Here is a 56,711-nt window from a genome sequence, read left to right as displayed (position 1 = left end):
TCGGCCGGGTGCAGTTGCACCGCTTGCGCGTCCGGGTATTCGGCGAGCAGCGTGGCGATGGCCTGCTGCGGACTCTCCAGCAGCGCCGCGTCGTCGAACAGCGTCGCGATCGGGCCGGAATCGCTTGCGTGCAAACGGGCTTCGGCGCGCTGCAGCATCTGCTGGAAGCGGTCACGCCAGGTGTCGGCGAGCCACGGGCTGCCGGGCGCGGCGGTGTCGGCGGTGGAGTTGCCCTCCCCGATGGCCAGCTCCACGTAGCGCTGCAACCACTGCAGGTAGGTCATGTCGGCGACGTCGCCGAAGTATGGCTTGGCGGTGTTCGCCATCGCCGCGATGATCTCGTCGCGACGCTCGGCGACGGCGTCCGCGTCGCCGGCGACCTCGTCGAGGAGGCGGCCGCAGCGCGACGCGCTGTTGTCGATCTCGTGGATGTCGGCGCCGAGCTGGCTGCGGCTGGAAGCCATGCCGTTCAAGGCTTTTCCGGCGCCGACCCACTGGTCGGTGCCTTGGGTCTCGACCAGCATCCGCTTGACCGACGGCGAGGTGGTGGCCTCCTTGGTCGCCATCGCAGCGGTGCCGACCAGGATGCCGTCGATCGGCATCAGCGGGAAGCCGTATGCCTGCGCCCACCGCCCGGACAGATACTCTGTCGCGCGCTCGGGGGTGCCGATACCACCGCCGACGCAGACCGTGATATTCGGGCGCGACCGCAGCTCCGAATACGTTGCCAGCAACAGGTCGTCGAGGTCTTCCCACGAATGGTGGCCACCGGCGCGCCCACCCTCGATGTGCATGATCACCGGCTTGGTGGGCGCCTCGGTGGCGATGCGGATGACCGAGCGGATCTGCTCGACCGTGCCGGGCTTGAACACGACGTGACTGATGCCGACGTCGTTCAGCTCCTCGATCAGGTCGACGGCCTCCTCGAGATCGGGGATGCCGGCACTGATCACCAGGCCGTCGATCGCCGCACCCGACTGACGCGCCTTCTGCACCAACCGCTTTCCGCCGACCTGCAGCTTCCACAGGTACGGGTCGAGGAACAGCGCGTTGAACTGATAGGTGCGGCCCGGCTCGAGCAGCGTCGCGAGCTCCTCGACGCGGCCGGCGAAGATCTCCTCGGTGACCTGCCCGCCGCCGGCCAGCTCGGCCCAGTGCCCGGCGTTGGCCGCGGCGGCGACGATCTTGGCGTCGACGGTGGTCGGGGTCATGCCGGCGAGCAGGATCGGCGAGCGGCCCGTCAACCGGGTGAACTTCGTCGAAAGCTTGACCCTGCCGTCGGGCAGGCGAACGACGGTCGGGGCGTAGGTCGACCACGCCCGCGCCACCTCGGGGACGGCCCCGACGGTGAAGAGGTTGCGCTGCCCGCCGCGGGTCGCGGCGGGAACGATGCCGACACCCAGTCCGCGGATGACCGGCGCGGTCAGCCGGGTCAGGATGTCACCGGGACCGAGGTCGAGAATCCAGCGTGCGCCGGCCTCGTGCACACGGCTGATCTCCTCGACCCAGTCGACCCGTCGCACCAGGATCGCTTCGGTCAGCTCGCGGGCCAGGGCGACATCCAGGCCCACCTTCTCGGCCCAGCCGGCGACGATGTCGATGCCGTCGGCCAGCCGCGGCGTGTGGAAGCCGACCTCCACCTGGACCGGATCGAAGACCGGCGAGAAGACGTCCCCACCGCGCAGCTTGTTCTTGCGATCGGCCTCTTCCTTCTCCGAGATCTGCTGGCAGTAGAGCTCGAACCGGGATAGCTGTTCGGGCGTGCCAGTGATGACGACCGAGCGCCGGCCGTTGCGGATGGACAGCACCGGCGGCAGCACGGTGCGGACGTCCTGCGCGAACTCGTCGAGCAGCCGGCTGATGCGCTCGGGGTCGGCGTTGGTCACCGACACCATGGGCGGGCGGTCGCCGAGCACGGAGATGCCGCGCCGGCGGGCGACCAGCGTCCCGGCCGCGCCGATCAGCTGGGCCATCGCCAGCAGCTCGGCGTCGCGGGCGCCCGCCGCCTTGAGGGCCTCGACGGCGAGCACCCCTTGGGAGTGCCCGGCGACCGCGACAGGCGGGGTGGCCTTGAGGTCCATGCCCTGGCGCGCCAAAGCGCGGACCGCCGCGATCTGAGTGAGCAGCACGCCGGGGATCGACACCGCGGCCGACGTCAGGTGCTTGTCCGACGGGACCGGGTCCTCGGCCGCCAGCGCGCGCACCCATGCGAGCGGCTCGAAACCGATCGGGCGCACCACGACCAGTTCCTTGGCCACCGGCTCGAGCAGCAGCTCGACCTCACCCACGAGCGTTGCCAGGTCCGATTCGATCCCGGCCGACGAGACCAGATCCTCGAGGGTTTCCAGCCAGGCGCTGCCCTGGCCGCCGAACGCAACGGCGTACGGCTCGCCGGCCGTCAGACGGTCGACCAGAGCGTGGGTCTCCCCGGCTGACGCATGAGGGCCATTTCCATCGCGATCAGCGGACACCCGGTCGTGCTCATGGATCGTCACCTTCTATGTCTCCCTGTATGCGTCTTTACGTATCGGTTCGTTCGGCCGGTCATCACCGGCGGGCGGGTTCGGCGATTCCGCGTCGAATCAATGCCGGGAAACGGCTGACCGGTGTGTTGTCGGCGGACCGCCCGTGTGGGTTGAGCGGCGCGGGGACTGCATCGGCTGTACTAAGAGTGTCATAAGGATCGACCCCCGTTTTTCGTGGTGATTGGTTACTGATGAGTTCTACGCACGGGTAACCGTGTCGTGGGTAACACGGGGTTTAATCGGCGGCGCGGGCGCGGCGAACAAACCTGCTGCATGCAGGTGGTTACGGTCGAGTAGCTATAACTGCGCTGATCAAAGCAGTTTTGTTATGTAATCGTTATGTAAAAATTTCGAGCCGCGAAGCCACGTCGGGCCCTCCTGCGTCGCGTCGTCCGGTCCGCGATCGCGGCCGCCGGGCCGAAAAATGAGCGAACGAGTGTTTGCTGGGATCATTAAGAGACGCGGGCCACCGAGACGCGGCGAGGCACCCGGAGCGCTAGACCCACTGCCCGAATTGCGGTTTGAGGATCTCGTTGATGTCCACCCCGACCCCGCCGACACTGCGTTTGTCGATCTCGACCTGATGCAGATGGACGGCCGGGTGGGTGAACCCCTTGGGCGAGCCCCAGTTGTGCTGCCAGAAGTAAGAGCCCAGACCGTCGTGCAGCGCCCAGTCGATGGTCTTCGAATTGGCGTACACACCTGTGCGCTGATGCCCGATCACCGACTCCCACGATCGCAGGTAGGGCGCGATCAGCTGTTTGTACTGGTCATAGGACGGGTCGTCGTCGATCGAGGCGTAGATCGGCGCGCTGGCCGGGCCACCCGCGGCGGCGTGCAGTTGCATCCCCCGCTGCGCGTGCTGGAGCCCGGCATTGGCCCCGCCCAGCCAGTCGGCGGTGTCGCCCTTGCCGAACTGGTAGCAGGAGACGATCTTCAGCCCGTTGCTGTTGAGGTCACGTGCCTCGGCGACCTGGATCGGCTTGCCCAGCATCCAGTTGCCCCCCGGACGCCGGTCGGACACATACCTGATCGAGCCCACGGCGCCGGCGGCCCTGATCTGGCTGGCCGGGATGACCCCGGCGGCGTAGTCCAGCAGGGTGCCGAGCGAGGCCGACGCGGGCGCCGGGCGCAGCGACGCAACCGCGACACCCAGGCCCGCCAAGGCCGGGCCCGCGGCCGCCCATTTCAGTAGGTCGCGTCGCGAAACCGATGACACAAGCGACAGAGTACGACAGGAACACCACCCGACACATTGACCACACTGGTCACATCTGCATCACGGTGTCACATCTCGGGTTTGAGCCCGCGTCGCCGCGGGCAGCACGATCACGCTCACGGCCACCAGGCCCCGGTGAGCGGTCTGACGGGCGATCTCGTCGAGGAAGTCGGCGGCCGCCGGGTTGATGGATCCGGCCCAGGCCCGGAATCCCTGCACGATCACCGGGTCATGTTCCAATGACGGCTGCACCGCGCGAAGCACACCGACCACGTCGTGGGGCAGTGGGTCGGCCAGCTGCCGGTCGACCCAGCTGCGGGCCAGCTCCGTCGCCGCCACCCGATCGTCACCCAACCGGATCACGTCGCCGGCGAGGTTGCGCAACCGGTCGAACAGCACCTGACGTCCCGACAGCTCGGCCAGTTGTGCCAGCAGAGTGGTGGCCGCCGGCGGCAGGACCATCTGCCCGAACAGCGCCGGAACCGGCAGATCCCACTCGTCGAACAGGTCGGCGTACATCGTCGCGACGGGCGCGGACAGCGGCGCGCTGAGCCTCCCCATGACGCCGATGCTGTCGCGGTGCGTCGTCGCCAGGGTGCGCAGAATGTCGTCGTTGACGTCGGCGTCCGGGCAGTCGGCGGCGGCGCGGGACGCGACCCGGGATCGGTCGATGGCCGCGATCAACTCATCCAGCCGGTCGCGCTGACGCAGCAACAGCGCCCGGTGCTCGTCGAGCACGTCCGCCAGCGAGGTGCGCCCGTCGGCGACCAGGCGCTGGATGTCGTTGATGCTGATGCCGAGACTTCTCATCAGATCGATGCGCAGCAGGTCGAGCACCTGCTCCACACCGAACACCCGGTAGCCGTTGGACAGGTGCTCGGCGCGCAGCAAGCCGACCTTTTCATAGTGGCGGATGCGGCCGGAAGCGATCCCGGTCAGGGCCGTGACGTCGCCGATCAGCAACTGGTCAGGCACGCCTTGACCTTACAACTGTCGCAAGGTCTGTACTGGGCAGGTGGAACGCGACCAACTCATCGACCTCACCCGCCGCGCCTTGAAGCTGGCGCGCGACAGGACCACCGATCTCGCCCCGGCCGAGCACCGGGTCGAGGCGCACGCCTACACGTCGGCCGAGCGCCACGACCGGGAGCGGGCCATGGTGATGGCCAGCCCGCACTTGGTCGGGTACGTCTCGGAGCTGCCCGGCCCGGGAACCTACTGCACGAAGACGGTGATGGGGCGGTCGATCCTGTTGACCCGGACGGCCGATGGATCGGTCAAAGCGTTCGACAACGTCTGCCTGCACCGGCAGTCGCAGGTGGCCACGGGTTGCGGCAGCGCGAAGCGGTTCACTTGCCCGTATCACGCGTGGACGTACGACAACGACGGACGGTTGGTCGGCCTGCCCGGCCGCGAGGGATTCAGCGGCGTGACCGTCAAGGTGGACGGTCTGACCGAACTTCCGGCCGCCGAGTTCGCCGGGTTCCTCTGGGTCGCATTGCATCCCGGTGCACCCCTGGACGTTGCCGCGCACCTCGGGCCCCTGGCCGACGAGCTCGATTCGTGGGGCATCGGACGGTGGTCGCCGCTGGGCGAGAAGGTGCTCGACTGTCCGATCAATTGGAAGCTCGCGGTCGACACCTTCTCGGAGAACTACCATTTCGCCACCGTGCACCAGCAGACCTTCGCCACCATCGCCCGCAGCAACTGCACGGTGTTCGACACGTTCGGACCGCACCACCGGTTGATCTTCCCGCTCAACACGATCCTGGAGCTGGACGGTGTCCCCGAAGAGCAGTGGAATCCGTTCCAGAACTTGGTCGTGATCTATGCGCTGTTCCCCAACATTGTGCTGTCGGTGACCATCGCCAACGGCGAACTGTTCCGGATCTACCCCGGGGACCGGCCGGGAAGATCGATCACCGTGCACCAGAACTCCACCCCGCTGGACCTTTCCGACGAATCCGTTTCCGCTGGCGCGCACGCCGTCTTCGACTACGCGCACGCCACGGTGCGCGACGAGGATTACCGGCTGGTCGAGAACCTGCAGACCAACCTCGAGTCGGGCGCCAGGGACCACCTGCTGTTCGGCCGCAACGAACCCGGGCTGCAGCATCGCCACAACGCCTGGGCGGAGGCGCTTGCCGGATCAGCTGCCCTGGGTTGACCCCTCGGCGGACAACACCGCCACGAGGTCATCCAACAGCGTTGCCAGCGCGTCGGTTTGAGCCGGGCGCACCGTGCTCAACAGCCTGACCGCTTCGCTACGGCGGCCACGGGCCAGCAGCTGCACCAGCAGGGTCGCGGCCATCTGCAGGTCCCGGTCGGCCGGCTCCATGTTCGCGACGCTGGTGGCGAGCACCTCGACCAGCTCCCAGTCGCGGTACAGGGCCAGCGAGCGTTCGTTGAAGGCGAAGCCGGTCACGGGTTCACCCCATAGTGTTCCGTGGTAGCGGTACGGGCCCTCCATGTATTCGATGGGCAGGCCGTGCGCGGGAGCGGGCACCAGCGGCTCCCCGACGATGTCGAGCTGCATGGTGCGGCAGGTGATCCTGTGGCGGTCCGGCATGTAGCGGGCGGCGGCGTTCGGCCGCACCAGCGGTTGCACCGCGTCCGGCCATCGCACGTAGCTGCTGACCTCCACCTCTACGTCCTCGGCGCATTCCGGCGGCACGGCCGGATCGGGATGACTCATCGTCACTCCCGTAAACGGTTGCAGCGCATTGCGGTTGGTCCGGTCGAACTGCCGCCAGATGCTCAGGTCCACGCCGTTGTCGAAGTTGATGGTGCGCCATTCGTGGGACCGGGCCCGCGGGTCTCCCCCGGTCCCACCACCGCCGGCGTACTTCGGGAACCACTGCCGGTCGATATGCCCGCTGCTCCCGGAAACCTGGTGGACCAGGCCGCCCCAGCGCAGGGTGCCCGTCATCGCCATGCCGGTCTGGAAATACGAATAGGTGTCGGTCTGGCCGAAGCAGCAGATCTTCCCCTTGTACGTGGACGCACCCACCGGTGTCGGTGCGCGCGTTGGGGTTACCGCCAGGTCGAGGCGCATGGGCCGCCCCGCCTGGTCCTCGCCGACCAGGCTGACGCGGTAGGTGTAGGGCAGCAGTTCACCTTCGTTGTCGCGGCAGGTGATCCAGGACGCGGTGCCTGCGCCGCTGGCGTAATGGATGTCCAGAAAACCCGGCGCCAACGTCAGCTTGCGCTGCGCCCCAGGTTCCATGTTGGCCGGCGGCATGTCGTAATCCGTGTAGGTGCCGTAATCACCGGAATCCAGATCGAAGAGCGCCATCGTGTAGAAGTCGGCGACCACGGCGCCACCGGGCCGGTTCTTGTTGAAGATGGTCAGGAAGGCAAAAGACCGGTCGGTCTCGGCGGCCTCCAGCTGCCCGGCGATGAACCAGGTGTCCGACTCCTGATCCGGATGCTCGCCCTCGGCGGCCGGGAAGTCCAGCTGGCTGTCGCCAGGTACCAACTGGAAGGGGTAACTGCGCCAATCGCTGGTCATATGAGCCTCGCTGCTTTTTTCGCTATGTTAGCGTCAATAGCGAAATCCCGGTCCCTGTCGCATTGCGCCCGACCCTCGAGGAGGTGCCGGATGACAGAATCCGCCGGCCACCGGTCCTACGACGAACTCTTCATCGGGGGGCAGTGGCGCAAGCCCGCCAACCCGCAACAGCTCGCCGTCATCTCGCCGCACTCGGAAGAACCGGTCGGCCATGTTCAGTTGGCTGGGCCCGAGGACGTCGACGCCGCCGTCGCCTCGGCGCGACACGCCTTCGATCACGGGCCCTGGCCGCGGATGACCCACGCCGAGCGGATGGCCAAGGTCGAGCGGTTGGCCGCGATCTATGCCGGCCACATCGAGGAGATGGCCGACCTGATCACCGACGAGATGGGCTCGCCGCGCAGCTTCAGCCGGATGGGACAAGGGGCGGCCGCGGCGACGCTCATCCATCTGGCGCTGGCCGCCGCACGCGACTTCCCGTGGGAAGAACGGCGCCAGGGTGTCCTCGGCGAAGTGCACCTGCGCAGGGCACCGGTCGGGGTGGTCGGCGCGATCGTGCCGTGGAACGTTCCGCAATTTTTGATCATGCCGAAACTGATCCCGGCGTTGATCGCGGGGTGCACGGTCATCATCAAGCCCGCACCCGAAACCCCTTTGGACGCTTTGTGGTTGGCGGAGATGATCGAGCAGCTGGACCTTCCCGAGGGCGTGGTCTCGGTGCTGCCCGGCGGACCCGAGATCGGCGAGGCGCTGGTGCGCCACCGGGGTGTGGACAAGATCGCGTTCACCGGCTCGAGCGCCGTCGGGCGCCGCATCGCCGCCCTGTGCGGCGAGCAGCTCAAGCGGGTGAGCCTGGAACTGGGCGGCAAGTCGGCGGCGATCATCCTCGACGACGCCGACATCGGCAAGACGGTAGCCGGGTTGAAAACCGCCGGCCTGATGAACAACGGCCAGGCGTGCGTCGCGCAGACCCGGATCCTGGTCAGCGACCGGCGCCACGACGAGGTCGTCGACGCGCTGGCAGACATGATGTCGTCCCTCAACGTCGGAGATCCGGCCGACGACGCCACCGACATCGGACCCCTTGTCGCACAACGCCAACAACGGCGTGTCCAGGACTACATCAAGTCCGGTCAAGCCGAGGGCGCCCGCGTGGTGCTCGGCGGGCTGGACAGCCCGTCGGACCGCGGCTGGTATGTGCAGCCGACGCTGTTCGCCGACGCCACCAACGACATGCGCATCGCCCGGGAGGAGATCTTCGGTCCGGTCCTGACCGTGCTGCGTTATCACGACGAGGACGACGCAATCCGGATCGCCAACGAGAGCGACTACGGTTTGGCCGGTTCGGTGTGGACCTCCGACATCGCACACGGGTTGGAGATCGCGGCGGGGGTGCGGACCGGCACGTACGGCATCAACATGTACACACTCGACATCGGCGCGCCCTTCGGCGGCTTCAAGCAGTCGGGTATCGGACGCGAATTCGGCCCGGAAGGCCTCCACGAATACGTAGAACTCCAGACGCTGGTATGCAAAGGGCAGCTGCCGCCGCTATCCGGCTGACGCTCAACCACTTTCGGGCACCTGCAAAGTGAGCTCGACCGGGCAGCACAGCGCACCGTGCTGATTGGTCACCTGGATCTCGATGTCCACGAGGCAGCGCGGCGGGTCGACCGACGCGTCCCGACGTTTGGCGACCGCGCGGCCCCGGCCGATCATGGTGTCGCCGGCATATATCGAGCCCGCCAGCCGTAGGGAGCGGCGCACCACGCGGCTGCCCGGTCCCGCCCAGTCGGTCGCGACGCGGTCGGCGAACCCGGCGAGGTGCATCGTGTTGACGTAGATGGTCGGATTGCCTTGGCGCTGCGCGTATTCGGGATCGAAGTGCCCCGGAAAGTAATCCCACGTCGCGCCCGCGTTCTCCACCACACGCTGGTAGCTGATGTGGTCGACAACCTCGGGCAGGTCGACGGGAACGGCGATCTCGTCGAAGCTCAGCTCGCCTGCGATCACGAAGACGCCGCGGGGGTGAAGCGGAACAGGGTGTTCCGGCACGTGGCGACCACCGTCGCGTCCTGGCGCTGATAGGTCTCCAGCGTCTCGACGAAATGACCTATGCCCAGGCGGGTCCGCTTCTCCGGCGACACCGACAGCAATTCCTCGACGACGGTGAGCAGATCGCCTTCGACGATGGGCTGCAGGAACTCGACATCGTTGGCCGCGTTGATGAACGTGGTGCCCGGCAGCGGCACCCGCAGCACCAGGGATGCCGCCGGCGGTCGGCCCTGCGGCTCCCACGGCGGAGGGATCAACCAGCCCATCAGCAGGGCCGGGGGCGCTAGTAGGCCTCCCCATTTGCGGCGGGCGAACTCGGCGTCCCAGTAGGAGCGATTGCCGTCGTGGACCATTGCGGCGAACAACTGGATGCGCGCCCCGCTGACGGCCGTGGCCGCGATGCGCGGCTCGCTCGTCGCGCCGACCATCCGCAGCGCATCTTCATAGGTGCCGAAGGCCAGCTGGTAACTGAGATCCGGGTCCACGCCGCTCACATAACGAGCGGGTGCCTACTGGGCACCGAGTCCCATTGCAGCTTGCGGGAGGTGAAGTACCAGCCGCCGCGCTCGTAGATCAGCGTGTCCTTGAACACCCCGGTCGCGCGGAGGGTGGTGTCGCCGTACATGCTGGCGAATAGCACGACAACACAACGCTGTACGGCGTTCACCCCGTCGATGCGGATCTCGTGGTCGACCGTCACCAGGCGCTGCCCGTCGCCGCCGTCGAAGGCGGCGCGCAGGTCGTCGAACGTATCGCCGTCACGCGTGTAGGTGGCGCCGGAATGACGGAACGTGGCAATCCAGCGGTCCCGGTCGCCCTTGGAATATGCCCGGTTGTGCCGGGCGTTCAGGTCCAGGATGGCAGCGCGGCCGGCGGCGGCCAGGAGCATTTGCTGTTCCTGATAGGACATCGTCATTTTGGTCTCCAGCCTCTTCCGGGAAACGACTGCCAACGAGCGGTTGGATGTAACGGTAAAGTAACTTGCCGACGATTACGTAACATTAACGTAACTTACCGGCTAACGATATAGCCCTGAGCTTCACGATCCCACGCCTCCCGAGTCACCCCCCGCGCGCGCAACAGGTCTTTGCGTATTCGTCCGATGACATTCTTCGGAAGTTCGCTGACGATCTCCACGAATCGGGGCACGCAGAAGTACGGCATCCGGGCCGCGCAGAAATCGAGCAGCTCGGTGTAATCCAAGGTGGCCCCTGGCCGCAACGTCACCACGACCAGGATGTCATCTTCGCCCAATGGGCTGGGCACCCCGACGGCGGCGGCTTCGGCCACGGCGGGATGGTTCATGACCACGGTTTCCACTTCCACCGAGGAGACGTTCTCGCCGCGCCGGCGCAGCGAATCCTTCCTGCGGTCGACGTAGGTCAGGTTGCCCCCGCCGTCGAACCGGCCGAGATCGCCGGTGCGAAACCATTCCGCGTGGGGAATCACCCGCAACCCCGGGCCGACATAGCCCTCGCTCATCACGTGCGGGCGGCGCGGTCGGCAGGCGATCTCCCCCACCGTGCCGGCGGGCACCGGTTCGCCGTTCTCGTCGACAAGGCGCACGTCGAAATGAGGATTCGGCCGGCCCGACGTTCCGGGTACCCCGTCGTCGGCCAGGGCCTTGACGGCGATCGGAAACGCCTCGGTCATCCCGTACATCGTGACAATGCGGCAGCCATAACGCTTTTCGATGTCCCGGTAGTGCTTGGCGTCGATGGGAGCCGCGGAGATGAACCGCAACGGCAGCTGGGCATCACGCGGATCCGCGGGCAGGTTGCGCAGCATCGAGACCATGGCGCCGGCGCCGGCGAAACCGACGGCGCCGCGGGCGCGCACCTCGTCCCACACCTGACCGGGATGAAAAGCCCCGGCCAGCACGGTCGTCGCGCCGAGCAGCATCGGGGCCAGCACGCTGGGCGCCGCGCTAAGGTGATACAGCGGCATCGCCGTCCACAGCACGTCCCCCGCACGCAATTCCCAGGCCGACGCGACCGTCGCGGCCACCGTGAACAGGTAATGCCAGGTCGTGGCAACCGCTTTCGAGGGCCCGGTGGTACCCGAGGTGTAGAAGAGGCAGCCCACGTCCGTCGACGCGCCGGCGGCGCCGGCAGGCGGTGTGCCGGCGTCTCGGCTCAAGGCCGATGCGAGTGAATCGCCCTGCGCCAGCACGGTTGGCGCGTGATCCAACGCGCCGGCCACCTCGTCGAGCCGGGGCCGGCGCTCGGCATCGGTCAGGACGACCCTCGCCCGCGACAGCCGTAGGGCGTCCAGCAGGAAGTCCCCCTTGTTCGCGGCATTGACGGCGGCGGTCACGGCGCCAAGGCGCGCCGCGCCCAACCAGAAGTAAACCCATTCGGGGCAGGTGCCGGCGAATATGGCCACGCCGTCTCCACGGTGGACTCCCAACTCCGCCAGCATGTTCGCCGCGGCGCACGACCGCTGCCGCATCTGCTCGAAGGTCACGTCGACGCCGGCGATCGACATCATCACCCGGTCGGGATGCTGTTCGGCGCGCCGATCGAGCACGGCCGCGACGGTGAAGCTTTCGACGCCGAAGTCGGCGGGTCCGGGCATCAGGCTTTCGCGGCCGCCGGGTCGGGCTGACCGTCGGCGGTGTAGCCGAAGTCGGACGGCGACGGCTGCGTGCCCGGGTAGAAGCGGTGCGCCCAGCGGCGCAGGGCGGCATAGTCGTGGGCCTCTTCGGGAGCCAGGTTCGGCTTCTCCAGATACTTCATGTTCTCCCAGGTGAAGAAGTCTTGTTTGATGACTTCCTGCTGCAGTCCCAGGAATTTGGCCGCGCGACCGGTCGGCACGTCGCGCGTATCGCCGGGCTCGCGGACGGAAGCCTGCGTGTAGAAGTAATCGGTGTAGTCCTCGTCGACCGGCGTCTGCCCGGTGACCTGGACCGTGGCCACCAGTTCGCTGGGGAAGCGGACGACCCCCAGGCCCAGCGAGTAGTTGTCGTAGATGATCTTGGCGTCGACCGGTCCGTTGGGGGTCAGCCAGGTCGACGCGCGGCCACCGCCGAAATGGGCGTTGACGGTCGCGTGCAGGTGGTAACCGGACACCTCGAACGACGCGGTGGTCGCGGGATTGGCGGCCTTGTGCACGTACTGCACGTGGTACGGGTCGGCGGCGTTCTCGATGATCATCTGCGGGTGCACCTTGACCCGGTTGATCATCTGCGTGTGCGGGTGCAGTGGGTAGTACTCGTTCGTTTCCAGTTCGGGGAGCACCGGGGGCTGCCAGTACGGCGCCCGGCCGTGCCGCTCGTGCCACGCGAGCACGAAGCCGTACCACTCCATGCTGGGGTAGGTGCGGATGCGGACGTTGTTCTTGCACCCGATCTTGCTGTACGGGATCAGCGCGTTGCTGCCGTCGCCACGCCAGCGCCAGCCGTGCCACGGGCAGACGATGTTGTCGCCTTCCACCGTGCCGCCGACGGCGAGGTTGGCGCCGAGGTGCTGGCAGTAGGCGTCCATCACGTGCACCCGGCCGGACTCGGTGCGGAAGATGACGAGCTCCTCACCGAAGTAGTGCGCCCGCTTGACGTCGCCGGCGGCCAGGTCCGAGCCGAAGGCAACGATGAACCAGCCGGTCGGGAACCGATAGGTCGACAGCGCGATGCCGGCCTGCCCGAACTCGCGTTCCGAGGGATCGCCGGCCGAATCCGGTGCCGGGTCCGAAATTGCATGCGTCACGAGTTCTCCATATCCCGCCCAGGCCAAGCGTGCCCAGCGCAACCGGGCTTCACTCACCGCGGTTCGACGACAACGTCTATTTTTACTATTTTAAGCATTGAACGTCAACGCGGCGCGGATGCGCCCCGGCAGAGCGGGATATCACATGGCGGCTGCGGTGGTGGACCTTTCCGACTTCGCCCTGTGGCGCAATGGTTTTCCGGACGAACTGTTCGCGGAGTTGCGACGCAGCCGGCCGATCTTCCGCCATGAACTGACCCCGGGCGTGGCGCAGACCGTGCACCGTGATTTCTGGGTGGCGACCAAACACCGGCACGCCGTCCGCCTGCACCGCGACACCGACTCGTTCACCGCGGCCGACGGCCCGCTCATCCAACCGGTCGCCCTGTTCTCGGCGTCCCCGACGATCATCACGCTGGACCCGCCGGAATTGAACAAGCGCCGCAAACTCATCTCGAACGCCTTCAATCCCCGGGCGATCGCCAAGCTGGAGGACGGCATCCGGGCGCGTGCGGCACGGATGATCGATGCGTTGCTCGTCAAGGGCGGCGGGGACTGGATCGAGGACGTCGCCGACGCCCTGCCGATGACGGTGATCGGCGACATCATCGGCATCCCGGACGAGGACCGTCCGCGGATATTCGACATCTTCGACCGCATCCTGAAGGTCCTTGCGCCCGAGGCGGGCCCGAGCGGCCGGGTCGAGCTCGACCTCTTCGCATCGGTGTTCGCTTACGCGACGGAGCTGACCGCGCAGAAGCGGCGCAACCCCACCGATGACATCTGGAGCACGCTGGCGACCGCGGTGATCACCGGCGAAGACGGCGAAGAATTCAGCCTGCCCGCCAACGAACTGGAGTTCTTCTTCTTCGTCCTGGCCTTCGCCGGCAGCGACACCACAAAGAACGCGCTGGCCATCGGGCTGCAGGCCTTCATGGCGAATCCGGAGCAGATCGAGCGCTATCGCGAGCACGAAACGCTGCGGCCGAGCGCCGTCGAGGAGGTGCTGCGCTGGGCCTCACCAGTCGCGTACTGGACGCGCACCGCCAAGGTCGACGTCGAAATGGACGGTCAGCACATCGCGAAGGGTGAACGCGTCGTGTCGATGCTGCGCTCGGCGAACCGCGACGAGGAGGTCTTCTCCTCACCGTTCGCGTTCGACATCGGCCGTCAGCCCAACCCGCACGTCGCTTTCGGGGGCGGCGGACCACATCATTGTCTGGGCGCCATGCTGGCCCGGGCCGAGCTGCGCGCGGTGTTCGACGAACTGTTGTTGCGCTGCGACGATATCGAAATCGGTCCGGCCAAGGCGGCTTACCCGAATCTGACCACCAACATGTCGATCTACGACGCGATGCCGATATCGCTGACCGAGCGCTAATCGATCAGCCGCAGCGCGGCCTTGGGGCACTGATCCAGCGCGGCGCGCACGTCGATCTCGAGCCGCGGCGGCACGGGGCCGTCCGCGATCTGCACCACATCCTCGTCCCCGAGTTCGAACACCTCCGGCGCCAGCGATTCGCAGAAACCGTTGGCCTCACACAGGTTTTCGTCCACTGTCACGCGCATCAGATGCCCTCCACTTCTCTCTAGAGGCCCTTGGGTCGGGTCCCGATCACCCCACTGGTTGCGAGGCGCGTCAGTTCGTCGTCGCTCAGCCCGCACCGATCGCGAAGTATGTCTTCATTGTGCTCACCCAATCGCGGCGGTGGCCGCCGCAGCCAATGGTCCTGGCCGGCCAGCCGGGCGAACGGGGGGCAGGGATAAAGCCCCGCACCGGTGCTGGGATGGTGCAGGGTCTCCAGGAAGCCGCGGTGCCGAAGCTGCGGGTTGTCGGTGACCAACGACGGTGACACCACCGGCGCGGCGGGGATGCCGGCGGCGGCTAACCGCTCCACCGTCGCGTCGAGGGGTTGGCGGGCGAACCACTCCGCCAGCCGGCGATCGACGTCATCCGCCCGCTGCGACCGCCCGGCGACGGTCGCCAACCCCTCGTCGCACCAGGCCGGTCGACCCATCAGCTCGACCAGCGCACGCCACTGCCCGTCGTCGCGCACGGTGACCGCGATCCAGTCGTCGTCGCCGGCGCACCGATAGATGTTCTGGATGGCGTCGCCGAAACCGCGGTTGCCCCGCCGGGTCAGCGTCGTCCCGAAGACCTCCGATTCGATCGCCTGGATCGCGGTGGCGTTCAGCACCGTTTCGAGCATCGGCAGCTCGACCAGCTGCCCCGATCCGGTGCGTTCGGCGAAGTTGAGCGCCGCCAGTACGGCGAACGCGGCGTGCACGCCGGCCAGCGGGTCGCAGGCCCCCCTTGGGGTGACCGGCGGCTCGTCGGGCAGCCCCGTCACCCAGGCCAGGCCGGCGATCTGCTCCATGGTGGGGGCGAATCCGACCCGATCCCGCCACGGCCCCTCCAGCCCGAAAGCGGGCATGCGGGCAACGACGAGTTCGGGATTGACCTTCAGCAGCACGTCGGCGGTCAGGCCGAAGTGGTCCATCACGCGTGGGGAGAAGTTCTCGATGACCACGTCGGCGCCGGCGGCCAGCTCGGTGAACAGGCGGCGCCCGTCTTCGGAGCCCAAATCCAGCGTGACGGAGCGCTTATTGGTGTTCATGGCGTGGAAGACCCAGCCGTACTCCCACCAATCGTCGACGTCGGTGCGCATGCCACCCGAATAGCGGATGCCGTCGGGTCGCTGGATGGATTCCACCTTGACGACATCGGCGCCGAAGGCGGCCAGCAGGTGGGTTGCCGCGGGACCGGCCCAGAACGCGGTCAGGTCGACGATGCGCACACCGGCCAGTGGTAACGTGCGCGGAGCCGAGTCCGCCCCGGGTTCCCTTGGGGACCAAGGCTTCTCATCATCGGCCTCGCCGGGAACGGGTGCGGCCCCCGGCGGTGCGGGCGCGCATGCCGACATCAGCCATGGCGGCCGGGGCTGGTGAAAGCCGGCGGGATTGGCAACGAACGCGCCGCGCTGGGTCACATACTCCATATCCCGGATCGTGGAGCCGTTGCCGAGCGCCGCGATGGGCAGCCGGAACAGCTGGCCGAGCTCGACGATCTCCTCGACGGTCCGTTCGGCCAGCCAGGGGCGGATCTGTTCGCGGATCAGGTCGCGGTAGGCCCACCGGCCGATCTGGAAGCGGAGCTGCTCGATCTCCTCGAGCTGCGGACACTCGACCATCGCGACGAAGTCGAGCCATTGCTGGCCCGTGACCATGGTGATCCCGACGTAGCCGTCTTTGGCGGGCTCGATGGAGGGCACCTCGAGGGTGCGGCGGATCGGCGGCACCTGCAGCAGCTGGGAGTGCAGCCATTCGCTGCTCTGCATTGCGGTGAGCGCTTCCAGCATGGACAGGTCGAGGTGCTCACCGGGGCCGCCGCGGTCGACGCGGCGGCGCACGGCCAGCGCACCGAATGCGGCGTAGACGCCGCCCATGTACTCCCCCAGCTCGCCGCCGATGGAGATGGGCGGCCCGGCGGGATCGCCGCGGAAGCCGGGCGAGCCCGCCCACGCCTGCAGGGTGAATTCGCTGGCGGCCCGGTCGGCGTACGGTCCGGCCCAGCCGAAGTCGGAGATCGTGACGATGATCGCGCGCGGGGAGGCCGCCAGCAACCGCTGCGGGTCGACACCCAGGGCCGCCGCCTGGGAACGCCCGGCCGTGAGAACCACCACGTCAGCGGCGGCAAGATCGGCGGAAAAGCCCTCGGAGCCCGGCGGGTAGGTCGCGCTGCGCTTGCCGGCGTTGAGGTAGGCGAACAGTGGCGAACTCCGCCCCTCCGGCACCGGCGACCGAGTGGCGGAATACCGGCGGAGCCAATCGCCTTGCGGTGGTTCGATTTTGCGCACCTGAGCGCCCGCGTCGGTCAGCAGCTTCCCGCAGTAGCTGCCCGCTATCCGGTCGCTGATCTCTACGACGCGCAGGTCATGCAGCGGCGTGGGCCGGCTGTCGGACCGCTCGCTCACTTAGTACCCGCCCTCCCGATCGACACGCGACCGAAGAAGCTATTTATACCATTACTGCTAAAATAGCTAAGCCAGCGAGTTGCTTTGCATCGAGGATCGGATGACCGCCTTGGGAATTGGGCAGGACGCCCGTCGCCGATTATCGGCGCCGCGGATCGCAGAGATCGTAGCCGACGAGCTGCGCCGCCAGATCATCAACGGCGAGCTCGCCGACGGCGATCTCTTGCCGCGTCAAGAGGTGCTCGTCGAACAGTTCAACGTGAGCCTGGTTTCCCTGCGCGAAGCGCTGCGGATCCTGGAAACCGAGGGGCTCGTTTCGGTCCGGCGGGGCAACCGCGGCGGGGCCGTCGTGCACGCCCCGGCGAAGACGAGCGCCGCCTACATGCTGGGGTTGTTGCTGCAGAGCGAGTCCGTGGCCGTCGCCGACCTGGGCATGGCGTTGCAAGAACTCGAACCCGCGTGCGCCGCCCTGGCCGCCCGGCGGCCGGACCGGGCGGACACCTTGGTGCCCGAACTCAATCGGGTCAACGACTCCATGGCCGAAAACATCGAGGACGGTGGGCTGTTTACCGAAATCGGCCGTGAATTCCACGATCTCGTGGTCCGCGGCTGCGGTAACCACACCATCATCGCGGTGGTCGGCAGCTTGGAGACGCTGTGGACCAGCCACGAACAACAGTGGGCGGACGAGAGCGCGGCGCGTGGCACCTATCCCTCGTTGGCGCAACGCCGGGCGGTGCTCAGCACGCACGTCAAGCTGACCGAGACCATCGCGGAGGGCGACGTCGACCGGGCGCGCCGCATCGCCGGTCGCCATCTCGCCGACACCCAGACCTATGTGCTCTCCGGTGGGCCCGATCAACGAATTCACGCGCTGTCGCCGCAAGCCTTGTCGCGGACGCGGGATTTCCGGCAATCGTAAGCGGCGGCCGTTGAGAACCGCGTTGGTGACCGGCGGCAGCGGCGGGATCGGCAAGGGCTGCGGCCGCAAGTTGGTCGAGCTCGGTTACGACGTGGTGCTGGCAGCGCGGCGCGAAGCGCCGTTGCGCGCGGCCGCCGAGGAGATCGGTGCCCGCCACGTCGTGGCCGACGCGTCGGACCCGGACGGATTCGCAGCTGCGGTAAGCGCATTGGAAACGATCGACCTCGTCGTCCACGCGGCGGGCACGTTGGGCGGGACGTACGCGCGCAAGCAGACGTTCGAGCAGTGGCGGACCATCATCTCGGCCAATCTGGATTCGTGCTTCGTGGTGACCGCCGCCGCACTGCCGAGGATGCGCGCCGGTTCGCGATTCGTGTTCATCTCCTCGTCGGCGGCGCACGAACCGATGATGGCGCGGACGGCCTACTCGGCATCGAAGGCCGGCATGAACGCATTCGCGCGGGCCCTGGCGCTGGAGGTCGACCGCGACGGCATCAGCGTCCACATCGTCACACCCGGCCCGGTGGAAACCGAGATGCTGCAGGACGTTCCCTTCGAGATGTACGCGATTCGGGTCTCGGATGTGGCCGACGCGGTCGCCTGGCTGGACACCGTCGACCCGTCGGTCGACCTCCCGGAGATTCGGCTGAGCGCGGTGCAACGCGGGCCGTACGCCCGGCCGCCGGTGGTGCCTACGGAGGCCCGCCGCCGGAGGCAGCGAACACCTTGATCACCGTTTCCCCGAATTCATCCAGGGAATCGGGCACGGCGAAGTCGGCGAACCACACATAGAACCGCTCGACCCGCTGGGTGGTCAGTCCGGTGAAGTGTGCGATCAATTCGTCGGCGTCGCCGCAGACCAGCCCCGACCCCAGGTTGCCGAATCGCCGCTGGCTGACCTCGCGCACTGTGTTCGGGTCGCCGCCCGTTCGGAAGAACCCCACCATCTGCTGGACCGAGACCCGGGCCGTTCCTGCGGAGGTCGCCAGCTTGGGCAACTTGTCGAGGTGGTTGGCCGGCACGTTCCACCAATCCGCGTGTCTGCGAACCAGTTCCATCATCCTGGGGCCGGTGCCACCCAGGACGAGCGGTATCGGATGCGACCTTCGCGGGGCCTGCGGAGCCGCGCCGTGCGGATCGTCGCCCCAGTACCGCCTGATCAAGTCGAGGTGGCGCCCGAGTTGCTCCACCCTGGCCACCGGATCCTGCTGGCCGACATCGAATCTGGTGAACTCCGCGGGCCAGGACCCCGAGCCGAGACCCAGCTCGAACCTGCCCCCCGACGCGTCCGACAGGGTAACGGCTTGCTTGGCCAGCACCGCGGGGTGGCGAAACGCGTCGCACAGCACCAGGTGTCCGATCCGCAGCCGCTCGGTCTTGGCCGCCACCCAGCCGGCAATGCCCATTGCCTCCCAGATGCTTTCATCGGGTAGGCCGGGGGCCTCGAGGTGATCGATGAACGCCATGCCGTCGAAGCCACTGGCCTCGGCGTGGCGCGCCCGCTCCACGATGTCGGCCGCCGACAGCCGCACCTGCGGCAGGAACAAATACCACTGGACCATGCATCCACCTATGCATATATCGCCGTGCGATTGCGAACCGGGGCGCTAGTTTACTATTTTTATTATGTTAGGGGTCTTATGGATGTCGGGCTGAATGCGGACCAGCTGTCGCTGCGCGACACGGTGCGCGACATCCTGCGCACGGAGTGCCCGGCCGACGCGGCCCGGCAAGCGATCACCGATCCGGAGCGCTGGCGCGCGCTGTGGAAGACGGTTGTCGACCTCGGTTGGACGGAGCTCGCCGAGGCGGGCGACTACGGGCCGGTCGAGCTCGCGGTCGTGCTCGAGGAATGCGGTGCCGCCCTCGCGCCGATTCCGTTGCTGAGCAGTGTCGGTCTGGCCGCGGGCGCGCTGCGGCACACCGGGCTCGAGGCGGTTGTCGACGACATCGCGGGCGGAGCCATCGCCACCCTGGCCGTGCATGCCAGAGGTTCCCGGCTGGCGGGTGCGCCGATGACGCTGCACGGCGGACGGCTCCGGGGCCGGGCGGTCGCGGTCCCCAACCTGTCCCGCGCCGATCTGCTCGTCACGCTGGCGCGGGCCGACACCGTCTCCAGCGGCACAGTGGTGGCGGCCGTTCGCTGCGGTGACGGGGTGACCGTGATCGCCGGCGAGTCGACCGACCCAGCGCAACCGCTCGCGGACGTCGAGGTCGACGCGGAGCCGGTGGCCACCGCACCCGTCGATGTGGACGCGGCGTTGACGCCGCCATTGGTGGCCGCGGCCGCCGATTTGGTCGGCGTGGCCCGCGCCGCCCTGCATCGCGCCGTCGAGCACGCGAAGACGCGCCGCCAGTTCGGCACGCCGATCGGCGCCTTCCAAGCCATCAAACATGCGCTCGCTGACAATTACGTCGGCTTGGAGCGCGCGCGAAGCCTCACCTATGCCGCGGCCGCGCGGCTGGCCGGTCCGACCGCGTCCCCAACAGCCGCGTGGACCGGCGCGGCACTCGCCAAGGCGGCGGCCGGCGAAGCGGCCGTCAATTGCGCGAGGACCGCAGTCCAGGTGCACGGTGCGCTCGGGCAGACCTGGGAGCACGACGCTCACCTCTACGTGCGGCACGCCTGGCAGACCGCCGCGATGCTGGGCGATAGCCGGGCGCTCTACCACGAGGTGGGCCGCCGCTTCGCAGGAAGCGCGAAATGACCTCGTCGACCGAGGAATTCGGCGATTGGCTGAGCGACTTCCTGCCGAAGGACTACTACGCGAACTATCGGCAATACCGCTGGGACCTGACACTGCGGCGGGCGTACCAGCGGGCCGCGTTCGAGGCCGGATGGATACAGCCGACCTGGCCGCGGGAGCACGGCGGCCGGTCCCTGGGTTTGCGGGATGCGATGGAGATCAGGATCGAGGCGGCGCTGCGGTCGGCGCCCAAGCTGCCCAACATCGCCGGCCCCAACGTCGCCGCACCCGGGATCCGGCAATTCGGGACGACCGCCCAGATCGACCGCCTTCTCGTACCGCTGCTGCGCGGTGACGAATGGTGGGCGCTGGGCATGTCCGAGCCGGAGGCCGGATCGGATTTCGCCGGCCTGCGCACGCGGGCCGAGCGTGACGGGGACGTCTTCCGGGTGAACGGGCACAAGATCTGGACCACCCAAGCGCACGAGTCGCGGTGGTGCAACCTGTATGCCCGCACCGATCCGGAGGCACCCAAACACCGGGGTATTTCCTGCCTCATCCTCGACCTGCACTCGCCGGGAGTGCGCATCGAGCCCATCCGGATGGCATCGATCTCCGACGAGACGTTTTGCGAGGTCTTCCTCGACGACGTCGAGGTGCCCGCCGACAACCTCCTGGGGCCGCTGCACGGTGGGTGGAACGTCGCGTTGTCCTCGCTGCACCACGAACGCCAGATGATCTGGATCATGAACTGGGTCGAGATCAAGCGCGGACTCGACGCGGTACGCCGCGCGCAGCCGACGGCGGATATCTGCGCCGAGCTCGGTTCCCTGCTCGCCGACGCGGAAGCGTTGCGGGCCACCGGATACCGCGCCCTGGCCAACGAACTGGCGGGGCGACCCAGCCCCGAAGCCGACACCATGAAACTGCTCGGATCGGTGACCCTGCAGCGGGTTTGGGACCTGGCCGCCGCAACCGAGGGAATGCAGGCCCTCAGCGACCCAGACCTGCTCTTCGAACGCCAGGACGCGCTGGCCGCGACGATCTACGGGGGAACATCGGAAGTGCAGCGCAACATCATCGCCGAGCGGCTGCTCGGGCTGCCGAAGGGATGACGACGATGGATTATGACCTCGGCGACGACGCTGCAGAGTTGCGGAAACACCTGCGAGAGCTGATATCCGACCACATTTCCGCCGACTTCCTCGGGGCCTGCACCGAGAACCCGCGCGATCTCGCCACCACCGAGACGTTTTGCAAGCTCCTGGCCGCGGAGGGCCTGCTGGCGCTGGCCTGGCCGAAAGAACATGGCGGCGGCGGGGGTTCGGTGTGGCAGCAGACCGTGCTGCGCGAGGAGATGTGGGCTCAGCACGAGCCACGCGGTCCCCAGTACATGGGCATCAACTGGGTGGGCCCGGCGCTGATGCGCTACGGAACGGCCGAGCAGAAGGCCAAGCACCTGGCGGCCATCGCCGCCGGCGACGTGATCTGGTGTCAGGGGTTTTCCGAGCCGGAGGCCGGAACCGACCTCGCCTCGCTACGCACCCGCGCCGTCCCGGACGGGGACGGGTGGCGCATCACCGGCCAGAAGGTGTGGACGTCCTACGCGTTGATGGCATCGTGGTGCGTGCTGGCGGCGTGCACCGATCCCGAGGCCCCGAAGCCCAAGCGGCTCACCCTCTTTCTGATTCCGATGGACCGGCCCGGCTTTACCGTCCGGCCCATCGGATCGATGCTGGGGCCGCACCACCTCAACGAGATGTTCTTGGACGGCGTAGCGGCGTCTCCCGGCGACGTCCTCGGCGAGGTCGGTGACGGCTGGCGGGTGATGCGTGAGGCGCTGGCGTTCGAGCGCGTCGGCATCGCCCGTTACGCGCGGTGTGAGTCGTTGCTCGAACGCATGCGCGCACTACTCGGCGACGACTGGGACACGCTGCCCGAGTCTCTTCGATCGCGGTGGGTGCGGGCGCTCGTCGACCTCCGGGTGGCGCGGCTGCTGGCCTACCGGGCGGTGTCGCTGCAGGATGACCCGGCGGCGGGCGCGGCGGCCAGCGCGGCCCGCATCGCCACCACCACCTGCGACCAGCAGGTCGCCGAGCTGCTCTTCGACGTGCTGGGCCCGATCGCGCTGGACAGCGGTTCCGGCGCGGCGCTGCACGGGGCCATCGAGGACCATTGGCGCTACGCCCAGGCGGCCACTGTGGCATCGGGCACGATCGAAGTGCAGAAGATGCTGGTGGCCCGGGACGTTTTGGGAGAACACCGATGAACACCGAACTGCCCCAGGACATCAGCGACTTCGCCGCGGTCGCGGCCAAGCGATTCACCCGGCTCGGCGGCCCGCAGGCGGCGTTGCGCGCCGAGACCGACGACGGCGTCCGGGACGCCGCGCGCACCGCCCTGGGCGAGGTCGGCGCGTTCGACCTCGATGTCCGCTCGGAGGCGGACGACCTGCTCGCGGGGGCCGTGCTGTGCCGGGCCGCCGGCGCGGCAGCGTTGCCCTATCCGGTGGCCGAGGAGCTGTTGGCGATCGACGGCGCCCGCCTTGCCCTGGTCAACCCCGAGGCGCCGCGCATCGACCACGGCGACCTGCCCGGCGATTGGCTCGCCGCCGACCTCGACGGCAACCGCTACCGCCCGCGCCCGGCGTCGCGGACCGCCGCCAAACTCGGGCCGTTCCTCGTGCCCGCTTCCCTCGGCGAACCCGACGGAACCATTCCGGCCAGTGACGTCAACCTTCATCTCGTGCTGGGATCATGGCGGATTCTGGGGTCGGTGGAGCAGGCGCTGCACATCGTCACCGACCACGTGCGCGCCCGCATTCAGTTCGGTAAACCGCTGGCGGATTTCCAGGCCGTCAGGTTCGCCGTCGCGGAGGCCGCCGTCGCCGTGCGCGGACTGTACGAATTGGCGAAATTCACCGCCTGCCGGCCGGAATCGCTACCCATAGAGATCCATTCGGCGGACGCACTCGTTCTTCGGCTCAAGGCATCCGACACCGCGCGGCAAGTGCTACGCACCGCCCACCAGCTGCTAGGCGCGTTGGGTTTCTGCGACGAGTCCGACGTCAGCGTGCTCGACCGGCACACCCAACCGTTGGTCCGCCTGCCGCTGGGCGCCGAGGCGCTGGCGTTGCGCCTGATCCCGGACGTCCGCGACGGCTCGCTGGAAACTCTGTTCAGCGGGCCGGTATCGGCGTGACCGAATCGCCGGCGGCCGAAGCGACGGCCAACCCGCTCGCCGACGGAGTCCCGTTCGGCGTCAAGCTCCACGAGCTCGCCGAGCAGCGCCCGAATGACCCTGGGGTCACCATCGTCGCCCTCGACGGCACCGCGCAGTCGCTGTCTTTCGGTGAACTCGACGCCCGCGCCAACCAGTGGGGCCGGGCGCTGGCCGCCAACGGCGCTGACACCGGTTCCCTCGTCGCCCTGGCGATTCCCAACTCCGAGCACCTGGTGCTGGCCACGCTGGGGTGCTGGAAGGTCGGCGCCGTTCCCGTGCCCATGCACTGGGACCTGCCCGAGTGGGAGCGCGACAGGGTGCGCGAGGTGATCAACCCCGCCGTGGTCGTGGACGAGGCGAGCCGGTGGCGCCTGGAGGCCCAAGCGGACGCTGAGGCCGCCGGCGCCCTGCCCGTGGCCGTCTCCCCCAACGTCAACGGCATCTGCAGCAGTGGTTCGACCGGCGTGCCGAAGGTGATCCTCAGCCTGGCTCCCTCGCTGTGGACTCCGCAGCACGGCGAGCCGTTCCTGTCGAACTGGACGCCGGTGGCCCAGCCCCAGACCATCATGGTGCCCGCGCCGATGTACCACACCAACGGCTTCGCCACCTTCTTCTTCCTGCTGGCCGGAGATCACCTCGTGATACTCGAAAAGTTCGATGCCGCTTTGGTTCTGGACGTAATCGAACGCTTCCGGATCACCAACTTCACCGCCACGCCGACCATGCTGGCGCGCATCGCGGCCCGGCCGGACGTCAGGCAGCGAGACCTGTCCAGCATCGTGTTCGTCCTGCAGGGCGCCGCCGTGATGCCTCCCTCGCTGATGCACACCTGGTTCGAACTGCTGAGCCCTCAGCAGATCGTGTCGGCCTACGGCATGACCGAGAATCTCGGGCTCACCGCGCTGCGCGGCGACGAGTGGCTGGCTCATCCGGGCAGCGTCGGCCGCGGTTTCCGCGACACCGAGATCCGGATCCTCGACGCAGGAACCAGACAGCTGGGTCCCGGTGAGCACGGCGAAATCTATCTCCGCGCACCGATGAGCGCGGGCTCGCGCTATGTCGGCGGCGCGCCGCCGCTGCCGTCGACCGAAGACGGCTTCCGCTCGGCCGGCGACATCGGCTATTTGGACGAGGACGGCTACCTCTACATCGTCGACCGCCGCGTCGACATGATCATCACCGGCGGGGCGAATGTGTTTCCGGCGGAGGTGGAGTCGGCGTTGGCCGGCCATGCCGGCATCGCCGACGTCGTCGTCATCGGCCTCGCGGATGCGCGATGGGGACGCCGGGTGCACGCGGTGGTTCAGCTCGCCGACGGCGCGAAGCTCACCGAGGAACAGGTGATCGAGTACGCGAAGAGCCGGCTTGCCCATTACAAGGCGCCCAAGACGGTCGAGTTCGTCGACGCGATTCCCCGGACCGCGGCGACCAAGGTCAATCGCTCGGCGATGATCGAGGCGCGCGGCGGCTGAGGGCGGCGCCGAAACCGTCAACCGATGGCGGCGATTCCGGAACTCGAGATGATGAAGCCGCGACCCGACGTGACCGTGCACGTCACCCCGTCGGTCTCCGAACGGCACATGAACGGGCCGGTTCCCTTCGCCTGCCCATAGCCGAGGGTCGGCGTGCCCTCCGGCGGGTTGGCCAGACAGCTTTCGCCGGTACAGCGCGAGAGTGCCCCCGTGGGATCCATCGTCACCGACTGCGGCGGGGAGATGCTGAAGCAGAACGCCGAGTCGGGGATTCCCCGGCGCTGATAGTCGATCTCGCAGCTGATGTTGCGTGACGGGGACAGGAAGGCCACGTAGTTGTCCTGATCCGCGGCGGCCCGCGGGACGAACAGAATGGCGGCGGCGCCGCCCAGGACGGTTGCCGCGAGGGTCAGCGCGTATCTCAACACCCGCCAACCGTGCCATAGCGGGGGCACGCGACGCACCGATTCGGTGCATCTCGTTACCGACGTTCGCGTTCGACAGCGAAAGTGTTCGCGGCCATCGTCAGCACAGCGCGTCCCGCGTCATAATCATATACCCCGTATGGGTACATGTATCAGGCCGGTTATCACCGCCGTTGCAGAATGCACTTGAAGATTGGTTTTGGACAGCATGATTCGTTAATTGTCAACTCATCGTCAAGGGTCCGTGCGGGCTACCTGACATATACCCCAGGGGGGTGATAGCATTTTCACTGCCATGCACCTGCAGATCACCCACACCAACCAGTGGCTGCGCTACACCACCGCAGTCCTGGCCCTTTTCTGGGCAGTGGGCGTCGCCGCGGGGTGCCATCTGCCGCACGTGCCCACAGCGATTCCGGGGACGTCATCCCATGCGGCGACTGCGGGCGGCCCCGAAGGGGCTACGCCGGCCCACCTTGCACCAGCCGGCGGCGATTCGTGCTCGCCGCTGGACCAGGCCTGCAAGCATGTGGCGCAGGCATGCTCCACAAGCGATCTGGTGGCGCTTGACGTCGTCATCGCAGCGATCGCGTTGGCCGGTTCACTGGCCGGCCCGGTGGTGTGGGCGCGGCGAGGCCCACCGCGAACCGCTCGATTCGTCTTTCATTGTTCGGGTCGAAATCTCTTGACCCGCTTCTGCATCGCTCGTATCTGATCGGTCAGCGTCAGGCCGCCGTGGGTTCGCCCGTCGGCCGGCCGCCGCTGTCCATGTTCATCGCCGCAGGCGAATCGCCAACGGCATTCATTGTGAGAAACGAGAGATAGATGAGTCTTGCCCTGTCTGCATGTCGAAATCATTCCGGCAGTACCACTTTGGAGATCCGACGGGAGGCGCGGTCATGACGGCGCGCCCGGACCGGCCAGGCGCACTGGTGATCGGGGCCGGGGTGAGCGGGTGGACCACCGCGCTGGTGCTGGCCCGCCGAGGCTGGCGCGTCGTCGTAGCCGCGGACCGGTTCGGCGTCGACACGGTGTCGACGGTGGCCGGCGCCCTGTGGGAATGGCCACCGTCGGTGTGCGGCCGCCACCACGACCAATCCGTATTGGGCCGTTCCGCGGAGTGGGCGCGCTACTCCTACATTCGCTTCGCGCGGCTCGCCGCCGATCCGCGAACCGGGGTCAGCCTGCGTCCGGCGGTGTTCTATTTCTCCCGGCCGGTCGATGAGGATCCGGCTGAGCTGACCAAGATGATTGAGGTCGAACGGTTCGTGCCCGGGTTCGTGCGCGATCCCGACCTGATCGCCGCCCAGGGTGTCAGCCCCGACGCCGGGGTGGTGGACGCCTATTCCTACCTGGCACCCACCATCGACACAGACTGGTACCTGGCGTGGCTGGGCCGCCAGTCAGAGGCCGCTGGAGTCACCGTCAGCCGGCGCAGCGTCCGCGGCCCGCTCGCGGACCAGGAGGACGACCTGCTGGCCGAGTACGGGGTCGAGCTGATCATCAACTGCTCGGGGCTGGGGGCGCGCGAGCTGGCCGGTGACCCGACCGTGGTGCCGCACCGAGGCGCGCTCCTGCGGGTGGTCAACGACGGCAACTACATGCCGCGTGTGACCGCGGCCCACGCGGTGGCCAACGACACGAGCACCGACAACCAGGACATGGTCTTCATCGTGCCCCGTGGCGCCAACCGGCTATTGCTGGGCGGCCTGGTCGAGACCGGTGAGTACAGCACCGACCTCGCCTTGGACAGTTATGCGCCCCTGCGGGAGATGCTCGACCGCTGCACAGGGTTCCTGCCGATTCTGCGGGACGCCCGACTGGACCCTGTCGACCCTGTCCGGGTCGGGCTGCGGCCGTTCCGCGAAGGCGGCGTGCGGCTGCAGCACGAACCCGGCACCCGCGTCGTGCACAACTACGGGCACGGCGGTGCGGGCGTGACCCTGTCGTGGGGCTGCGCTGACGAGGCTGCCCAACTGGCCGACGCCGTGCTCGCCCAGCAGGGTGTCGCATGAACCGCTGCTGCGAGCGACCAAGGGCGAATTAGTCAGCACTTCAAGGGGCTTCAGCTCCTCTCGACATAGAAAGGATCAAATTCATGATGTCCATGCCTGCACCCGAGTGGGTGACGCTCTCAGCCTGGATTGTGACCGGCCTCGGCGCGCTCCTTGCCGCAGCCATCCTCGCGGATATCTACGTGAGTGGTCATCGGCAGCCACTACGCGCGATGGAGCTAGTCTGGCCGATCACCGCGATCTATGCCGGTCCGCTGGTGTGGTGGGCCTACTATCGGTGGGGCCGGCCGGCGACTCCACGCTGGCAGCGCCAACACGGGCGCGCGCCCAGGCCGGGACTGGCCGCGACGGCGGCGGTGCAGACGATTCCCGGCGGCGCCGTCTCGTTCGTCGGCCACATGATCGCCATGCCGTTGGTGATGTTGACCGGGGTGACCATTGCCGGTCAGGGCGTGTGGCCGATGATGTTGCTGATTGCGGCTTTTGCGCTTCCGTTGCTGATCGCCTTCGAGTATCACTCGCTAGCCCTGACCGGCCGGAACCAGTCCGTGGGCCAGCGACTGTGGGCGGCGTCGCGAATCTCGGTTCTCGCGATCGTCGCGTTCGACGTGGGCATGGGAGCCTCCATGCTGCTCGTCGCGTTCGTCTTCGCTTACTCCCCGGCCTCCATGGCGTTCTGGCTCGTCATGTGGGGCGGCATGTGGCTCGGGTTCGCCACCGCCTATCCGATGGTGTGGTGGCTGCTTTCCAAGGAGGCGACCGAAGCGGAGGGCACGTCCGCGGTCACCCGCACCTCGCGGGTACAGACGGCACACTAACTACCCGCAACCTCGAAAGACGTTGTCGCCGTCGTCATTTACACAATCCGAGAACAGGCACCGGCGCCCCGGCCGATCGTCAACGCGCCGGCGGCGCCGAGGCCTGCTCCATTCGCCGAGCGCTCCTGAGCACTCCTTTGGCCGCTCGCATCGACAGCGCCGGCGAGAGCCGCTCGAGGTACCAAAATGCCTTCCACCACGCAGGCACCACGATGATCGCGTCCCCACGCAACACGGCATGTAGCGCGCGCTCGGCAAATTTGTCGGGCGCCATCGGGTGCAGCCGCTCCCACATCGTGAGGATCTGCTCGTCGCTGATGCCTGCCAGGCCGGTCCGTCCGTACTTGCCGCCGGTGAGAATCGGAGTCCGGATCACGCCGGGGCAGAGCACCGAGACCTGCACCCCGTGGCGCTCTCCCTCCAGACGCAACGTCTTCGAGAGCGCGACGACGGCGTGTTTGGCGGCGGTATAGCTGGCCTGGCCGGCGGTCGTCATCAGGCCGGCCATGGAGGCGGTGTTCACGATATGCCCGGAGTGCTGCCTGATCATGATCGGATACACCGCTTGGATGCCGTGCACGACACCGCGCAGGTTCACATCGAACACGTCGTTCCAGTCGTCGAGCGTGTATTTGTCGACCTCACCGGCAACTCCGATGCCCGCATTGTTGAACAGGTAGTCGATCCGCCCGGAGTGCTGCACCGCCTCGGCGACGGCGCGCTCAAACGCCGGATAGTCGCGCACGTCCAGCTCGATCGCGTGCGCCTTGCCGCCGCGGCTGTTGAGGCGTTGTGCGAACTCCTGCGCGGGGCCGACCTGCCGATCGGCGATCCATACCTCGGCGCCCCCGTCGACCAGCGCGGCGGCCAACGCCGCGCCGATGCCGGACGCGCCGCCGGTGACAAATGCGACTTTCCCGGACACGCTCGCCGCCATTGCAGCAGCCTAAGCGCGGTAACCTCATTCTCATAGCGCGCGCCGCGCGCCGAGGAAGGGGACTACGCGCTCATGACCGACCTGGGCGACGACGTCGAAGTGACGCGCGGCGACCGCTTCATCAAGACGGCCGTCGCGATCCTGGGCGAAACCGGGCGCACCGACTTCACCGTGCAGGAGGTCGTCGCCCGCTCCAAGACGTCGCTGCGCGCCTTTTACCAGCACTTCAGCAGCAAGGACGAATTGCTGCTGGCGCTGTTCGACCGGACCATCGCCCAGTCGGTGAAGACCTGGCGCGCCGAAACCCAGGGGCTGGACAGCACCGCCGCGTTGAAACTCGTCATCGACCGCATCAGCCAGCAACCGGAATCGAGCACCCAGGACAGCCTCAATCGCGCATTGACCCTCTACAACCAGCACCTGGCCGAGACCCGCCCCCGCGACTACGCGCGCGTGCTCTCCCCCTTGCATCAGCTCCTGCGCGACATCGTCGGGCAGGGCATCACCGAGGGGGTCTTCAACCCGGGACTCGACGTCGGCGCGGCGGCCGCCATCGTCATGCAGACGGTGATGGGCGCGCAGCGATTGCATTGGCTGGGAACGGAATTGAACGGAGCACCCGTCGACGCGGGCCAATTGTACGACTTCTGCAGCCGCGCCCTCGGCATCCGAGAGATCGACGAGGAAGCGCCCACGCCGTCGCTGACCGAGCTGTTCGCCCAGATCGGCATGCGGCCGGGCACCCGCGCCGGCGAGTTCGCGATGACGATGCCCGTCAGCCCGGCCGTCGTCAACACGTCCGGCGCGCTGCAGGGCGGCCTGATCGCGACCCTTGTCGACGTGGCGGGCGGACAGTTCGGGCTCGAACATCTCCGGCCGGGCACCACGATGACGACCGCCGACCTGTTCATTCGTTACCTGCGCCCCATCCGGCAGGGCTCCGCGTATGCGGTGCCCCGGATGCTGCGGTCCGGGCGGCGGGCGATGGTGATGCAGGTCGACATCTACGGCGACGGCGACGACGAACTGCTTGCCACGGCGACCGTCAACTTCGCGATCATCAGCGGGCCGACGCCGACGTCCGGCCTGAGCGCGGACGGCTAACACCCTCTTGCGCACAAGTGGTAACGTCATTACCACCTACAGAGAATTCAAGACTTCTCCCGAGGAGATCGCCATGCCGTCTCGCGAACTTTCCTTCCCCGTGTTCGACGCGGACAACCACATGTACGAGCCGCAGGAGGCGCTGACCAAGTTCCTGCCGGAGAACCGCAAGCGCGTCATCGACTACGTGCAGGTTCGCGGTCGCACCAAGATCGTCGTGCGGGGCCACATCAGCGAGTACATCCCCAACCCGACGTTCGAGGTGGTGGCACGCCCGGGCGCTCAGGAGGAGTACTTCCGGCACGGTGCGCAGGGCAAGTCCTACCGCGAGATCCTGGGCGAGCCGATGAAGGCCATCCCCGCCTTCCGCGAACCGGGTGCCCGGCTGGAGGTGATGGACGAGCTCGGCATCGACTATGCCCTGATGTTCCCGACCCTGGCGAGCCTGGTCGAGGAGCGCATGAAGGACGACCCGGAGATGACCCACGACGTCATCCACGCGCTCAACCAATGGATGCACGAGCAGTGGTCGTTCAACTACAAGGACCGCATCTTCGCCACCCCGGTCATCACCCTTCCGATCGTCGAGCGCGCGCTCGAGGAACTCGAATGGTGCCTGGAGCGCGGTGCCCGCACGGTGCTGGTCCGCCCGGCGCCGGTGCCCGGCTACAAGGGCAGCCGGTCGTTCGGACTCGAGGAGTTCGACCCGTTCTGGCAGGCCTGCATCAAGGCCGAGATCCCGGTCTCGATGCACGCCTCCGACAGCGGCTACTCCGAATTCGCGAACGTGTGGGAACCCGGTGACGAGTTCCTGCCGTTCAAACCGACCGCCTTCCGCAGCTTCGCGATGGGCCACCGGCCGATCCTGGACGCAATGGGTGCGCTGGTCTGCCATGGTGCGTTGTCCCGCAACCCTGAGTTGCGGATCCTGTCGATCGAAAACGGCGCCGACTGGGTGCCGGACCTGTTCAAGGGCCTCAAGGGCGTCTACAAGAAGATGCCGCAGTCGTTCAGCGAGGACCCGATCGAGGCGTTCAAGCGCTGCGTCTACATCACCCCGTTCTGGGAGGACAGGTTCACCGAGATCGTCAAGATGGTCGGCACCGACCGGGTGCTCTTCGGCTCCGACTGGCCGCACCCCGAAGGCCTCAAGGACCCCATCTCGTTCGTGGACGAGCTCACCGACTTCGACGAGGCCGACATCGCAAAGATCATGGGCGGCAACCTGATGAAGCTGATGAAGGTTTCCGCGCCGGCCAAGAAGCCCGTCTCAGCCTGACTGTCATCGAGGCCTCAAGTTAACTTGCAGCGCTTCACGTTTGCTTTGCCGACTCCGCCATCGATAAACCGTGGCGCGGGTGCGGCTCCGTCGTGCGGGGCCAGCTGGTAGCCCCTAATCCGCCCATTGCGCGGTGAACGCCGCAACCGAGTCGGCGACGCGCTGACGGGCCGCTGCGGGGACGGCGAAGGCCTCGGTCAGGCCGTCGACAGCGCGGTCCACCAGTGGCCGCCATTTTGCCGCCCAGCCGTTGATGATTGCGCGGTTGCCGGGATTGGCGGCGATCGCGTAGCGGGCCAGGGCCGCGCTCCAGGCTCGGCTGCGCGTGGTATCGACGCGGGAGTCCTGCAGCAGGGCGGCGGTAAGGCCGTCGCCCTGGTCGTTGGCCAGATCGACGAACGCTTCCTTGAACAGCGCGTCGAGTGCGGGCTTGACCACGAGGTTGAGTGCGGTGAACGCCTCACCCCAGTCATAGGCCAGCAGGAGGCGTTCGAGGTTTTCGCGGGCGGGCTGCCATGCCGAGTCGGTTTCCCAGATCCGCCGTGTCGCTTCAGTGTTGGCCAGCTGCGTGCCGTGCGCGAGTGACAACGACTTAGCCCGGTACGCGGTCCATTGCAGGGCCCGCAATTCGTCGGCGGCCTGGAAGAATGCCGCGTTCGTGATGTAGGCACTGGGCGCCAATTGGCCGACGTAGAGGCTGGTGATCTGCAGAACGTGAAACAGGTAGCGGGCGGGCACGTAGATGCGGTTGAGCGTCTCGACCCATTCGGTGCCAAGCTTGGCGTCGTGGTCGACTGCCTCGTACTGGTCGACGACGCCTTCGGCATAGATCTCGCGGTCGTGTTGCAGCGCGATGTAGCGGCGGTAGTTCAGTGCGGCGGGATCGCGGAAGCCTTCCCAGTCTTTGGCTTGCAGGGGTGAGCCTTCGCGATGTTTGAGGTACCAGCGGTTGATTGCGCTGTCGGGGTCGAGGTCGAAAGGGGCAGGCTTGCGGTTGAAGTGGTAGTGAAATTGGCCGGTGACGGCTTCGTACTCGGTCGGCTTGCGCCGGGTGTCGCCGGCGATGCTCCACGTCTTGAGCCGCCGGGGCTCCGCGGTGGTCATGCGTTAGTCCTCTCGGTCCAGGTACCAGTGCAGTTCGTCGTCGCCGACGTAGCGGATCCGGCCGGCGAAACCCGCGAGTGCCGGCTCGAGCGTAGCGAGCGGGAAGGGTTGTCCCGCAGCGTATTCCAGGCTGACTCGAGTGACGCGCAAGAAACGCGGCGCGTGAATGCGCACATAGCCGGCGTGGTCTTCGATGGTGATGGCGGCGCCGGGATTGTCGGTGTAGATGGCCTCGGTGAGCGCGGAGACGATCTCGGGATCGAAGCCCCGCACGACGGGACCGACCAGCTTGGCCTGTTCGGCGGCTGCGGTCATCAATGGCTCCATTCTTCGTTGAGCGATACCACGATTTGGTCGCCCTCACGGCGCACCTCGTGGCTGCGCAGGCGGCAGGTGGCGGGATTGATCCCGGCGCCGGTCGACAGGTCGAATTCCCAGTTGTGCGCCGAACACGTCAGGAAGTCGCCATCGACGTCCCCGTCGGCCAGCGGGAAGCCCGCATGCGGGCACAACCCGTCGTAGGCGCGGATCTGTCCGGTGCGTAGGTGCGCGAGCAGGATGGGCCGGTCGCCGACGAAAAACTCTGCGACCTCACCTTCCCACAGGTCGTCGATGGTGGCGACGGGGATCCAGGTTTGGGCGCTAGTCATAGAAGGCCTCGACATGGTCGAGTGGGCCGACGCCAGACGCGCCAATACCGGCCCGCGGGTCCAGGACTATCCCGTTGTGGCGCAATCGGATCGGCGCGTCACGACGGGCCACCCGGTGTCCGACGACATGATGGGCGATCGCCGCACCGACGGCTTCGACCGTATCGGTGTCGTCGACGGGGATCAACAGTTCGAGCACGTCGCCCTCAAACAAGGCGGTCAGCGGGAGCAGTGCCATGGCATTCAGCCCTTCGATCCGTTGGTTGATCCGTTCAGCGCCCACGCGTATCCGTCGGCGTCTTGACCCTGCTCCTCGAGTGACAGCCCGAAATACTTCAGCACTGTTCCGAGGTCGGGTGGGCTGATCTCCCCAGAGAGCACACGGTCGATCAGCGACTGGTGGCCGGCGAAACGGTCGGGTCGCTGGGCGAAGATCCACCGGCATGGCTCCGAGCAGAACAGGTATTTGCGGCTGTTGTGTACATGCGTGAGCGGCGCGGGGTCGGTGTGAGCTCCGACAACGACCCCCGCGGCGCGAACGATCGGCAGCTGGCACAGATTGCAGGTGATCGGCAGCGTCTCGGGCAGGGTGGCCGCGATATCGCCGTTGCGGATGTTGTCGGTGATGACGTCCCAGTGCCTGCCGAAGTCACGGTTCCAACCAGGGTACTTCTCCTCGAGCCACAGCCGCTCGGCCTCAGATACCCCGGCATCCGGATTCCACCACACCGTCGGCCGGTAATACCACACGCCGAGGTGGATGGCGTGGTGATACCACGTCAACTCGTTGATGAATTCATCCCAATACCAAGGGAATTCGAGTCCGTAGTCGCGGAATTGGTCGGCGAACTGTTTGACCACCCAGTCCTCGATGAACTCCTTGAAGCTCATCCGCCGGCTTTCCAGCGGGGTGTAGTAATCCATCGACAGACCGGTCAGCAGCGCAAAGATGCGCCACGAACGCCAGAACATGTGGTCGATGAGGAACTGACCCCACTCGGCCTCGCCGTTGTCGATGAGCACCTTGATCGTGGGCTCGCCTTGTTGGGCATGGCGCGCCTCATCGGTTTGGATCGAGCTGATCAGCGCGCCGAACTCCAAATCACCCACATCGATGGCGTCAGCGGCCATGCCAAGGAACTGCAGGTTGGTGAAACCGGTCTCCAGCGTGAAGGTCAGCTGCAACGCGATCGACAAGGCATCGTTGGCGACGAACATGTCGTCGAACAGGTAACGCACCGCAAGGACGATCCAGTCATTGGTATGGAATGCCTTGAGCGCCCAGTCCCCTCGCGGCTCCTTTTCGAGCAGGCCGTAGGGAAAGAACGCCTGGATTTGACCGTGGCGAACCTCGTCGAGGGTGCCGAACGTCGCGGTGTTACGCCACGCGGCGGAGCGGCCGAAGCGCCCCATCCTGGCCTCGCCGATCGACGCCAAGTATTCGGGCATCGTGATCGCGCCGTAATGCGCGACGATCACCGATTTCCAGCCCGGGTCGAGTTGCTCGAAGAGCTTCGAGCGCCCGATCGCGTTCTTCAGCGAATAGGTGGTGGTGTCCTTGGTGACCTGGTTATGGACGTACTCGCGGTAGCCGATCTTGTACGGCTCGTCCCACTTGAGCCAGCCCTCGGAGGAGACGCGGTGTGTCCCGGAAAGCTCTTCGGGAAAAACCTCGTCCTCCGTGACGTAGCGGAACGTCCAGTTGGTGTCGCGGGCGAGGTCATACCAGTCGCTGCGGGAGAGTTTGGGCATATGTCGTCCTCGGTGTGGGCTGCGATCTGTGCCGCGTTGACTGCGTTGATGACGCGAACGCAACCTATGATTCCTCATGTGTTGAGGAGTCCTAAGGATTACGATCAGCCTGATTCACACCCCTCATCCGACCCGTCCGCCGGGCATACGCTCCGGTGCGAACAACCAGCCGACAGCAACCGAACAGGAGAACGTCCGCGTGAGCGTCACCGACGAACACCTCGCCAACAACCTCGCCTACGCGCGCGGTTTCACCGGACCACTGCCGCTGCCGCCAAGCAAGCACGTCGCGGTGGTCGCGTGCATGGACGCCCGGTTGGACGTCTACCGCATGCTCGGCGTGAAAGAGGGCGAGGCCCACGTCATTCGCGACGCCGGCGGCGTCATCATCGACGATGAGATCCGTTCCCTGGCCATCAGCCAACGACTGCTGGGGACCACTGAAATCATCCTGATCCACCACACCGACTGCGGCATGCTGACATTCACCGACGACAACTTCAAGAACTCGATCCAACACGAAACCGGGATCAAACCGCCATGGGCGGCCGAGGCCTTCACCGACGTCGAGGAGGACGTTCGCCAGTCGCTGCGCCGGATCGAGCGGAGCCCCTTCGTGACCAAGCATGAATCGTTGCGTGGCTTCGTGTTCGACGTGGCCACCGGCAAGCTGAACGAGGTCACGCTCTGAAGCCCGGGGAAGCACGCCACCGCAGTCTCGACTCGAAGATCGTCGCGGCGCTCGACCGCGTGGGCGATGCTCTGCACGTGCTGGCCAGGAGAGCAGCGGAAGCACACGATCTGTCGAGCACCCAGATGCGGGTATTGATTTGGCTTTTCGTCGGGCCGCCCCCCGCCGCGCGTAGCACCGCCCTGGCACGAGAACTCAACGTCGCCGACCCCACCGTCAGTGATGCCGTCGCCGCGCTCGTCCGCAAAGACCTGGTCGTGCGCAGCCCCGATCCAGACGACAGACGAAGGCACCACCTGGTGCTCACCCAAGTCGGCCGCAGGGCCGCGGCTGAACTATCCCGCTGGACCGCACCCGCTGAGATCGCTACATCCAAGCTGGACCGTGTCGAGGCCGAACAGCTGCTGGACAACCTGCTGCTCGTCATCGCGAAACTGCATGGGGCGCAACTCCTTCCGGTCGTCCGCGCGTGCAGCACCTGCGCGCAATTAGAGATCACATCGGTGGAGTCGCGAAGCTATCGCTGCAAGTTCTACGACACGCCGATGCACATCGACGACCTCCGTGTCGACTGCGCCGAACACGTCACCATCTAGCCGCGCGATCACCCGAGGATCAGGAGGCCACTGGGTGCGCAAGCACCCCTCGCGGGTGGCATGTAACCCCACTTCGGGGGGTATACGGCACAGTGGGGTCGCGGCCAGAACGACGGGAGGACACATGAGCGTGGCATCGGACGGGCGGGTGCCGGTCGCGATCGACGCCGACGTCGAGATGTTGACCCGGCAAGTCGAGGCCCTTCAAGCCTTGGGGCGCAAGGGGTCGGTCGAGGACGGCGAGGTATACGACGTCAGCGCTCGTTGGGGCGCGGCACTGGCCGGACGACTGCCGAGGTTGGTGCACTACAGTTCGCTCGGTCTGCTCGATGAAGCGGACCGGCGGCGCTTCGAGTCCTTGTGCGAGCAACTCCGCGAAGTTTCCGGTCTCGCCGAGAAGTTGGGCTTGCCGCGCCCGGTGCTACCCGGCGAGGCGACCGCGGAGGCGAAAAGACGTCACCGCCTCAGGATGCGGTCGCGTTCTGCGGAGCGGACGTCCCCAGGCTGAGAAAGTCCCTCTCCGGCAACACGATCCCGGTGCGCGGCTTCGGACATTCCGGATTGCGACACGTCAGCGCCACCATGTAGGCGTCCTCCTCCTCGTTGAGGAAGAGGAATCCCAAGTACAAGGCGTGTCCCACCTCGAAGTCGGTTCCGCCACACGCCTCGCAGTGGCCACCCTTGGCGGAGACGTTCTCCATAACACGGTGCCGCGCAGCGGAATTCAGGTCGATGAGCTCGGGCCGCACCATCGGTTCGGTCATGTCAAATCTCCACGTCTTTGTCGTAGTGCACATGGTCCTCACGCCAGCCGCCCAACCCTTTACCGATGTGGGAGTAGTCGTCGACGAACTCGATTCCGTTGATCCACTTGACCATCTTGAAGCCAACCTGCGTCTCCACCCGCAGCCGCAGCGGGGCGCCATGCTTGATGGGCAACGGGCGGCCGTTCATCTCATACGCCAGCAACGTCTGCGGTTTGTAGGCCAGTTCGAGGTCCATCACCTCGTAGAACTGGCCCCCTGGAGTCTCCGCCGCGGGTTCGTCGCGCCCGGTGTCCTGCATGCTCAGGAAGCAGATGTACTTGGCTTGCGGCAAAGGCCGCACTACATCCGCCAGCTGGGCCAGCGGAATGCCGCTCCACTCACCGATGCTGGTCCAGCCCTGCACGCAGTTGTGCAGCGTCCGCTGCGTCTGCCGCTCGGCGAGTGCCCGAAGCGCGGCCAGATCCAACGTCACCGGGTTTTCGACGAGGCCGCCGACCGGCAGCCGCCAGTCGACGAAGTTGTGGACCGCCATGACCTTGTATTCGGTGCTGGCGGGCGGCTTTCCGTTCACCCGGTGATCTTTGGTCACCTTGCGGACGGGGTAGTCCTGCCGCGAGTTCAGCGGGCGCAACAGGAGCAGCCGGGCGCCGGTGACCACGGCACCGAGTATGCGGTGCACCTGGACGGGATGGCGCAGGCTCCATTTGGTGGCCGCGACGTGGACGGCGATGATCGCCCCGATGATGATCAGCGACAGTGCCGTCGCCCAATTGATGTTCCGGACGGAGCCGAAGATCATCGACGCCGTCAGCTGGCCCCAGCCCCAGAAGAAGATCATCGACAGGTGAACCAGGATGAAGACGACGAAGGCCAGCAGCCCCAGGAAATGCAGGCTCCGCGCCCATTGCCGGCCACCCCACATCCGCACGTACCACGGGAACCGGGCTTCGATCGCCGGGGACTGCGCGGCTCCCGTCAGGATCTGGAATGGCGCGAGGATGAAAACGACGCCGGCATAGGTCAGCTTCTGGATTGCGTCCATGGGCTCACCGGGCAGCAGCGGCGGCAGGTTGAACGACATGTAGGTGACGATGTCATTGGCGGCCTCGGGAAAGATCGACCACGAATAGGGCCAATAGCGGTGCCATTGACCGGTCGCGAAAAGCAGGACGTAGTAGGACAGGCCGAGCAGAATCCAGCAGATCACCGAGAAGAAGTGCCAATGGCGTCCCATGCCCAATTTCTTGTGACCGGGCAGCGCCACCAACGAGCTGTAGGACTCTTCTTCGTCGAGCGTGTCGTAGAGGCGATGGCGCGGCATGACCTTGCGGGTGAAGCGCGCCCATTCGCTGCCGGGTTTGCTGTCGTCGTGCCAGTACAACTTGGGGTGGGTGCCCAGGATCTCGATGCCGCTCCGGATGATCAGGGTTACGAAGAGGACGTTGAGCCAGTGGTCCACTCGTAGCCACACCGGGTAGTCAAGCGTCGTCATGCAGGGCTCCAGTCAGTCGTACCACTGCTGCCGTTGCGGGTAGGCCACGTTGATGCCGGACAGCACGGTCGCGTGCACCGCGATGAAGCCCGCGGCGAACGCGAAAGCGAAGGTGCCCGGCGCCACGTCCCAACGGCCGGTCAGCGCTTCCAGCCCAGGCAGGGTGCCCCACCGGCTGGCCAGGTAAACCGCGAGGAAGGCCAGGCAGACCACGCTGCCGAAGTACCAGCCCGCCTCGGGGACGCGCGGTTTGAGGGCGAACGTCATCGCCGCCCCGGCCGCCAGGCAACAGATCGCCAGCACAGCTGCGTAGACCACGAAGTACCCGGGCACCGCCGGTTCGGTCATGACGACATAAGCGTGGACGGCCACCAAGCCCCCTAGCAGCGATACGCCCAATGCGGTCACCGTTCGCGGCAGGTTGAAGGCGACCCAGCCGTTCAGGGTGAAGACCGGTGCAGACATGACGCTTCGCCACGTCAAGATCAACCGCCGCGGCACGACATCGACCATGAGCGCGTGATACCCGCGCCGAGTAATTACAAACCGTACTGATTTAATTGCCGGACGGAATCCGGGCCGCGGCGTCGCCGCGCGCCACGCGCGAAGCTGCTGCATCGAGCATCCGGACGCCATTGATACTCTTAATGCCTGCGCCTGGCGCGTGCACAGCGCTTTATGACCAGCTTGCGGAACTCGGTCCGAGAAAGGGTCCGTAGGAGGGACAGCCAAATGGCGGTCGAAAAGAACTGGAATGCGACCGTCGGTGCGGCCGACGACGTCCGCCGCGTTTTCGATCACGTTCCCGCCCTGTTGGTTGGCCTCGAAGGCCCCGACCACCGCTTCATCGCCGTCAACGCCGCCTACCGCGCCCTCAGTCCGCCGATCGACACCATCGGCCTGCTCGTGCGCGAGGTGTATCCCGAGCTGGAGAGCCAGCAGATCCTGCCGATGTTCGATCGGGTGTACGAGACGGGCGAGCCACAGTCGGGGACCGAGTGGCGGGTGCAGGCCGACTTCGAGGGCTCGGGGACGGCGCAGGAACACTTCTTCGATTTCATCGTCACGGCGCGACGCGGCGACGACGGCACGATCGAGGGTGTGCAGCTCGCCTTCATCGATGTGACCGACCGGGTGCGGGCCCGGCTGGCCGCTGAGTCGCGGATGCAGGAGTTGTCCGAGCGGTATCGCAACGTCCGCGACTCGGCCATCGTCATGCAGCAGGCATTGCTGGCACCCTCGGTACCCGTGGTTCCCGGCGCCGATGTCGCGGCCGAGTACCTCGTCGCCGCGGAGGACACGGCCGCCGGTGGCGACTGGTTCGATGCGATCCCTCTCGGGGACCGACTGGTTCTCGTCGTCGGCGACGTCGTGGGCCATGGCGTCGAGGCGGCCGCGGTGATGTCGCAACTGCGCACCGCGCTGCGGATGCAGATTTTGGCGGGTTACCCGGTCGCCGAGGCGCTCGCGGCGGTCGACCGCTTCCACGAACATGTGCCGGGGTCGAGATCGGCCACCGTGTGCGTGGGCTCGCTCGACTTCGTCACGGGCGAATTCCAGTACTGCACCGCCGGTCACCCACCGCCACTGCTGGTCGGGGCGGACGCCGACACGCGCTACCTCGTGCCGTCCGGAGCCGGCCCGTTGGGGAGCGGCACGGGTTTTCCGGTGCGCACCGAATTCCTCGACGTGGGCGACGCGGTCATGCTGTACACCGACGGCCTGATCGAACGCCCCGGCCGGCCGCCGGCGGCCAGCACCGCCGAATTCGCCGACTTGGCCGCGACCATCGCCGGCGGTCAGGGCGGGTTCGTCATCGAGTCCTCGGCGCGTCCCATCGACCGTATCTGCTCGGAGACATTGGAATTGCTGCTGCGGCCGACCGGTTACAACGACGACATCACGCTGCTGGCAGCGCAGCGGCGCACGCCTCCACCACCGCTTCACATGACGGTGGATGCAACCATTCAGGCCGCGCGCGCGGTGCGCGGCCGCCTGCGTCAATGGCTCTCCGACGTCGGCGCCGCCTCCGACGACATTTCCGACATCGTGCACGCGATCTCGGAATTCGTCGAGAACGCGGTCGAACACGGTTACGCCACAGAGGTTTCCGACGGCATCGTCGTCGAGGCGTCGCTGGCCGGTGACGGCAATCTGTACGCATCGGTCGTCGACCATGGGCAGTGGAAGGATCACCGCGAAGGCGAGCAGGGTCGCGGCCGCGGCCTTGCCATGGCTGAGGCCCTGGTGTCCAGCGCACACGTCGCCCGTGGGCCCGATGGGACAACCGCCAGGTTGACGCACTGCCTGTCGCGGCCGGCCAATTTCGTCACCGACACGCTCCTCAACCGGGTGGATCAGCACCGCTCGATCAACTCCGAATTCGAGTCGGTGGTCGCCGAACCCGGCCGCATCGTCGTCAGCGGCGACGTCGACTCCTCCAGCGCGTCCACGCTGGACCGGCAGATCGCCGTCGAAAGCCGTTCCGGTGTCGCGCCGCTGACGATCGACCTCAGCAACGTCACCCAGCTCGGCTCGGCGGGCGTCAGCGCGCTGGCCGCCGGCCGCGAACGAGCACAACGACACGGCAGTGAGTACGCGCTGATCGCCCCGCCCGGAAGTCCGGCGCACCATGTTCTGTCGCTGGTACAACTCCCGGTCGTCGGGGGTCTCACCGAGAATCTGGTCGCGGAAGGCTAGGGGCGGTCAGACCGCTGGCCGTGCCGCACCTGCTTGAACGGCACCCCCCGGTCGGCCGCATATTCCCTCGGGAAGCCCAGCACCCGCTCACCGATGACGTTGCGCGCCATCTCCGTTGTGCCGCCGCCCATCGCGACAGTCTGGCGGGACAGGTAGCGCAGCCCGGTTTCCAGGCCGTCACCGGGTTCCCCGACCACGCCGGCACTTCCCGCGATCGCCATGGCGGTGTCGACATCCACGAACACGGTCTCGGCGTGGAACAACCGGATCAGCGTCCCGGCGGCCGGCGGCAGCGTGCCGTCTCGGACGCTGCGGTACACGTGACCGATCAGCTGCTCGGCCACCGCGCGCTGAACCAGTGCGCGGCCGGCCAGCTGCCGCACGCGTTCGTTACCGGCCTGTCCGGTCTTCTCGATAAGGCTCACATAGTCAACGGGATTCGCGTTGCCGCCCTCGCTGCCGCTACCACTGGCGAACTCGGACCCCTGGCCCACCGCCCGCCGCTCGTGGTATAGCTGCCGCGACGCGACCGCCCAGCCGTCGTTCACCTCACCCACGACGGCGTCATCGCCGACGTCCACCCCGTCCAGAAACTCCTCGCAGAACTCGGTGGAACCGCTCAGCATGGTGATGCGCCGCAAGGTGATTCCCGGATGAGCGATGGGCACCAGGAACATGGTCAGGCCCTCGTGCTTGGGCACATCCCAGTCAGTCCGCGCCAGACACAATCCGTAGTCGGCGGCGAACGCGCTGGTGCTCCACGTCTTGGCCCCGTTGAGCACCCAGCGATCGCCACGCCGCTCGGCACGGGTGATGACACCAGCCAGGTCGGATCCGCCGCTCGGCTCGGAGAGCAACTGCACCAGCACCTCGTCGCCGCGCAGGGCCGCACCGATGTGCTGCCTTTTCTGCTCCTCGCTGCCGGTATCGAGCAGGGTGGCGCAGCAGATGGTGAAGGTCGGGGTGTTGAGGATCAGCGGCATTTCGTAAGCCAGGGACTCGGCGTCGAAAGCCTTCTGGTACTCGTAGTCCAGGCCGAGGCCACCGTACTCGCGCGGGAAACAGATCCCGGCGAATCCGCCTTCGTAGAACCGCTTTTGCAGTTCTCGGGCCCTCCGCCAGGATCGTTCGTCGTCGCGCGGGGCGGGCGGCGGCGACTCTGGGTCGATGGAGGGCATGTTGTCCGCGAGCCATGCCCTGGCCCGGGCCGCGAACTCGGCGACGGATTCGGTCGGCGTCATCTGTTCGAACGTCCGGCCTTCTCGTATTCGTAGACGCGCAGATTGTGTTCCTCGGGCGTCCCGAACATCGAGCGGTACAACGTGATTCGGCGCAGGTACAGGTGCAGGTCGTGCTCCCAGGTGACGCCGATGCCCCCGTGCATCTGCACGCAGTCCTGCACGATCCGGCCGGCCATCTCACCCACGTAGGACTTGGCGACACTCGCGGCCAGGCCCGCCCCCGGCGAGTTCGCGGCAACGTCGGCGATCGCGGCGGCCGTGGTCGCGCGGCAGGCTTCCAGCCACAGCTTCATGTCGGCGAACCTGTGCTTGAGGGCCTGGTAGGAGGCGAGCGGCCGCCCGAAGGTGTGGCGGTCCAGGGCCCACCGGACGGTCAGGTCGAACACCGTCTGCAGGATGCCGACCACCTCGGCGCACTGCAGGATCTGGGCGATGTGGCCCAGACGGTCGATCAGCGCGGAGGTGTCGGCGGGCGCGCCGACGGCCGCCGACGACTCCACCACGACACCGTCGAAACGCACCCGGGCGTAGTGCTTGACCAGGTCGACCGACTGCTGGGGTTCGATGGTGACTCCCGGCGCATCCGTGGGGACCAGGAACTGGCAGATCTCGTCCTCGCAGCGTGCCACCACCAGCAGCACCGCGCTCTGCGCGCCGGCCTCGACCCGGTCCTTGGTGCCGTCGATGCGGAAGCCCGATTCGGTCGGAGTGGCCGTGGCCGTCGGGCTCAGCGGTGCCCAGCCCCGGCCCGGTTCCGAAACCGCCCACGACGCCACCGTTTCACCGGACATCAGCGCCTCGATGGTGCCGGTGTGCGGTTGCCAGTCCCCGCACTCGACGAGTGCGGCCAGCACGACGCTGACCGGATACAAGGGCCCGGGCGCCACCGTCTTTCCCAGTTGTTCGGCGACCATGGCCAGGTCCGCCAGGCCGCTGTCCGAGACACTGCCGCCGCCCAGTTCCTCCGGCACCAACAGCGCGGTCCAGCCGAGCTCCGCGGCGCGCCGCCACCAAGCCGGATCGAACGACACTCCCGCGGCGTGCAACTCCCGCACGCGGCGCAGCGGCGCTTCCTTTTCCAGGAACGCTTGGGTCGTCGAGGCGAACAGCGTCTTCTCGGGAGACTCGAGTGTCGTCATGCTGCCTCTCGTGGAGAATTCGCCGGCGTTTCCGATCGTAGCAACGAGCGCTACGGTAAGAGATACCGGAGTTCCCTCGATAGCGCTGTTCGTCGCTACATGGCGAACACGCGGCGCAGCGAACGCGCGTGTAGGGCCCGGTTCTCCTGAGAAACAACCCAATCGGGAACGAGCGAGTCGAATCCGTTGAATGCGGCTGCGATCACGTGCAATTCGGTGTGCACGTAGGCGTGCAACAGCCGGTTCGCGTAGTCGATGGCTTCGTCGCGGCACGGATCGATCTCCGCGCAGCTGACGAACGTGGGCGGCAGGCCCTCGAGGTTCGCCCGGTGCGCGGGGACGTGTTGACCGCTGGCGCTCGCGTGCCCGAGGTAATGGCCCCACGCCCGGCTCACGGCCGGCCCGTTGAGGCCCGGCGTGCGCTGGAATTCGCGCCGTGACTGGGTGGCGTCGGAGTCGAGCATCGGCTGGTGCAGGATCTGCATCAGGATCTGTGGGCCCTCGTCGTCGAACATGCGCTGACTGAGGCCCGCGACCAGCGCCGCACCGGCGTCCCGGCCCATCACCGCGATGCGGTTGACGTCGACGTTCAGCTCGGCGCAGTTGCGGATGGCGTAGTAGAAACCGGCCTCGACGTCGTCCAACGCCGCCGGGCAGGGATGTTCGGGCGCGAGCCGGTAGTCGACCGATACCAGCAGGCAGCCGGCCTCCCTGGCGAGCTCTGCGCATTGCGCGTGGTCGGTGTCCAGGTTGCCGGTGGCGAAGCCACCGCCGTGGGCGTACAGGACAAGGGGGGAACCCAATCCCGCGCGATCGAGATCGGGACCGCGGTAGATGCGGAGGTTCAGCTGATGCCCGCCGGGCCCGGCGATGGTGCGCGTGTCGATGGCCACGCCGTCGGTGTTGGCCGCCGCGGCGCGTTCGGCGGCGAGCCGGTTGGCGTGTTCACGTTCGGCGGGCAGGGTTTCGGCGCGGAATTCGACGACGCCGAGCGCGGTGGCAGCCTCCCGGAGCACGGGGTCGATGCGAGTAAGGCCCTGCGGCCGCGTCAGATTCGTCTGTGTCATACCTTCTGGTCTTCCGGGCGCGTGATTGGGGGTTCGCCGGCCCCGGCGCGGGCGGCGCCGGAACCCCCTTCAAGGTAGACCCGCGATTCCGTGTGGTGAAGGACGAGATGCTTGCGCACGAGCGCGGGCCGAATTCACCGTTCCCCGGGGAGCGCCTTGACCGTCGCCGGCAGGCCATAGAGCGCGGTCGCGTTGCCGCGCATGATCCGCTCCCGTTGGTCGGCCGGGAATCGGTTGATCGCGTAGGTGGGCGAGTCGTAGCTCCAGTGCGGGTAGTCCGTCGAGAACATCAGGTTGTCGCCCAGGTCCATCATCTCCAGGTACTCGCGGAAGTGCACGGTGTCGGCGTCTTCCAGCGGCTGGGTGGTGAATCGAACGTGTTCGCGCACATACTCCGAGGGGCGGCGCCGCACGTGGGGCAGGTCGCCGCGGCGAGCCTCCCAGATGCGGTCCATCCGCGACATCACCGGCATCGCCCACGTGAAGCCACCTTCGACGAACACCACCCGCAGCTCGGGGTGGCGGTCGAAAGCGCCGTCGAACACCAGGCTCATCAGATGCGAGACGTACAGCAGTGGCCAGGACGCGAAGAAGTCGTGCCAGTGTGCGGGGTTGCCAACGGGATACAGCGGGATCAGCTCGAACGGCGTCTGACCCATCAGGTGGGTGGCCACCGGGAAGCCGTTGCGCGCCGCGGCTTGGTAGAGCGGGTCGAAATGGGGGTTCCCGAAGGGGATCCCACGGGTCTGCGGTGTCATCAGCACTTGGGCCATGTAGGGGTGGCCCGCCCACCGTTCGACCTCGCGCGCCGCCTGCTCGGGAGTCTGCGCGCTGACGCTGATCGATCCGCGCCAGCGGCCGTGCCCATTGTTCTCGTCGAGCCAGACGTCGGCGAGCCAGTCGTTGTAGGTCGCCTTGAGCACATGCTCGGCCTGGGGCAGCTGCGCATCGCACATCGGCTCCAGCGTCGCGATGCTGACGCCGGCGTCGAGCAGCAACTGCTTGGCGGCGAACTCGGGGTCGCTGCCGGCGACCCCGCCACCCGGCGGGGCGGCGTCCATCCGCAGCGACATGGTCTTGTACGAGTCGGGCGTGTCGTAGAAATGCGGCACCGGGCTGACCGCGTTGCCCGTCGGCCAGATCTTGTCCACCCATTCGGCCGGCGCGTAGGACTTGAGCACGTCGGCCGACACCGGCAACGGGTGTACGTCGGTGTCGACGATGGTGACCGCTATCTCGTCCTCTTGACCGGTCGGTGAATCGACCCGTTCGATCGTCGTCATCACACACGCTCCTTGAGCCCGTAGAGTTCACTGGCGTTGCGCCACAACATCTTTTCGCGCTGGGCGCCATCCAGCCCGTCGGCGATCGCCTCCGGCGCCGAAGTCGACCAATGCGGATACGCCGAGCCGTACATCAGCAGGTCGGACTTGCCGCTGAACTCCATCCAGCGCTGCATGTCGCCGGTGTCGGTCGGTCCGTCGAACGCCGACGAGCAGAACCGGACGTGGCCAGGCAGGTATTCGCTCGGGTAACGGTCGACCCACGGCGTCTGATCGCGCATCGACACCCAGAAGGTGTCCAGCCGCCAGATCAACGGGGTGAGGATGTCGTAGCCGCCGTCGGCGAAGACGAACTTCAGGCCGGGGTGCCTGCCGAACACGCCCTCGACGATGAGGGTGGCCAAATGCACGAAGTAGTTCAGCGGCATGAAGGCCGCGTAGCCGGGATAGGTGTGGGCGTGCCCGGCGAACGTGGGCGGGTAGTCGACGCCGTTGCCGCCGTTGATGCGTACCGCCACCGGCAGCCCGTGGGCGGCGGCGGCCTCCCAAATCGGCTCGAACATCGGCTTGCCGTAGGGCTCGCGGGACTGCATCGGAACGCCCACCTGTACCAGCTTCGGGTGACCGGCCAGGCGCTCGATCTCCGCGACGGCTGCCTTGGGGTCTTCCGGGTTGACGCGGATGGTGCCCCGGAACCGGTCGGCGGAGTCGGGTTCGAGCCAACGGTCGAGCAACCAGTCGTTGATCGCCGCGCAGATGCGGCTGTTGAGCAGGTAGTCGGCGATGTTGCCGCGGGTCAGCGGGTTGAGGATGGCGTAGTCGACACCGTGTGCCAACAGGTGGCGACGGACGGTGTCGGGGTCCGACCCCGGGTAGTGCTCCCCGTAGAGGTCTTGCCGGTAGTCGCCGCCGGGCGCTTGGTACCACTGCTGTTCGACGTCGGGAATCGACCGCAACTGGTGCGCGGCCGGGAGATAGCGCCGGATCTCGGCGTTGTAGCGGAAGTGCGGTTGCACGTTGGCATCGATGATCATGCGGTCAGGTACACCTCCCCGTCGGTGACGTCGACCGGGTAGGTGCGGACGCGACGCGTGGGGTCGGCGAGGTTTTGCCCGGTGGTGATGTCGAATTCCCAGTTGTGCCAGGGGCATCGGACGATCTGGCCGTCGCGTACCCTGCGCAGCCCGCCGGGTTCGTCGGGGGCGAACTCGTTGGTGCCACCGAGCAGACCGAGACACAGCGGGGCGCCCTCGTGCGAGCAGTAATTCACGATCGCATACAACCCGCCGCGCACGTTGTACACCCCCACGCCGAACTTCCCGACGTCGACCAGCTTCATCCCGCCGGGCGGCAGATCGTCCAGCGAACACACAAATCGCCGCTCGGGCATTCACCTCACCGCCTCACGACGCCACCAGCATCAATACTGTGCCCGTTACGGTAACCTCGACAAGCCGTTGGGCTTAGTTGCTATCTATACTATGATAGCGATATTCCCGGCGTATCCAATCCGCTTACCGGCTGCTCAGGAGGAGCGCTGATGACGCTCAGCACCGACCCCGCCAACCAGCCCGCCACGCTCGACCTCACCGGCGAGACCAGCCCCTATCCGTTCTTCGAATACATGAGGCGCACGGACCCGGTGTGGCACGGCGCGCTGGCGGACCACTCGCAGATGCCGGAAGAGCTGCGGCCGGACGACGAGTGGGTGCTGTTCGGCTACGACCCGGTGTTCCAGGCGTTCCGTGACGACCGCATCTTCAGCTCCCACAAGTACGACGAGACCATCGGTTTGGTGATGGGACACACCATCCTGGCGATGGGCGGCAAGGAACACCACGACCACCGCAACCTGGTGGCCAAGGCCTTCCGCGCCACCGCGCTGGAACGCTGGGAGCCGTCGGTCATCGGACCGGTGTGCGATCGATTGGTCGACGAGATCAAGAACGACGGCCACGCCGACCTGGTCAAGGCGGTGACGTTCGAATTCCCCACCCGGATCATCTCCACCCTGCTCGGGCTGCCCCCCGAAGATCTCGACTTCTTCCGACGGTTGTCCCTCGATCTCATCTCCATCCCGACCGACATCGTCGCCGGGCTCAACGCGGCGGCGGAGTTACACGGCTACTTCCTCGAACAGGTCGAACAGCGGCGTCGCAAACCCACGAACGACATCATCGGCGACCTGGTCACCGCCGAGATCGACGGCGAAAAACTCAGCGACGAGGCGATCATCGCGTTCCTGCGGCTACTGCTGCCGGCCGGACTGGAGACCACCTACCGCTCGTCGGGCAACCTGCTGTACCTGTTGCTGACCCACCCCGAGCAACTGGCCCTCGTCTACCACGACCGGTCGCTGATTCCGATGGCGATCGAAGAGGGCCTGCGCTTCGAAACCCCTCTGACGATGGTCATGCGGACGACGACCGAAGAAGTCGAAATCGGCGGCAAGACAATCCCATCGAACGCTCAGATCGATATGTGCATGGGATCGGCCAACCGAGACGAGACCCGCTGGACCGACCCCAACACCTTCGACATCCGCCGGCCGCGCCAAGCACACATCGCCTTCGCCGGCGGCATCCACATGTGTCTCGGCATGCACTTGGCCCGGCTCGAGACGCGCGTCATGTTGAACAGCCTGTTCGACCGCGTCAAGGACCTGGCCTTGGTGGCCGACGACGGAACCGGCCAGGAGTCCAAGATCGTCGGGCTGACCTTCCGCTCCCCCAACAAGCTTCCGGTCACCTTCTCCCCGGCCGCATAGGAAGCCGCTTGAAAACTAAGGGAGCGCTCCTACACGACGTCGGCGGACCCTGGTCCGTCGAGGAAATCGAACTCGATCCGCCGCGCGCCGGCGAAGTCCTGGTCGAGATGGCGGCGGCCGGGCTGTGCCACTCCGACGATCACATCCTCAAGGGTGACATGTCGGCGCCCAACGAGGTGATGCGATCCCTCGGCCTGCCGACCATGTTCCCGACGATCGGCGGACACGAGGGATCGGGCATCGTGCGGCAAGTCGGCGATGGTGTAACGGACTTCGCCCCCGGAGACCACGTGGTGATGTCGTTCGTCGCGGTGTGCGGCCAGTGCCGGTGGTGTGCGACGGGCATGGAATACATCTGCGATGTCGGCGCCTTCACCCTGACGCCGGGCATGCCCACCGACGGCACCTTCCGTCATCACACCGCCGACGGGCGGCCGCTCGGACATCTGGCGAAGGTCGGTGCGTTCGCCGAACACACTGTGGTGTCGACGAATTCACTGGTGAAGATCGAGCCGCAGCTGCCGCTGGCTCCGAGCGCGTTGCTGTCGTGCGCCATTCCGACCGGCTACGGTTCGGCCGCCAATCGCGCCGGCGTGCGGGGCGGTGACACCGTCGTCGTCATCGGAGCTGGCGGGATCGGCACCGGCGCGATCCAGGGTGCGCGGATCAGCGGTGCCGCGCAGATCGTCGCGGTGGACCCGGTGGAATTCAAGCAGAAATCCGCTTTGCAGTTCGGCGCGACCCACAGCGCCGCCACGGTCGCCGAGGCGCAGGACCTGGTGCGGGACTTGACCTATGGCGTCATGGCCGACGCTGTGGTGGTCTCACCGTCGCTGATCACCGCCGAGGATGTGCGCGATGCGCTGCAGCTCACCCGCAAAGGCGGGACGTGTGTGCTCACCGGCATGACCTCCCAGCTGACCCGCTCGGTCAAGATCGATCTGCAGGACTTCATCCTGATGAACAAGACGCTGGCCGGAACGATATTCGGCTCGTGCAATCCGAGGGCGGACATCTCGCGGCTCGCCCGGCTCTATCAAACCGGACAACTTCAGCTCGACGAGATGATCACCCGGCGCTATCGCCTCGAGGAGATCAACGACGCCTACGACGACCTTCGCAACGGCAAGATCGTCCGCGGCATCATCGATTTCGGGATCAGCTGAGGCCCTTTCGGCCCATCACCCGCTGCAATTGGCCGTAGGCGTCGATGGGGCTGTGCAGCGCCAGGCCGCCGTCGGCATGCACGACTTGGCCGGTCACCCAAGGCAATTCGAGCACGCCCACGATCGCGCCGGCTACGTCGACGGCGTCCCCCAAACCGCCCAATGCGGTCCGTTCGGACAGGGCCTCCACCCAGCCGGGCAGCTGTTCGGGTTTGGCCAGCATCGGCGTCCGCGTGACACCCGGGCCGACGGCGTTCACCCGGATGCCGTGCCCGCCCCACTCCGCCGCAGCGACCTTCACCAACATGTCCACCCCCGCCTTGGACACGCAGTAGGCGCCCATATCGCGGTCGGCGAGGGTACCGCTGATGCTGGAGACGGCAACGACCGAGCCGCCCACCCCGGCGTCGATCATCGCCCGCGCCGCGGCGCGGATCGTCAGCCAGGTGCCCGTGAGGTTGACGGTCAACACCCGGTTCCATTCTGCGGGCGACTGTTCGAGCAGCAGGCCCGAGGCACCGATGCCGGCGCAGGTCACGACTCGGGTGGGCGCGCCGTGGTCGCGCACGGTTTGCGCCATAACGGCCGACACCGCGTCGGGATCGCTGACGTCGCAGGCGATGTCGGCGCCGGCGAGGTCCCACACCACGACGTCGTGCCCCGCTTCGCGCAGTCGTGCGGCGACTTCACGGCCGATCCCGGACGCGCCTCCGGTAACCAGCGCCGTCATTGCGCCGGTCCGATCAGCTCGACCAGTACGCCGTCGGGCGGGGTGATGACGGCCGTCGGCATTGTCTTCCCGGCGGCAGCCGGCGCGGTGATTCGATGAACAGCGTCGACGAGTCCGGGGCCGTCGCGCCAGAACTGCTTCGAGCGTTCGACGTCGGCCGTACGGATCGCGGCATGGTGAACACCCAACATCGGCTTCCTCTCGATTGCAGAACTGTCCACCATCATGCAACGTCGATTGTTGACGCGGAACTTTTGCCTACATCTTGATCGCGGGTATCAGCCTGCTCAGATTCCAGACCCGGTCTCTTCGCGCGCACAGGCAGGAGATCGCCAGTGCGACAGCCGCTATCCCAGCAAGCACGATGATCGCCTGCCATAGTCTGGCGTCGATGCCGCCGAGTATGAGCTGCCGGAGCCCGTTGACGCCATAGGTCATCGGGTCGAAGCGGTGCAAGACCTGGAAAGGCCGCGACGTGGTTTCCACGGGATACATGCCGCCCGCGCTGACCAACTGCAACATAAGCAGAGCCATGATCAGCACCCGGCCCACCGCAGGACCGACGAGTGCGTTGATCGCCTGCGTCGCGGCCACGAACGCGCCGGATATCAGCATCATGAACCCCAGCATCGCCGCTGGGTGCACGGCGTGCACCCCGAGGGCGAACCGGACCACGCAGTAGAGAATGACGGCTTGGAATACCGCGATCGCGGCGGCCGGCAGGTAGCTGGCGAGCACCACGCGGATCGCGAGCACCTCGGCGGCGATCGCGCGACTCTGCAAGGGCCGCAGCACCATCCACAGCACCAAGGCACCAAAGAACAAGGCGAGGGTGAGGAAGAACGGAGCCATCCCGGTGCCGAAGTTGGGCGCGGCGTTCTCATGTGAAGCTTCGAGTTGCACCGGACCTCCGATGGTGTCGGCGACCGCATCCTTTTGCTGGGTTGTCCAGTTGGGCACCTGCTTGGCCCCGTCGGCGAGTTTGGTCGCCAGCTCGGCCGATCCCGTCTTGAGTTGTCGTGCGCCGTCGTCGAGTTTGGCGATGCCGCCGGCCAATTCGGCATTGCCGGTGGCAACCTGCTGGGCTCCGTCGCGCAGCTGGGTCAGCTTGTTCGTCAGCTCCTGTCCCTTGCTTCCGACCTGGTCGAGCGCCGACCCGAGCGGACTGCCCGGGGTACGCAACCCCGCTGTCAAGGCGATCGCGGCGTTCTGCGCATCGGTGAGCTGCTGGCGAATCTGGGGCGTGAACTGGTGACCCCGGAGCTGATCTTGGATGCCGCGCAGGTTGTTCGCCAGCGGATCCTGTCGCGCGGAGAGCTGATCGATCACCGATGAAAGCGAGTTTGCGGCGGCATCCTGCGCTGTGGCGATGGCACCGATCTGGTCGTTGGCCTGCTGAAGCGCGGCCGCGCCCTGTTGCAGTTGCTGCGTGCTGCCGCCGATTTCCGACACCGCCTTGCTCACCGCCAGCAGCGGGTCCGTGGCCTGGTTGATTCCGTCTGACAGTTGCTTGGCCCCCGTGGCAAGCGTTGCCGAGCCGGACCGGGCGGTGTCCAGACCGGCCACCAGCTGACCGGCGCCGTCATCGAGTTGAGCGGCACCGTCGGCGGCCTGCTTGATACCCGCTCCCGACGAAACCACCACCGACAGCATCTGATTGACGGCTTGGCCCGAGATTCGGCTGGACACGGCGTTGAGCACCTGGCCGATGGCGGTGCGACCGATACTCGTCGAGATGTAGTTGTTGGCGTCGTTGTAGACGGCGATCAGGTTGGCCTTCTTGGGTTGCCCGGTCACCGGTGACGCGATCGCCGCGCTGAAGTCCGGCGGCAACTCGACCATGAAGTAGTACTTGCCGTGGTCGACTCCGTTGCGCGCCTCCGGCAAGTCCACGACGTGCCAGTCCAAACCGCCGTCCGCGGTCAGACTCTTGGCGATCTCCGCGCCGGCGTTGAATTGCTGCCCGGACACGACAGCGCCACGGTCGGAGTTGACCAGCGCCACCGGCATCTTGTTGGTGTGGCCGAAGGGATCCCAGAACGCCCACAGGTAGAGCGCCCCGTACACCAGCGGCAGCAGCATCAGCACGATGATGGCCACGCGCGTCAATCGGCTGCGGCCGAAACGTTTGATCTCCGAGCCGAATGCGAGTCCAGCCAGCATCTTCAGTCCTCTCCGGTCAGGATGCGATGATCGTGTAGTTCGTGGTCGGGCGCGTCCGTGCCGAGCGGGTTGGTCACCCCGACGACAACGGTGCGGCGCTTGGCGATCTCGCCGAGCCTGTCGACCGCGATCGCTCGCCGGGAATTGTCGCGAACCTGTTCGAGGTCGCCGACCACCAGGATCGGACGGTTCGACAGCAACGCCAGCGTGATTCGGAGAAAAAACAGCTCCAGGTCTGACAATTCAACGATGTAGGTGTCATGGGACGGTGGGGGTATTTCGCCGAAGACCTCGGTCAGCTCGGCCGGACCCGATTGCAGCGGCACCGATGAATACCACGGCGCCAGCCAACGGCGTTGCTCGGCGAGCACGGTCCCCACGGTCACCGATTCCTCCAGGTCGTCGATGTCTTCGAAGGCCGCGATCGAGCAGTGCCGACGGATCGCGCGCGCGGTCGTTTCGCCGAGGACGGTCAGCGTGCCGTGGCTCGGTTTGAAACGTCCCGCGAGCGTCAGCAACAGCGCGGTCTGGCCGGGTCCGCCGGGCATCTGAATCGCGTGAAACCCCGGCGTCAGGGCCAGGTTGACCCCCGAGAACAGCGGCCCGTGCTCGCCGTCGACCCCCAATCCGGCGGCGGTGATCACGGGCGCGATGTCGTCCGGTTCGTCTTTGGCATCCATGGTGTGGCTTTCCCTAATCGCCGGAATTCGGAATCGATTCCAGCAGTGCGGTGATCAGTTGTGCGAGCAGATCGGGGTTGATGGTTCCCGGACGCAGCACCTCTTCCATCGCGACGCCCAGGTTGAGGGTGACGACGAGCTGGGCGATGTCGGTCAGCCGCCGGTCGCCCGGCACGGTGTCGGTCGATTCGACGATGTGCAGCGCCTGGTCGGCCGCGGCGCGACGGCGCTCGATCAGGCGTTCCCGAATCTGCGGATCGCGCTGGGCGCGCAGCCAGTACTCGACGAGCAGCACGTAGTAGTCGGAATTGTCGCGGACCGAGTCGAGCACCGACCGGCTCACCTCGCGCGCGGCCGCGGTGGTGTCGCCGTCGCTGCGGTCCAGCGCTACCGCGATCTGCTCGCCGCGCAGCTCGAACTCGCGGTCGAGCAGGGCCAGGAACAGCTCGTCCTTCGACTCGAAGTTGGAATAGACCGCGCCCTTGGTGAAGCCCGCGGCCTGACCGATCGTGTCGATGGTGGCGCCGGCGAAACCCTCGGCGGCGAACACCTTCGACGCCGCATCCAGGATTCGGTCGCGAACCTCGCCCCGGGTGGGGCGGGTGCGAAGCGGTTTGACGGGCGACATGGCCAACAGCATACCCTTCAGTATCGAGTGGATACCAGCTGGTATCGAGGGAGGCGCGGAGCGGGCCGCTTCGGGCTGGATCCCGCGATCGCCTGAGCGAGCTTGGCCAAGGTGCGATCCCACAGCTCGCGCGCGAGCACGGGATCGTCGGCCGCGCGGTTCGCCCTGGCGACTTGGCCCTTCGCGTAGTACTCGCCGGGGGACCAGTCGAGGCCTGGTGTGGTGGAGGCCAGCCAGACCAGCTGGTCCGCGCCTCGATCCGGGGTCTTGATGAGGCGGCTCACCGGGGTGCGTTGCAGTCCTCCCGGGGGAAGGTGCCGACCGGGATCGTCGCACACGCTGACTAAGCGGGTTGCTCAGCCCGGCCGCCGCTCAGGCCAGCGTGTAGCGCACCGGCAGGTGCTTGAGGCCGCCCACGAATGTGGTGGCGACCAACTCCGGCTCCCCGGTCAGCTCAATGGATTTCAGCCTGGGCAACAGCTCGGTGAAGAAGCTGTTGACCTCCATGCGGGCCAGGGCGGCGCCCATGCAGAAGTGCACCCCGTAGCCGAAGGCCAGGTGTTTGTTGGGGTCACGCCCGACATCGAAGCGGAACGGCTCGGTGAAAACCTCCTCGTCGCGGTTGGCCGACACGTAGGACAGCAGCAGTGAATCGCCGGCCGCGATGGGCACCCCCCGCACGGTGGTGTCTTCGGCTGCGGTGCGCATGAATTCCTTGACCGGGGTCACCCAGCGGATCATCTCCTCGGTGGCCAGTGGCATCAGGTCGAGGTTGTCGCGCAGTCGCGCAAGCTGGCCGGGGTTTTCGATGAGCGCGTGCAGGCCGCCCGAGATGGTCGCGCTGGTGGTGTCGTGGCCGGCGGTGGCGACGATGAGGTAGTACGACACCGTGTCGATGTCCGACAGCGGCTCGCCATCGACGCGGGCGTTGGCGATGGCGGACGCGAGATCCTCGGTCGGGTGCTCGCGGCGCGAATCGGTCACCTTGTTGAAGTACTGGAACATGTCGAACAATGCCGGCAGCTGGTCCTCGTTGGTGGCGCCGCGCTTGAATTCGGAGTCGTCGCTGCCGAATAATTCCTGGGTCAACTTGAGCATCCGGGGGAAATCCGCCTCCGGCAGGCCCAGCAGCGACATGATCACGTAGAGCGGGTAATTGACCGCCACTTCCTGGACGAAGTCACACTCGGGACCCGCGGCCATCATCTTGTCGACGTAGATCTTGGCCAACTCGTCGACGCGAACCCTCAACGCCCGCATCGCCTTTGGCCGGAACCAGTCGGAGCCGATCGCGCGCACCACCCGATGCTGTGGATCGTCGAGGTGGATCAGCGTGCGCACGCCCGCGGCCGCCTGCATCTCGTCGCCCTCGGCCGTCGTCAGGACGGGGCGGGGCCAGTTGGTGAACAGCGTGTTCTCGCGTTCGATGTCCATGATGTCGGCGTGCTTGGTGATCGCCCAGAAGGGCCGGTAATCCGGCACCTCGACCCACGACACGGGGGCGCTGGCGCGCAGGTGGGTCAGCGCCGCGTGCAGTCGCCGCTCGTCGGTGTACGCCAGGGGGTCAGCCAACAACCGTCCGGCGTCATCCATCGTGGCTGCGGTCATCGGCGAAACTCCTTCATCGCGGCGGTTATACAGGCATGAGTGGCGTTGTAGAAGATCGGCAGCACACGGTCGACCGCGCCCTCACAACGACTTTTCAGGGCGGCGCCGACCGTGTCGACGGGGCCCACGACCGCGAAAGCCGCGAGCATTTCGTCGTCGATCAGCGATCCCATCGCATCCCATTCACCTTGCTTGGACAGCAGGTTCAACTCGGTGTGCAAGTCGCCCCAGCCGTGCAGCGCAAGCACTTTCTGGTATGCGGGCGTGGATCCGTAGAAGGCGATCTGCTTTCGGGTGGCCGTCATCGCCGCCGCCAGCTCCGCTTCGTTCTCGCCGGTCGCCACCATCACCTCGCACGACACCTGGAAGTCGGCGCGGTCGCGGCCGCCGCGCTGCATGCCCCGCAACAACGCCGGCATCGTCACTTCGTCGAGGTAGCGCTTGGACACCATCGGGTGACCGAGGTGTCCGTCGCCCACCTCGCCGCACATCTCGGTCATCGCTTCGCCCACCGCGGCGATGAACACCTTGGGGGCGGGATACGGCTGGGGCTCCGGTGTGAACATCGGGGTCATGATCTTGTGGGTGTAGAAGTCTCCCTCGAAACGCAACTTGCCG

The 56,711-nt window shown here is 66.9% G+C and carries 57 protein-coding genes (1 of these 57 running past the window's edge); 21 read left to right on the top strand and 36 right to left on the bottom strand.

Annotated features, from left to right (window positions below; all coding sequences use genetic code 11):
- The 3 genes from A5713_RS16905 to A5713_RS16895 all read right to left on the bottom strand — a co-directional run.
- Nucleotides 1–2,495: the start of a type I polyketide synthase gene (locus tag A5713_RS16905; RefSeq protein ID WP_068097345.1), read on the bottom strand. 6,763 nt of this gene lie to the left of the window's left edge; the window shows 2,495 of its 9,258 coding nt (coding positions 1–2,495); its start codon is at nt 2,493–2,495; the stop codon falls past the left edge of the window.
- A gap of 526 nt (nt 2,496–3,021) precedes the next feature.
- Nucleotides 3,022–3,744 (bottom strand): DUF1906 domain-containing protein, encoded by a 723-nt coding sequence (locus A5713_RS16900; protein ID WP_068097342.1) that lies wholly within the window; start codon nt 3,742–3,744, stop codon nt 3,022–3,024.
- Nucleotides 3,745–3,804: 60 nt separating this feature from the next.
- Entirely contained in the window at nt 3,805–4,719 is a 915-nt protein-coding gene (locus tag A5713_RS16895) for a MerR family transcriptional regulator (RefSeq protein WP_068097339.1), read from the bottom strand.
- A 40-nt stretch (nt 4,720–4,759) separates the two neighbouring features.
- On the opposite strand from A5713_RS16895, the gene A5713_RS16890 reads away from it, so the two are divergent.
- Nucleotides 4,760–5,911 (top strand): aromatic ring-hydroxylating dioxygenase subunit alpha, encoded by a 1,152-nt coding sequence (locus A5713_RS16890; protein ID WP_068097336.1) that lies wholly within the window; start codon nt 4,760–4,762, stop codon nt 5,909–5,911.
- Here A5713_RS16890 and A5713_RS16885 read toward each other — a convergent pair.
- Entirely contained in the window at nt 5,894–7,255 is a 1,362-nt protein-coding gene (locus A5713_RS16885; RefSeq protein ID WP_068097333.1) for a secreted hydrolase, read from the bottom strand. The genes A5713_RS16890 and A5713_RS16885 overlap by 18 nt on opposite strands.
- Nucleotides 7,256–7,345: 90 nt before the next feature.
- On the opposite strand from A5713_RS16885, the gene A5713_RS16880 reads away from it, so the two are divergent.
- Complete coding sequence (locus A5713_RS16880; protein ID WP_068097330.1) at nt 7,346–8,818, top strand: aldehyde dehydrogenase; 1,473 nt, start codon at nt 7,346–7,348, stop codon at nt 8,816–8,818.
- A gap of 3 nt (nt 8,819–8,821) precedes the next feature.
- On the opposite strand, the gene A5713_RS16875 is transcribed toward A5713_RS16880, so the two are convergent.
- From A5713_RS16875 to A5713_RS16855, 5 genes are all read right to left on the bottom strand, one after another.
- Nucleotides 8,822–9,268, bottom strand: a complete 447-nt coding sequence (locus A5713_RS16875; RefSeq protein WP_369804483.1) for a MaoC family dehydratase — start codon at nt 9,266–9,268, stop codon at nt 8,822–8,824.
- Complete coding sequence (locus A5713_RS16870; protein WP_197516390.1) at nt 9,265–9,738, bottom strand: MaoC family dehydratase N-terminal domain-containing protein; 474 nt, start codon at nt 9,736–9,738, stop codon at nt 9,265–9,267. The genes A5713_RS16875 and A5713_RS16870 overlap by 4 nt, the downstream gene beginning before the upstream one ends.
- A 62-nt stretch (nt 9,739–9,800) precedes the next feature.
- Nucleotides 9,801–10,226, bottom strand: a complete 426-nt coding sequence (locus A5713_RS16865) for a nuclear transport factor 2 family protein (protein WP_067916601.1) — start codon at nt 10,224–10,226, stop codon at nt 9,801–9,803.
- Between the two features lie 95 nt (nt 10,227–10,321).
- A complete protein-coding gene (locus A5713_RS16860; protein ID WP_068097327.1) occupies nt 10,322–11,887 on the bottom strand; it encodes an AMP-binding protein in 1,566 nt (521 codons plus the stop codon).
- Nucleotides 11,887–13,014, bottom strand: a complete 1,128-nt coding sequence (locus tag A5713_RS16855) for an aromatic ring-hydroxylating dioxygenase subunit alpha (RefSeq protein WP_156751916.1) — start codon at nt 13,012–13,014, stop codon at nt 11,887–11,889. The genes A5713_RS16860 and A5713_RS16855 overlap by 1 nt, the downstream gene beginning before the upstream one ends.
- A 97-nt stretch (nt 13,015–13,111) precedes the next feature.
- Between A5713_RS16855 and A5713_RS16850 the strand changes: the two genes are divergently transcribed.
- Nucleotides 13,112–14,395, top strand: a complete 1,284-nt coding sequence (locus tag A5713_RS16850) for a cytochrome P450 (RefSeq protein WP_369804482.1) — start codon at nt 13,112–13,114, stop codon at nt 14,393–14,395.
- On the opposite strand, the gene A5713_RS16845 is transcribed toward A5713_RS16850, so the two are convergent.
- The gene (locus A5713_RS16845; RefSeq protein ID WP_068097324.1) at nt 14,392–14,583 is read right to left on the bottom strand and encodes a ferredoxin; all 192 of its coding nucleotides are present in this window, start codon (nt 14,581–14,583) and stop codon (nt 14,392–14,394) included. The genes A5713_RS16850 and A5713_RS16845 overlap by 4 nt on opposite strands.
- A 20-nt stretch (nt 14,584–14,603) precedes the next feature.
- Nucleotides 14,604–16,988, bottom strand: a complete 2,385-nt coding sequence (locus A5713_RS16840; RefSeq protein WP_068097321.1) for a CoA transferase — start codon at nt 16,986–16,988, stop codon at nt 14,604–14,606.
- A gap of 100 nt (nt 16,989–17,088) precedes the next feature.
- Here A5713_RS16840 and A5713_RS16835 point away from each other — a divergent pair, with 100 nt between their 5' ends.
- A complete protein-coding gene (locus A5713_RS16835; protein WP_067916594.1) occupies nt 17,089–17,910 on the top strand; it encodes a FadR/GntR family transcriptional regulator in 822 nt (273 codons plus the stop codon).
- A gap of 10 nt (nt 17,911–17,920) precedes the next feature.
- Complete coding sequence (locus tag A5713_RS16830; protein ID WP_068097317.1) at nt 17,921–18,640, top strand: SDR family oxidoreductase; 720 nt, start codon at nt 17,921–17,923, stop codon at nt 18,638–18,640.
- Here the strand turns inward: A5713_RS16830 and A5713_RS16825 are convergent.
- Complete coding sequence (locus tag A5713_RS16825; RefSeq protein WP_068097314.1) at nt 18,603–19,472, bottom strand: LLM class flavin-dependent oxidoreductase; 870 nt, start codon at nt 19,470–19,472, stop codon at nt 18,603–18,605. The genes A5713_RS16830 and A5713_RS16825 overlap by 38 nt on opposite strands.
- 78 nt (nt 19,473–19,550) lie before the next feature.
- On the opposite strand from A5713_RS16825, the gene A5713_RS16820 reads away from it, so the two are divergent.
- From A5713_RS16820 to A5713_RS16800, 5 genes are read left to right on the top strand one after another with little or no spacing between them, the layout of a single operon-like run.
- A complete protein-coding gene (locus A5713_RS16820) occupies nt 19,551–20,618 on the top strand; it encodes an acyl-CoA dehydrogenase family protein (protein WP_068097311.1) in 1,068 nt (355 codons plus the stop codon).
- Nucleotides 20,615–21,712: an acyl-CoA dehydrogenase family protein gene (locus A5713_RS16815; protein WP_068097308.1), complete on the top strand. Its 1,098-nt coding sequence runs from the start codon at nt 20,615–20,617 to the stop codon at nt 21,710–21,712. The genes A5713_RS16820 and A5713_RS16815 overlap by 4 nt, the downstream gene beginning before the upstream one ends.
- On the top strand, nt 21,709–22,866 hold the full coding sequence (locus tag A5713_RS16810; RefSeq protein ID WP_197508948.1) for an acyl-CoA dehydrogenase family protein: 1,158 nt from the start codon (nt 21,709–21,711) through the stop codon (nt 22,864–22,866). The genes A5713_RS16815 and A5713_RS16810 overlap by 4 nt, the downstream gene beginning before the upstream one ends.
- Complete coding sequence (locus A5713_RS16805) at nt 22,863–23,798, top strand: acyl-CoA dehydrogenase family protein (protein WP_068097305.1); 936 nt, start codon at nt 22,863–22,865, stop codon at nt 23,796–23,798. Before A5713_RS16810 ends, A5713_RS16805 begins: the two co-directional genes overlap by 4 nt.
- Nucleotides 23,795–25,291 (top strand): class I adenylate-forming enzyme family protein, encoded by a 1,497-nt coding sequence (locus A5713_RS16800; RefSeq protein ID WP_068097302.1) that lies wholly within the window; start codon nt 23,795–23,797, stop codon nt 25,289–25,291. The genes A5713_RS16805 and A5713_RS16800 overlap by 4 nt, the downstream gene beginning before the upstream one ends.
- A 17-nt stretch (nt 25,292–25,308) precedes the next feature.
- On the opposite strand, the gene A5713_RS16795 is transcribed toward A5713_RS16800, so the two are convergent.
- Nucleotides 25,309–25,719, bottom strand: a complete 411-nt coding sequence (locus A5713_RS16795) for a hypothetical protein (protein WP_231980472.1) — start codon at nt 25,717–25,719, stop codon at nt 25,309–25,311.
- Nucleotides 25,720–26,011: 292 nt separating this feature from the next.
- On the opposite strand from A5713_RS16795, the gene A5713_RS28360 reads away from it, so the two are divergent.
- The 3 genes from A5713_RS28360 to A5713_RS16785 all read left to right on the top strand — a co-directional run bounded on the left by A5713_RS28360 (nt 26,012) and on the right by A5713_RS16785 (nt 28,549).
- The gene (locus tag A5713_RS28360; protein ID WP_156751915.1) at nt 26,012–26,431 is read left to right on the top strand and encodes a hypothetical protein; all 420 of its coding nucleotides are present in this window, start codon (nt 26,012–26,014) and stop codon (nt 26,429–26,431) included.
- A gap of 184 nt (nt 26,432–26,615) precedes the next feature.
- On the top strand, nt 26,616–27,731 hold the full coding sequence (locus A5713_RS16790; RefSeq protein ID WP_068097299.1) for an FAD-dependent oxidoreductase: 1,116 nt from the start codon (nt 26,616–26,618) through the stop codon (nt 27,729–27,731).
- Between the two features lie 83 nt (nt 27,732–27,814).
- Nucleotides 27,815–28,549: a DUF4396 domain-containing protein gene (locus tag A5713_RS16785; RefSeq protein ID WP_068097296.1), complete on the top strand. Its 735-nt coding sequence runs from the start codon at nt 27,815–27,817 to the stop codon at nt 28,547–28,549.
- Nucleotides 28,550–28,628: 79 nt separating this feature from the next.
- On the opposite strand, the gene A5713_RS16780 is transcribed toward A5713_RS16785, so the two are convergent.
- On the bottom strand, nt 28,629–29,486 hold the full coding sequence (locus A5713_RS16780) for an SDR family oxidoreductase (RefSeq protein WP_068097293.1): 858 nt from the start codon (nt 29,484–29,486) through the stop codon (nt 28,629–28,631).
- 72 nt (nt 29,487–29,558) lie between these two features.
- Between A5713_RS16780 and A5713_RS16775 the strand changes: the two genes are divergently transcribed.
- Entirely contained in the window at nt 29,559–30,590 is a 1,032-nt protein-coding gene (locus A5713_RS16775; RefSeq protein ID WP_068097290.1) for a hotdog fold thioesterase, read from the top strand.
- A gap of 73 nt (nt 30,591–30,663) precedes the next feature.
- A complete protein-coding gene (locus A5713_RS16770; protein WP_067916563.1) occupies nt 30,664–31,869 on the top strand; it encodes an amidohydrolase family protein in 1,206 nt (401 codons plus the stop codon).
- Between the two features lie 114 nt (nt 31,870–31,983).
- On the opposite strand, the gene A5713_RS16765 is transcribed toward A5713_RS16770, so the two are convergent.
- From A5713_RS16765 to A5713_RS16745, 5 genes are read right to left on the bottom strand one after another with little or no spacing between them, the layout of a single operon-like run.
- A complete protein-coding gene (locus A5713_RS16765) occupies nt 31,984–32,973 on the bottom strand; it encodes an aromatic/alkene monooxygenase hydroxylase subunit beta (RefSeq protein ID WP_068097287.1) in 990 nt (329 codons plus the stop codon).
- A 3-nt stretch (nt 32,974–32,976) separates the two neighbouring features.
- Nucleotides 32,977–33,288, bottom strand: a complete 312-nt coding sequence (locus tag A5713_RS16760; RefSeq protein ID WP_102416996.1) for an MmoB/DmpM family protein — start codon at nt 33,286–33,288, stop codon at nt 32,977–32,979.
- Nucleotides 33,288–33,623 (bottom strand): Rieske 2Fe-2S domain-containing protein, encoded by a 336-nt coding sequence (locus A5713_RS16755; protein ID WP_068097281.1) that lies wholly within the window; start codon nt 33,621–33,623, stop codon nt 33,288–33,290. Before A5713_RS16755 ends, A5713_RS16760 begins: the two co-directional genes overlap by 1 nt.
- A complete protein-coding gene (locus A5713_RS16750; RefSeq protein WP_231980470.1) occupies nt 33,616–33,906 on the bottom strand; it encodes a toluene-4-monooxygenase system B family protein in 291 nt (96 codons plus the stop codon). The genes A5713_RS16755 and A5713_RS16750 overlap by 8 nt, the downstream gene beginning before the upstream one ends.
- Nucleotides 33,867–35,375, bottom strand: coding sequence for an aromatic/alkene/methane monooxygenase hydroxylase/oxygenase subunit alpha (locus tag A5713_RS16745; RefSeq protein ID WP_068097276.1), 1,509 nt, complete (start codon nt 35,373–35,375; stop codon nt 33,867–33,869). Before A5713_RS16745 ends, A5713_RS16750 begins: the two co-directional genes overlap by 40 nt.
- A gap of 199 nt (nt 35,376–35,574) precedes the next feature.
- Here A5713_RS16745 and A5713_RS16740 point away from each other — a divergent pair, with 199 nt between their 5' ends.
- The 3 genes from A5713_RS16740 to A5713_RS16730 all read left to right on the top strand — a co-directional run bounded on the left by A5713_RS16740 (nt 35,575) and on the right by A5713_RS16730 (nt 37,170).
- Complete coding sequence (locus A5713_RS16740) at nt 35,575–36,066, top strand: carbonic anhydrase (protein WP_068097273.1); 492 nt, start codon at nt 35,575–35,577, stop codon at nt 36,064–36,066.
- A gap of 59 nt (nt 36,067–36,125) precedes the next feature.
- Nucleotides 36,126–36,662, top strand: coding sequence for a MarR family winged helix-turn-helix transcriptional regulator (locus A5713_RS16735; RefSeq protein WP_231980468.1), 537 nt, complete (start codon nt 36,126–36,128; stop codon nt 36,660–36,662).
- Nucleotides 36,663–36,786: 124 nt separating this feature from the next.
- A complete protein-coding gene (locus A5713_RS16730) occupies nt 36,787–37,170 on the top strand; it encodes a hypothetical protein (protein ID WP_082972999.1) in 384 nt (127 codons plus the stop codon).
- Here A5713_RS16730 and A5713_RS16725 read toward each other — a convergent pair.
- From A5713_RS16725 to A5713_RS16715, 3 genes are read right to left on the bottom strand one after another with little or no spacing between them, the layout of a single operon-like run.
- Nucleotides 37,127–37,426, bottom strand: coding sequence for a hypothetical protein (locus A5713_RS16725; RefSeq protein WP_067916562.1), 300 nt, complete (start codon nt 37,424–37,426; stop codon nt 37,127–37,129). The genes A5713_RS16730 and A5713_RS16725 overlap by 44 nt on opposite strands.
- Nucleotide 37,427: 1 nt before the next feature.
- Nucleotides 37,428–38,921, bottom strand: coding sequence for a molybdopterin-dependent oxidoreductase (locus A5713_RS16720; RefSeq protein WP_068097267.1), 1,494 nt, complete (start codon nt 38,919–38,921; stop codon nt 37,428–37,430).
- Between the two features lie 12 nt (nt 38,922–38,933).
- Nucleotides 38,934–39,434 carry an oxidoreductase gene (locus A5713_RS16715; RefSeq protein ID WP_068097264.1) on the bottom strand — a complete coding sequence of 167 codons (501 nt, stop codon included), beginning with the start codon at nt 39,432–39,434 and terminating at the stop codon, nt 38,934–38,936.
- Nucleotides 39,435–39,653: 219 nt separating this feature from the next.
- Between A5713_RS16715 and A5713_RS16710 the strand changes: the two genes are divergently transcribed.
- Nucleotides 39,654–41,621 carry a SpoIIE family protein phosphatase gene (locus A5713_RS16710; RefSeq protein ID WP_068097260.1) on the top strand — a complete coding sequence of 656 codons (1,968 nt, stop codon included), beginning with the start codon at nt 39,654–39,656 and terminating at the stop codon, nt 41,619–41,621.
- Here A5713_RS16710 and A5713_RS16705 read toward each other — a convergent pair.
- From A5713_RS16705 to A5713_RS16680, 6 genes are all read right to left on the bottom strand, one after another.
- A complete protein-coding gene (locus A5713_RS16705; protein ID WP_068097257.1) occupies nt 41,618–42,862 on the bottom strand; it encodes an acyl-CoA dehydrogenase family protein in 1,245 nt (414 codons plus the stop codon). The genes A5713_RS16710 and A5713_RS16705 overlap by 4 nt on opposite strands.
- A complete protein-coding gene (locus A5713_RS16700; protein WP_068097255.1) occupies nt 42,859–44,001 on the bottom strand; it encodes an acyl-CoA dehydrogenase family protein in 1,143 nt (380 codons plus the stop codon). The genes A5713_RS16705 and A5713_RS16700 overlap by 4 nt, the downstream gene beginning before the upstream one ends.
- A 95-nt stretch (nt 44,002–44,096) precedes the next feature.
- Nucleotides 44,097–45,068, bottom strand: coding sequence for an alpha/beta hydrolase (locus A5713_RS16695; protein WP_068097252.1), 972 nt, complete (start codon nt 45,066–45,068; stop codon nt 44,097–44,099).
- 134 nt (nt 45,069–45,202) lie between these two features.
- Nucleotides 45,203–46,351, bottom strand: coding sequence for an amidohydrolase family protein (locus A5713_RS16690; protein ID WP_068097249.1), 1,149 nt, complete (start codon nt 46,349–46,351; stop codon nt 45,203–45,205).
- Nucleotides 46,351–47,385, bottom strand: coding sequence for an amidohydrolase family protein (locus A5713_RS16685; protein ID WP_067925390.1), 1,035 nt, complete (start codon nt 47,383–47,385; stop codon nt 46,351–46,353). The genes A5713_RS16690 and A5713_RS16685 overlap by 1 nt, the downstream gene beginning before the upstream one ends.
- Nucleotides 47,382–47,741 carry a Rieske (2Fe-2S) protein gene (locus A5713_RS16680; RefSeq protein ID WP_068097246.1) on the bottom strand — a complete coding sequence of 120 codons (360 nt, stop codon included), beginning with the start codon at nt 47,739–47,741 and terminating at the stop codon, nt 47,382–47,384. Before A5713_RS16680 ends, A5713_RS16685 begins: the two co-directional genes overlap by 4 nt.
- Nucleotides 47,742–47,891: 150 nt before the next feature.
- Here A5713_RS16680 and A5713_RS16675 point away from each other — a divergent pair, with 150 nt between their 5' ends.
- Entirely contained in the window at nt 47,892–49,118 is a 1,227-nt protein-coding gene (locus tag A5713_RS16675) for a cytochrome P450 (RefSeq protein ID WP_068097243.1), read from the top strand.
- A gap of 8 nt (nt 49,119–49,126) precedes the next feature.
- Nucleotides 49,127–50,284 (top strand): Zn-dependent alcohol dehydrogenase, encoded by a 1,158-nt coding sequence (locus tag A5713_RS16670; protein ID WP_067925381.1) that lies wholly within the window; start codon nt 49,127–49,129, stop codon nt 50,282–50,284.
- Here A5713_RS16670 and A5713_RS16665 read toward each other — a convergent pair.
- The 8 genes from A5713_RS16665 to A5713_RS16630 all read right to left on the bottom strand — a co-directional run.
- The gene (locus A5713_RS16665) at nt 50,277–51,014 is read right to left on the bottom strand and encodes an SDR family NAD(P)-dependent oxidoreductase (RefSeq protein WP_068097240.1); all 738 of its coding nucleotides are present in this window, start codon (nt 51,012–51,014) and stop codon (nt 50,277–50,279) included. The genes A5713_RS16670 and A5713_RS16665 overlap by 8 nt on opposite strands.
- Nucleotides 51,011–51,241 (bottom strand): VOC family protein, encoded by a 231-nt coding sequence (locus A5713_RS16660; protein WP_068097238.1) that lies wholly within the window; start codon nt 51,239–51,241, stop codon nt 51,011–51,013. The genes A5713_RS16665 and A5713_RS16660 overlap by 4 nt, the downstream gene beginning before the upstream one ends.
- 31 nt (nt 51,242–51,272) lie before the next feature.
- Entirely contained in the window at nt 51,273–53,177 is a 1,905-nt protein-coding gene (locus A5713_RS16655) for a YhgE/Pip domain-containing protein (protein ID WP_068097235.1), read from the bottom strand.
- 2 nt (nt 53,178–53,179) lie between these two features.
- Nucleotides 53,180–53,857, bottom strand: coding sequence for a hypothetical protein (locus A5713_RS16650; RefSeq protein WP_067922340.1), 678 nt, complete (start codon nt 53,855–53,857; stop codon nt 53,180–53,182).
- A 13-nt stretch (nt 53,858–53,870) separates the two neighbouring features.
- The gene (locus A5713_RS16645; protein WP_068097232.1) at nt 53,871–54,497 is read right to left on the bottom strand and encodes a TetR/AcrR family transcriptional regulator; all 627 of its coding nucleotides are present in this window, start codon (nt 54,495–54,497) and stop codon (nt 53,871–53,873) included.
- Between the two features lie 5 nt (nt 54,498–54,502).
- Complete coding sequence (locus tag A5713_RS16640; RefSeq protein ID WP_068097229.1) at nt 54,503–54,769, bottom strand: hypothetical protein; 267 nt, start codon at nt 54,767–54,769, stop codon at nt 54,503–54,505.
- A gap of 88 nt (nt 54,770–54,857) precedes the next feature.
- Nucleotides 54,858–56,078, bottom strand: coding sequence for a cytochrome P450 (locus A5713_RS16635; RefSeq protein WP_068097348.1), 1,221 nt, complete (start codon nt 56,076–56,078; stop codon nt 54,858–54,860).
- 11 nt (nt 56,079–56,089) lie between these two features.
- The coding region (locus A5713_RS16630; protein WP_156751913.1) for a TIGR03617 family F420-dependent LLM class oxidoreductase at nt 56,090–56,711 on the bottom strand (622 nt) is incomplete at its 5' end.

The organism is Mycobacterium sp. E2497 (genome assembly GCF_001668695.1).
In the GTDB taxonomy this organism is placed as follows: domain Bacteria; phylum Actinomycetota; class Actinomycetes; order Mycobacteriales; family Mycobacteriaceae; genus Mycobacterium.
Note: the sequence above shows the minus strand (reverse complement) of the source record. Positions and strands in the feature narration are given on the sequence as shown.

Bases quoted from the DNA above. Each gene is read 5' to 3' on its own strand.
- A5713_RS16675 (WP_068097243.1), top strand. From the start codon at position 47,892: ATGACGCTCAGCACCGACCCCGCCAACCAGCCCGCCACGCTCGACCTC.
- A5713_RS16755 (WP_068097281.1), bottom strand. From the start codon at position 33,623: ATGACTAGCGCCCAAACCTGGATCCCCGTCGCCACCATCGACGACCTG.
- A5713_RS16700 (WP_068097255.1), bottom strand. From the start codon at position 44,001: ATGACGACACTCGAGTCTCCCGAGAAGACGCTGTTCGCCTCGACGACC.
- A5713_RS16665 (WP_068097240.1), bottom strand. From the start codon at position 51,014: ATGACGGCGCTGGTTACCGGAGGCGCGTCCGGGATCGGCCGTGAAGTC.
- A5713_RS16815 (WP_068097308.1), top strand. From the start codon at position 20,615: ATGACCTCGTCGACCGAGGAATTCGGCGATTGGCTGAGCGACTTCCTG.
- A5713_RS16705 (WP_068097257.1), bottom strand. From the start codon at position 42,862: ATGACGCCGACCGAATCCGTCGCCGAGTTCGCGGCCCGGGCCAGGGCA.
- A5713_RS16770 (WP_067916563.1), top strand. From the start codon at position 30,664: ATGCCGTCTCGCGAACTTTCCTTCCCCGTGTTCGACGCGGACAACCAC.
- A5713_RS16730 (WP_082972999.1), top strand. From the start codon at position 36,787: ATGAGCGTGGCATCGGACGGGCGGGTGCCGGTCGCGATCGACGCCGAC.
- A5713_RS16865 (WP_067916601.1), bottom strand. From the start codon at position 10,226: ATGACGATGTCCTATCAGGAACAGCAAATGCTCCTGGCCGCCGCCGGC.
- A5713_RS16710 (WP_068097260.1), top strand. From the start codon at position 39,654: ATGGCGGTCGAAAAGAACTGGAATGCGACCGTCGGTGCGGCCGACGAC.
- A5713_RS16810 (WP_197508948.1), top strand. From the start codon at position 21,709: ATGACGACGATGGATTATGACCTCGGCGACGACGCTGCAGAGTTGCGG.
- A5713_RS16695 (WP_068097252.1), bottom strand. From the start codon at position 45,068: ATGACACAGACGAATCTGACGCGGCCGCAGGGCCTTACTCGCATCGAC.
- A5713_RS16785 (WP_068097296.1), top strand. From the start codon at position 27,815: ATGATGTCCATGCCTGCACCCGAGTGGGTGACGCTCTCAGCCTGGATT.
- A5713_RS16790 (WP_068097299.1), top strand. From the start codon at position 26,616: ATGACGGCGCGCCCGGACCGGCCAGGCGCACTGGTGATCGGGGCCGGG.
- A5713_RS16645 (WP_068097232.1), bottom strand. From the start codon at position 54,497: ATGCTGTTGGCCATGTCGCCCGTCAAACCGCTTCGCACCCGCCCCACC.
- A5713_RS16690 (WP_068097249.1), bottom strand. From the start codon at position 46,351: ATGACGACGATCGAACGGGTCGATTCACCGACCGGTCAAGAGGACGAG.
- A5713_RS16650 (WP_067922340.1), bottom strand. From the start codon at position 53,857: ATGGATGCCAAAGACGAACCGGACGACATCGCGCCCGTGATCACCGCC.
- A5713_RS16765 (WP_068097287.1), bottom strand. From the start codon at position 32,973: ATGACCACCGCGGAGCCCCGGCGGCTCAAGACGTGGAGCATCGCCGGC.
- A5713_RS16775 (WP_068097290.1), top strand. From the start codon at position 29,559: ATGACCGACCTGGGCGACGACGTCGAAGTGACGCGCGGCGACCGCTTC.
- A5713_RS16885 (WP_068097333.1), bottom strand. From the start codon at position 7,255: ATGACCAGCGATTGGCGCAGTTACCCCTTCCAGTTGGTACCTGGCGAC.
- A5713_RS16820 (WP_068097311.1), top strand. From the start codon at position 19,551: ATGGATGTCGGGCTGAATGCGGACCAGCTGTCGCTGCGCGACACGGTG.
- A5713_RS16655 (WP_068097235.1), bottom strand. From the start codon at position 53,177: ATGCTGGCTGGACTCGCATTCGGCTCGGAGATCAAACGTTTCGGCCGC.
- A5713_RS16835 (WP_067916594.1), top strand. From the start codon at position 17,089: ATGACCGCCTTGGGAATTGGGCAGGACGCCCGTCGCCGATTATCGGCG.
- A5713_RS16860 (WP_068097327.1), bottom strand. From the start codon at position 11,887: ATGCCCGGACCCGCCGACTTCGGCGTCGAAAGCTTCACCGTCGCGGCC.
- A5713_RS16715 (WP_068097264.1), bottom strand. From the start codon at position 39,434: ATGGTCGATGTCGTGCCGCGGCGGTTGATCTTGACGTGGCGAAGCGTC.
- A5713_RS16880 (WP_068097330.1), top strand. From the start codon at position 7,346: ATGACAGAATCCGCCGGCCACCGGTCCTACGACGAACTCTTCATCGGG.
- A5713_RS16805 (WP_068097305.1), top strand. From the start codon at position 22,863: ATGAACACCGAACTGCCCCAGGACATCAGCGACTTCGCCGCGGTCGCG.
- A5713_RS16870 (WP_197516390.1), bottom strand. From the start codon at position 9,738: ATGGTCGGCGCGACGAGCGAGCCGCGCATCGCGGCCACGGCCGTCAGC.
- A5713_RS16845 (WP_068097324.1), bottom strand. From the start codon at position 14,583: ATGCGCGTGACAGTGGACGAAAACCTGTGTGAGGCCAACGGTTTCTGC.
- A5713_RS16635 (WP_068097348.1), bottom strand. From the start codon at position 56,078: ATGGATGACGCCGGACGGTTGTTGGCTGACCCCCTGGCGTACACCGAC.
- A5713_RS16745 (WP_068097276.1), bottom strand. From the start codon at position 35,375: ATGCCCAAACTCTCCCGCAGCGACTGGTATGACCTCGCCCGCGACACC.
- A5713_RS28360 (WP_156751915.1), top strand. From the start codon at position 26,012: ATGCACCTGCAGATCACCCACACCAACCAGTGGCTGCGCTACACCACC.
- A5713_RS16825 (WP_068097314.1), bottom strand. From the start codon at position 19,472: ATGGTCCAGTGGTATTTGTTCCTGCCGCAGGTGCGGCTGTCGGCGGCC.
- A5713_RS16725 (WP_067916562.1), bottom strand. From the start codon at position 37,426: ATGACCGAACCGATGGTGCGGCCCGAGCTCATCGACCTGAATTCCGCT.
- A5713_RS16780 (WP_068097293.1), bottom strand. From the start codon at position 29,486: ATGGCGGCGAGCGTGTCCGGGAAAGTCGCATTTGTCACCGGCGGCGCG.
- A5713_RS16760 (WP_102416996.1), bottom strand. From the start codon at position 33,288: ATGACCGCAGCCGCCGAACAGGCCAAGCTGGTCGGTCCCGTCGTGCGG.
- A5713_RS16680 (WP_068097246.1), bottom strand. From the start codon at position 47,741: ATGCCCGAGCGGCGATTTGTGTGTTCGCTGGACGATCTGCCGCCCGGC.
- A5713_RS16660 (WP_068097238.1), bottom strand. From the start codon at position 51,241: ATGATGGTGGACAGTTCTGCAATCGAGAGGAAGCCGATGTTGGGTGTT.
- A5713_RS16685 (WP_067925390.1), bottom strand. From the start codon at position 47,385: ATGATCATCGATGCCAACGTGCAACCGCACTTCCGCTACAACGCCGAG.
- A5713_RS16720 (WP_068097267.1), bottom strand. From the start codon at position 38,921: ATGACGACGCTTGACTACCCGGTGTGGCTACGAGTGGACCACTGGCTC.